The following is a 57,671-nucleotide window of genomic DNA, read 5'->3' as shown; positions in this document are numbered from 1 at the left end:
GAAATGATACGCGAGGAGATAGTGCAACATCTGACCAGCGACGGCGAGTAACCGCGCTAAGGCACCTCGTCCGTCAGGACGGGAGGCTACACCAGTTTTTTCACCAGTTCTTCGCTATGGCGAATACGCTCCGGCGCATGCTCAAGATCCTGCTGTACCAGCGCCATAAACAGTAAATCCGTGAGCATCATTTGCGCGCTGGTGGAAGAAATCGCCGCGCTGCGTGTCGCTTGCTCTTCCGCGATGGTGTACAGGCAGTGCGTGGCCCGCTGCTGTAATGCGTTCGGCGTGAAGCCGGTTATGGCGAGGATCTTGCCGCCAACGCGCAGTGTCTCATCGGCCGCCATGTTGATTTCTCGGCGTTCGCCGCTATAAGAGACCGGCAGCAACAGATCGCCCGGCTCCATCGCCTGCACGGTTGCCAGCAGCGCGTGCATATCCTGCTCGACCACGGCGTTAACGCCGATTTTCATCAGTTTCCAGCCAAAATTACGGGCGACCAGCCCGGAAGCGCCGATGCCCGTCAGGATAATACGCCGCGCTTCGCGCAGCAGTCGCACGCTCTCCAGCAGTTTCTCCTCGCTGTTAACATCGAGCGAGGCATGCATGGCGCTCTGGTACTCTTTAATCAGCTTTTCGCCCACCACCCGCAGCGGATCATCACCACGGATCTGGTTATGTACCGGCATAGACCACGGATTGCTATTGCTGGCTAACGCTTCGCTGATCGCCAGTTTCATCGCCGGAAAGCCTTTGAAATCCATCTTCTGGGCAAATTTCACCACGCTGGACTGGCTGACGCCTGCTTCAGCGGCCAGCTGTTGCGAACTCAAATGACGGGCGCGATCGGGATTTTCCAGCAGAAATTCCGCCAGCTTTTTATCGCTCTGCGCAAGGCCTGGGTAGCGCTGGCGAATGCGGATTAGACAATTCATAAGATCTCCGGGAGCAAACCCATCCGCGATATTTTGCCGATGAATGAATTTAATATTCCAGTAATAGATTGCGATTATGAATTAAAAATTCTTTTAGCACAAAATATCCCTGAATGGGTTTTGACAGCGATCAAGAGGATCCGCTGAGGCTGCGTTGTTTAACCTTCGGTGAATTATCGAGCAGACGAATTGCCGGAATAAAACTGGCACCTGCGCAGGCAATGACCACCGCGATTGCCGAGGCGATCAGCACGTTGCTGCTACCAAAGTGCGTCGCCAGTGGCCCGGCGGCCAGCTCACCAACCGGAATGGCGATAAATGATCCCATTGCATCGTAGGCATAAACACGCGCCAGCTTCTCTGGCGGAATATGTGTTTGTAATGACTGCGCCCACGCCACGCCGAACAGGCCGAAACTGACGCCAGCGAGGAAAAACGCCGCCAGCAACCACGTTGTAGAAACATTTTGGCTGAGGAGATAGATCGGCACCGCGCATACGGCAACCAGCATCACGCCGATAAACAGATCGCGTCGCGGACGCCAGCGCAGCGCGAGGAATGAACCGACAATCAAGCCCACGCTCTGCGCGGCGACAATCATTCCCCAGCGCGTGCGGCCAAACGAGGTATCGGCAATGATCGGGCCGAGTACCATCACCACGCCGCTGAACGCGGCATTAATAATGGTGAACTGCACGACAATGGCCCACACCCAGGCGCGGCTGATGAACTCTTTCCAGCCATCGCGCAGATCTTGCAGGATATTGCTTTGCGCCGCTGTCTCCTGAATAGCGCCCATGCGAATGGCGAGATAAAGCGGAGCCGAGGCGGCAAAGCCCAGTGCGTCAATCGCCAGCCCCCAGCCAGGCCCGACGGCGCTGGTGAGGATGCCACCGAGCGACGCGCCGACGACCGTTCCGCTATAAATACCAAGCTGGATAAAGGCATTGGCTTCGCGCAGGTTATGCGCTGGCACCGTTTGCGGCACCAGCGCGGACGAAGCCGGCAGCGCGATCCCCGCCGCCGCGCCGTTAATCGTGCCGAGTATCGCGAGGAGCAGCACCGTCGCTGAACCGTCCAGCACCAGCCAGGCGACAACGCCTTGCGAACAGGCGGCGACCAGCGACGACAGCACCAGCACCTGGCTGCGTGAATAGCGATCGGCCAGCACACCGCCGACCAGCAAAAACGCCACGTTAAACAGTGAGCGAGCGGCCACCACAATACCGAGTTCGGTGGCGGAACCGCCAATGTCCAGCACCGCAAAAGCCAGCGCAATGGGGGCAATGCCGTTACCGAGCACCGTCAGCAGACGGGCAAAAAACAGATGGCGAAACGGGGCAAAATGAAAGGCGCGCGTATGTTGTGTTGTCATCAGGATCGCGGTGAAGTATAGGTTCGGGCCAGTGTAAAGCATCCTGGCTTTGCCAACATAGCCGCTGATTATTACAGGTATCGGTGACCGATTGTTACCGGAAAAGTGAGGGGCTATCTGTTAGGCTATTGAAAGAGCGATCGCCAGAAGGAGAGGCCCGGCGGTCGAAGGTTAACCAACAGAGGACTCCCATTTGGCTAACAGCGAGCGCCGCGTCGTCTTTTTTGATCTGGATGGTACCCTGCATCAGCAGGATATGTTTGGCACGTTTCTGCGTTACGTTTTGCGTCATCAGCCGTTAAATGCGTTGCTGGTGCTGCCTTTGTTGCCGGTGATTGCGGGCGGATTATTACTCAAAGGACGCGCCGCGCGCTGGCCAATGAGCTTGCTGCTGTGGGGCTGCACGTTTGGCCATAGCGAACGGCACCTGAATGCGTTGCAGCAGAAATTTGTCAGCTGGTTTCGTGAGCATGTTACCGCCTTCCCGGTCGTGCAAACGCGGTTAACCAACTATCTGGCGGCGTCCGATGCGGATATCTGGCTGATTACCGGCTCGCCGCAGCCGCTGGTGGAGCAGGTCTATTATGATACCCCGTGGCTCCCGCGCGTTAATCTGATAGCCAGCCAAATCAGCCGCCGCTACGGTGGCTGGGTGCTGACTATGCGCTGTCTCGGTCATGAAAAAGTCGCCCAGCTTGAACGCAAAATCGGTACCCCGTTGCGCCTCTACAGCGGTTACAGCGACAGCAAGCAAGACAACCCGTTGCTCTATTTTTGCCAGCACCGCTGGCGCGTGACGCCGCGTGGCGACTTGCAACAGCTCGAGTAGTGTCGAACCGATAACGGCTGTGTATAATGCGCTCCGCCTGAATTACTGGAGTATCTCGCTTTGTCCATTCCTGAACTGAATCACGACGTCTGGATGCGTCATGCGCTCACGCTGGCGAAACGTGCCTGGGAAGAGGGCGAAGTGCCGGTAGGCGCGGTGCTGGTGCATAACGGTCAGGTGATCGGCGAAGGCTGGAACCGGCCGATTGGCCGCCACGATCCTACCGCGCATGCGGAAATTATGGCGTTGCGCCAGGGTGGGCTGGTGCTGCAAAACTACCGTCTTATTGATACCACTTTATATGTCACGCTGGAGCCATGCGTTATGTGCGCGGGTGCCATGGTGCACAGCCGTATCGGTCAACTGGTTTTTGGTGCGCGGGATGCGAAAACCGGCGCGGCGGGATCGTTGATTGATGTGTTGCACCATCCGGGCATGAACCATCGGGTGGAGATAACCGAAGGCGTGTTACGCGACGAATGCGCCGCGATGCTGAGCGATTTCTTCCGCCAGCGTCGGCTGGAGAAGAAAGCCCTGAAAAAACCGGCTGGCGATCCTACAGCTTTTTAGCGCGTAGTGGCGTTAAGCGCTAGCGGTTAACTTTCAGCGGGTTTTGCACCAGCGCGTCGGACACCAGCAGCGGGTTACGCGGGAAGGCTTCATTAGCGGTTAACGCGCTAAAGGGCAGCACGCCGTAAGCCGGGCGATTTAATTCTTCTGTTGATACCGCCGGGTAACTCCTGGCCAGCTTCACTGCTTTTGCGGCCTCTTTCTCTTTTTCCAGCAAATAACCGACCAGGCTAATTTCATACTTACGAATATTTTCTACATAGGCATAGGCTTCGTGTCCGCGAGCGTAGCCGTACGTTAGCTTGCTGTAGTACTGTTTCTGGCTTAATAACGGCAGGCGCTGTTTCACGTCTGCCCAACTGTCCGGGTTGCCTTTGGTTTTCGCCGTTAACGCACGGGCATCCAGCATGTGCGCGTAGCCCATATTGTAAGCCGCCAGCGCGAACCAGATTTTTTCATCCTGCGGCACGGTGTCCGGCACTTTGCTCATCATGTCCACCAGGTAACGCGCGCCGCCGCTGATGCTTTGCTCGGCGTCAGTGCGATCGCTTAAACCTAAGCTCTGCGCCGTATTACGCGTCAGCATCATCAAGCCGCGAACGCCGGTGGGTGAAGTGGCCTGGGAGTCCCAGTGTGACTCCTGATAAGAGATGGCCGCTAACAGTCGCCAGTCGATCGCCTGGGCGTATTTTTCAAACAGCGGTTGCAGATCCGGCAGCACGCTATCGACGGCGCGTAAAAAGGTACGCGTGTCGACATAGTCAAAATCCTCGCCATGGCCGAGATATTTCTCCTCCAGCCGCGCAAGTGTGCCGTCTTCATTCATATAATTGAAAAAATCGAGCATCGCGGCCGACAGCGTATTATCGTCATCGCGCTTGCTAAACCAGGTGACGGGTTGCTCATCGGTAATATCCAGCGCCACCGCCAGCTCGGGGTGCACGCGCTGGAACAGGCTAATGGCGACCGAATCAGCGACGGTGTAGCTCAGTTTCCCGTCGACCACTTGTTGCAGCAACGCGGTCGTGCCGAGCTTTTCATCCACCGTCCAGCTTAACTCCGGGTACTTCTTCTCTTTTAATTCACGCAGATCGTCCAGGGCGACATGACCGGGAGCGATGGTTAACTGGCTGGCATTAACGGATTCCAGCGTACGGGGGCGGTAGCTGCCCACGCGGTACACCAGTTGCTGAGAAACCGAGTAGTAGACCGGCCCGGTTTGATAGTTCTTCACCCGTTCGCTGTTGTAGACCAACCCGGCGGCGAGCATATCGGCGTCGTCATTATCAAGGTCATCAAACAGTTGGCTGATATTCTGGCGCACCGTGACTTTCAGTTTGACGCCAAGGTAATCGGCGAAATGCTGCGCGAGATCGTAATCCAGCCCATACGTTTTGCCATCAACGGTGTTGTAAGTGAGCGGTGTGGCAACCGTACTGACGCGCAGCTCCCCACGAGCTTTGATCGCCGCGATGCGATTGTCGGCTTTGCCGAACCAGGGGATAGAAGGCCACAGGGCCGCTGCCAGCAGCAGGGTGACAATGCCGATGAGCAGATAATTAATCTTAAATTTTTTCAAGGAGTTAATTCTCTGCGCCGTGCTTTGCCTCAGAAGATTCTCGTGATGATAACAGTAAGGTTTGTCGGTGATTGAGCGGCATTCTGCGCAACAAAACGCCAGTTGGCAACTAATTAGAGCATTCGGCGACAGCTATTGTTAAAAATTGACGGCGATTTTATTTCGACGCAAACGGTTTCGTCGACGCGCAGGATTCTCTATAATGACGCCCGTTTTCCCCTGGTGCACACTTAAAGCGTCCCCGACGCTTCGTAATCGAAGACGAGAGACTTATGATGGAAATTCTGCGTGGTTCGCCTGCATTGTCCGCTTTCCGTATCAACAAACTGCTGGCACGTTTTCAGGCCGCCAACCTCCCGGTAAGCAACATTTACGCCGAATACGCTCACTTCGCCGATCTCAATGATGGGCTGACAGAAGATGAATACGCGCGGCTCCAGCGCTTGCTGAAATACGGCCCGAGCCTTAGCAGCCATACCCCGACCGGAAAATTACTGCTCGTCACTCCTCGTCCCGGCACCATCTCTCCCTGGTCTTCTAAAGCTACCGATATCGCCCACAACTGCGGCCTTAACAAAATCAATCGCCTTGAGCGCGGCGTCGCCTATTACGTTGACGCAGCCGGGCTGACTGACGCCCAGTGGAACGACGTTGCCGCAGAGCTGCATGACCGCATGATGGAGAGCGTATTCACGTCACAAGCCGACGCCGAACGCCTGTTTGAGCACCATCAGCCTGCGCCGGTACAGAGCGTGGATCTGCTCGGTGAAGGCCGTCAGGCGCTGATTGATGCCAACCTGCGTCTGGGGCTGGCGCTGGCGGAAGACGAAATCGACTACCTGCAAGAGGCGTTTACCCGCCTGGGGCGCAATCCGAACGACATCGAGCTTTATATGTTCGCGCAGGCGAACTCTGAGCACTGCCGCCACAAAATTTTCAACGCCGACTGGGTGATTGATGGCAAGCAGCAGCCGAAGTCGCTGTTCAAAATGATCAAAAACACCTTCGAGCAAACGCCGGATTTCGTGCTGTCGGCCTATAAAGATAATGCCGCAGTGATGGAAGGTTCCGAAGTGGGTCGCTTCTTCGCCGATCGCGGGGAAGGGCGTTACGACTACCATCAGGAACCGGCGCATATTCTGATGAAGGTGGAAACTCACAACCACCCGACGGCGATTTCGCCGTGGCCGGGGGCGGCGACAGGTTCCGGCGGCGAGATCCGCGACGAAGGCGCAACCGGCCGTGGCGCGAAGCCAAAAGCGGGGCTGGTGGGCTTTTCCGTTTCTAACCTGCGTATTCCTGGCTTTGAACAGCCGTGGGAAGAGGATTTCGGTAAACCGGATCGTATCGTTACTGCGCTGGACATTATGACCGACGGCCCGCTGGGCGGCGCGGCGTTCAACAATGAATTTGGTCGTCCGGCGCTGAATGGTTACTTCCGTACTTATGAAGAGAAAGTGAACAGCCACAATGGCGAAGAGCTGCGCGGCTACCACAAACCGATCATGCTGGCGGGCGGCATCGGCAACATCCGTGCCGATCACGTGCAGAAAGGTGAAATCACCGTTGGCGCGAAACTGATCGTGCTGGGCGGTCCGGCGATGAATATCGGTCTGGGCGGCGGCGCCGCGTCGTCGATGGCCTCCGGTCAGTCCGACGCGGATCTTGATTTTGCCTCCGTACAGCGTGACAACCCGGAGATGGAGCGTCGTTGCCAGGAAGTTATCGACCGCTGCTGGCAGCTGGGTGATGCCAACCCGATCCTCTTTATTCACGACGTTGGCGCGGGCGGCCTTTCTAACGCCATGCCGGAGCTGGTGAGCGACGGCGGTCGCGGCGGTCGTTTTGAGCTGCGCGATATTCTGAGCGATGAGCCGGGAATGAGCCCGCTTGAGATCTGGTGTAACGAATCGCAGGAGCGCTACGTGCTGGCGGTTGCCGCCGATCAACTGGCGCTGTTTGACGAGCTGTGCCGCCGCGAGCGCGCGCCGTACGCGGTGATTGGTGAAGCGACGGAAGCTCAACATCTGACGCTTAACGACAGCCACTTTAACAACCAGCCGATCGATATGCCGCTGGATGTGCTGCTGGGTAAAACGCCGAAGATGACCCGCGATGTCGCGTCTCGTCAGGCGGCTGGCGAAGCGCTGAACGTGCAGGGCATTTCCATTGCCGATGCGGTTAACCGCGTGCTGCACCTGCCGACCGTGGCGGAAAAAACTTTCCTTGTGACCATCGGCGACCGTACGGTGACCGGTATGGTCGCGCGCGATCAGATGGTTGGCCCGTGGCAGATTCCGGTGGCGAACTGTGCAGTCACCACCGCCAGCCTTGATAGCTACTACGGTGAGGCGATGGCGCTGGGCGAACGTGCGCCGGTTGCGCTGCTGGACTTCGCCGCTTCCGCCCGCCTGGCGGTGGGTGAAGCGCTCACTAACATCGCTGCAACGCAGATTGGCGATATCAAACGTATCAAGCTGTCGGCGAACTGGATGGCCGCCGCCGGTCACCCGGGTGAAGACGCCGGGCTGTATGCCGCAGTGAAAGCGGTGGGCGAAGAGCTTTGTCCGGCGCTCGGTTTAACCATTCCGGTGGGTAAAGACTCCATGTCGATGAAAACCCGCTGGCAGGAAGGCAGCGAGCAGCGCGAAATGACCTCGCCGCTGTCACTGGTGATCACCGCGTTTGCCCGTGTTGAAGATGTTCGCCGCACGGTTACCCCGCAGCTTTCCACGGAAGATAACGCCCTGCTGCTGATTGACCTGGGTAATGGCAATAATGCACTGGGTGCCACCGCGCTGGCACAGGTTTACCGCCAGCTTGGGGACAAACCGGCTGATGTGCGTAACGTTGAGCAACTGAAAGGTTTCTTTGATGCTATCCAGGCGCTGGTGGCGGACCGCAAACTGCTGGCCTATCACGATCGCTCCGATGGCGGCCTGCTGGTCACGCTGGCAGAGATGGCCTTTACCGGTCACTGCGGCATCAACGTTGATATCGCGTCTCTGGGCCAGGATCGTCTGGCGGCGTTGTTTAATGAAGAGCTGGGCGCGGTGATTCAGGTGCGCGCGGCCGATCGCGAAGCGGTAGAAAGCGTACTCGCGGCTTATGGTCTGGGGGATAGCGTTCACTATCTCGGTACTGCCGTTGCTGGCGATCGCTTTGTGATTGAAGCTGATGGCCAGGCGGTGTTTAGCGAAAGCCGTACTCAGCTGCGCATGTGGTGGGCGGAAACCACCTGGCAGATGCAGCGCCTGCGTGATAACCCGGAGTGTGCGGATCAGGAGCATCAGGCGAAAGCCAATGACAACGATCCGGGCCTTAACGTGAAGCTCTCTTTTGATATCAACGACGATATCGCTGCACCGTTCATTGCTACCGGTGCGCGGCCGAAAGTGGCTGTGCTGCGTGAGCAGGGCGTCAACTCGCACGTTGAAATGGCGGCTGCATTCCATCGCGCCGGTTTTGATGCCATTGACGTGCATATGAGCGATCTGCTGGCAGGGCGCACTGGCCTTGAGCACTTCCAGGCGCTGGTTGCCTGCGGCGGCTTCTCGTATGGCGATGTGCTGGGTGCAGGTGAGGGTTGGGCGAAATCGATTCTGTTCAACGAGCGTGTGCGTGACGAGTTCGAAACCTTCTTCCATCGCCCGCAGACACTGGCGCTTGGCGTGTGTAACGGTTGCCAGATGATGTCTAACCTGCGTGAACTGATCCCGGGCAGCGAGCTGTGGCCGCGCTTTGTGCGTAACCACTCCGACCGCTTTGAAGCGCGCTTCAGCCTGGTGGAAGTGACGCAAAGCCCGTCGCTGCTGCTGAGCGGTATGGTCGGCTCGCAGATGCCAATCGCCGTTTCCCATGGTGAAGGTCGCGTAGAAGTGCGTGATGGCGCGCATCTGGCGCAGCTGGAAAGCAAAGGACTGGTGGCGTTGCGCTACGTGGATAACACCGGGGTCGTGACGGAAACTTATCCGGCGAACCCGAACGGCTCACCGAACGGCATTACGGCTGTGACCAGCGAAAGCGGGCGCGTAACCATTATGATGCCGCACCCGGAGCGCGTGTTCCGCACCGTTTCCAACTCCTGGCATCCGGAAAACTGGGGCGAAGACAGCCCGTGGATGCGTATCTTCCGCAACGCCCGTAAACAGTTGGGTTAATTTCGTCATCATCAGTAAGCCCTCTTCTTTGTAAGAGGGCTTTTTTTCGTCTGAGCAAAAGTGTCTGCATTTCCCGACATAGGGTATCAAGTGGTGTCTCCAAAAAGAGACATTTAATTTATTGATTATAAATGATTTATTTTTGATGCTATCAGTGTGTTGCTAAATAGCGACAGGTTGTTGAAATGATAAGCACATCACACTTTCATTTTTAAAATATTAAATTATTAAAAATCAATAGATTAAATTAATTGTTGGCGTGTTGGCACAATACCTGCATAATATTACGCAGTGGCTCATTCACCTCCTTATGTCAGCCCCTTCGGGACGCGCTACATAAACTTCGAATGACGCACTTAAAGGTGCCTGCCGTCCACCTGCTGATAATTGCGTTGCTTTATCAGGCATCGGGCGAAACGTCGAGTTAGGCACCGCCTAATTTCATAACAAAGCCGGGTTAATACCCGGCTTTGTTGTTTCTGGCTTTTGGTAAATCAGTTAGCATCTCCATACCTTTTTTTGCGAGAGAAGTGCATTGAAACGCTGGCCTGTTTTCCCCCGCTCGCTTCGCCAACTGGTCATGATGGCGTTTTTGTTAATCCTGTTGCCGCTGCTGGTGTTAGCCTGGCAGGCGTGGCAAAGCCTGAACGCACTCAGTGCGCAGGCGTTGCAGACTAACCGCACAACGTTGATTGACGCGCGTCGCAGTGAAGCAATGACCAATGCCGCACTGGAAATGGAGCGTAGCTACCGGCAGTACTGTGTGCTGGATGATGCCACCCTGGCGCGCGTGTATCAGAATCAGCGTAAGCGTTATAGCGAAATGCTTGACGCCCACGCGGGCGTGCTCCCTGACGATAAACTTTACCAGGCGTTGCGCCAGGATTTAAACGCGCTCGCCCAGTTGCAATGTAAAAATAGCGGCCCGTCTGCCGAGGCCTCTGCGCAGCTTGAAGCGTTTGCCGCCGCCAATACCGAGATGGTGCAATCGACACGGGCGGTGGTTTTTTCCCGCGGGCAACAGCTTCAGCTGGAAATTGCCGAACGCGGCCAGTTTTTCGGCTGGCAGGCGCTGGTGCTGTTCCTGGTGAGCCTGGCGCTGGTCCTGCTGTTTACCCGCATGATCATCGGTCCGGTGAAGGGCATCGAGCGGATGATTAATCGCTTGGGCGAGGGGAGAACCCTGGGCCGTAGCGTTGTCTTTAAAGGCCCGCGCGAACTGCGTTATGTTGGGGAACGGATCCTCTGGCTGAGCGAAAGACTCGCCTGGCTTGAATCACAGCGTCATCAATTCTTACGCCACCTTTCCCACGAGCTTAAAACGCCGCTTGCCAGCATGCGCGAAGGCACCGAGTTGCTGGCCGATCAGGTTGTTGGACCGCTGACGATGGAACAGAAAGAGGTGGTGGAGATCCTCGATGCCAGCAGCCGCAATCTGCAAAAACTGATTGAGCAATTGCTGGATTACAACCGCAAGCTGGCGGAGGGGTCGGTAGAGCTGGAAACCGTGGAACTTGCGCCACTGGTAGAAATGGTGATCTCTGCCCACAGTTTGCCGGCGCGAGCTAAAATGATGCATACCGATGTCGCCCTTGATGTGGCGACCTGCCAGGCCGAACCGATGTTGCTGATGAGCGTGCTGGATAATCTTTACTCCAACGCGGTGCACTATGGTGCTGAATCCGGTAACATTTCTCTGCACAGCTATACTGCCAACGCGCGGCTCTGTATCGAAGTGGCAAATACCGGTACGCCGATCCCTGAAACGGAGCGTGAAATGATCTTCGAACCGTTCTTCCAGGGCAGCCACCAGCGAAAAGGCGCGGTGAAAGGCAGCGGGTTGGGGCTAAGCATTGCCAGGGACTGCATTCGCCGTATGCAAGGCGAACTGCATCTGGTGGCGAGCAGCAAAGCTGATGTCTGTTTCCGTATTGAGCTACCTCTCAATGCGCCGGAAAAATCCACTCAATGAATCTAAATCTGGTGAGTATGTCGCATGTTTTTTCCCGCGTGATTAACGCGGTTACACAGCAAAACGCCTGGCTTCGCGTGTTTCCTTGTCTGCTGCTGGCGGGGTGTGTTGCACAAAAACCGCAAAGCGCGATTCATGACCTCCAGGAAGAACGGCTCCCTGAACATCAACTGGCCGATTTTTTGTCCACAGATTGCGACGATATCTGGTCGCTGTCCGGGCAAAACGTCGACACCAATCCGCTTTACTGGCTGCGCGGTATGGACTGTGCGCAACGTTTATCGCCTGCCGCCGCGCGTGCTGAAGCACGTACCTGGTCTGACGATAACTGGCAGGCAACGTTCAGGCGCGGCATTTTGCTCTCTAACGCCAAAATTTCGCCGCTTGAGCGTCGTGAATACACCGAGCGGCTGGGCGCATTAAGCCCCACGATCCCTGCGCAGGTTCGTCCACTGTTTGAGCTGTGGCGCGATGGTGAAAAAGCCCAATTACAACTGGCGGAAGAGCGCGCCCGTTACGCGAAGTTACAGCAATCCGCGGACAGCGAGCTGGATAGTCTGCGCCAGCAACAACAATTCCTGCGCGAACAACTGGAAACAACTACCCGTAAACTGGAAAACCTCACCGATATCGAACGGCGTCTCTCCACGCGCAATAAACCCGCCGCTACTGACCTGCCGGACAGTTCTCACCCGTCTAAAAGCGACGGCACTCAGGAGGATGTGAAACCATGACCAGCCGTAAACCTGCCCATCTGTTGCTGGTGGATGACGATCCGGGGCTGTTAAAACTGCTGGGGCTGCGCCTCACCAGCGAAGGCTACAGCATCGTCACGGCGGAAAGCGGGCAGGAAGGATTACGCATTCTCGCGCGGGAAAAGGTCGATTTGGTAATAAGCGATCTGCGCATGGATGAGATGGACGGTATGCAGCTGTTTGCCGAAATCCAGCGCGTACAGCCGGGCATGCCGGTGATTATCCTGACGGCCCACGGCTCGATTCCCGATGCGGTGGCCGCGACCCAGCAGGGCGTGTTCAGCTTTCTGACCAAACCGGTGGACAAAGACGCGCTGTATAAAGCGATTGACGATGCGCTGGAGCACAGCGGTTCGGCGATGGATGACCAGTGGCGTGAAACCATAGTCACTCGTAGCCCGGTGATGCTGCGTCTGCTGGAGCAGGCGCGGATGGTGGCGCAATCTGACGTGAGCGTGCTGATTAACGGCCAGAGCGGTACCGGGAAAGAGGTGCTCGCGCAGGCGATTCATAACGCCAGTCCGCGCAGCAAAAGTGCGTTTATCGCCATTAACTGCGGCGCGTTGCCGGAACAGTTACTGGAATCTGAACTGTTCGGTCACGCGCGCGGTGCGTTTACCGGCGCAGTCAGTAGCCGGGAGGGGCTGTTCCAGGCGGCGGAGGGCGGTACGCTGTTCCTTGATGAGATTGGCGATATGCCGATTCCGTTGCAGGTCAAACTGCTGCGCGTGTTGCAGGAGCGCAAAGTGCGCCCGCTTGGCAGTAACCGCGATATCGATATTAATGTGCGCATCATTTCAGCCACGCACCGTGATTTACCGAAAGCGATGGCGCGCGGCGAGTTTCGCGAAGATCTCTACTATCGGCTGAATGTGGTGAGCCTGAAGATCCCGGCGTTAGCTGAGCGTGCGGAAGATATTCCGCTGCTGGCCAATCATTTGCTGAAACAGTCGGCAGAGAGACATAAACCGTTTGTTCGCGCGTTTTCCACCGATGCCATGAAGCGGCTGATGACCGCCGGCTGGCCTGGCAATGTGCGCCAGTTGGTTAACGTCATTGAACAGTGTGTGGCGCTCACCTCATCGCCGGTTATCAGCGATGCGCTGGTGGAGCAGGCGCTGGAAGGGGAAAATACGGCGTTGCCGACCTTTGTTGAGGCGCGTAACCAGTTTGAACTGAACTACCTGCGCAAGCTGCTGCAAATCACTAAGGGCAATGTCACGCATGCCGCGCGCATGGCGGGGCGCAACCGCACCGAGTTTTACAAATTACTCTCCCGCCATGAGCTCGACGCCAACGACTTTAAAGAGTAATGGTGAAATGATTATGGTACTGTGAGCAACCGATTACGATGCAGCAGACTGGCAAGAGCGTGTAAGGAACGACCATGAAAAAGATTGATGCGATTATTAAACCTTTCAAACTGGATGATGTACGTGAAGCGCTGGCTGAAGTCGGCATCACCGGGATGACGGTAACGGAAGTGAAAGGTTTTGGTCGTCAGAAAGGCCACACTGAACTTTACCGTGGCGCGGAGTATATGGTGGATTTTCTGCCGAAGGTGAAGATTGAAATTGTCGTGACTGACGACATCGTTGATACCTGCGTGGACACCATTATCCGTACTGCCCAGACCGGTAAAATCGGCGACGGTAAGATCTTCGTCTTTGATGTCGCACGCGTGGTGCGTATCCGTACCGGCGAAGAAGACGACGCCGCAATCTGATATTTTCCCTCACCCCGCAGGGTGAGGGTGCCTGTTTTACAACACTTTATGCGGGCCAAAGCATTCGTAATGAATGCTCTCTTTGTTCACGCCAAGTGTGACCAGCTGTTGCGCGACAAACTGCATAAAACCGACCGGGCCGCAGAGATAAAACTGCATCGCCGGATCGCTGAACTTCCCTTCCAGCGCGCGCAAATCCATCAACCCTTCACTGTGATAGCGACCGCTGTTCACCTCAGCCGCCGCAGGCTGTTGATACCAGACATGCTGGTAAAAATGGTTCAGCGACGCACCCAGTTTGCTTACTTCATCGGCAAAGGCATGCACCTCGCCATTCATCGCGGCGTGGAACCAGTTTACCTGCGCGGCATGCTGCGATTTTGAAAGGCTGTCGAGCATCGCCAGCATCGGTGTTTGACCGACACCCGCGGAGATCAGCGTGACCGGCGTGTTGCTCTGCACATCAATAAAGAAATCCCCGGCAGGCGCTGCAAGATGCACGATATCGCCCACTTTCGCACTGTTATGCAGCCAGTTAGAAACCTGCCCACCCGCTTCGCGTTTTACCGCGATACGGTAGCTTTTGCCGTTGGGCTTGCGGGTCAGTGAATACTGGCGGATCTCCTGATTGGCGAAACCTTCAGGCTTCAGCCAGACACCCAGATATTGCCCTGGCTGATAAGCGGCGACCGGCTGACCGTCGACGGGTTCAAATTCAAAGCTGGTGATAAGTGCGCTCTGCGGTTTTTTCTCTACCAGGCGGAACAGGCGCGTGCCTTGCCAGCCGCCGACTTTTTCAGCGTGTTCGCTGTAGATTTGCGCTTCACGGTTGATAAAGACACCCGCCAGTACGCCGTAGGCTTTTCCCCAGGCGTCTAACACTTCTTGCCCCGGGCTGAACATCTCATCCAGCGTCGCCAGCAGGTGTGTGCCAACAATGTTGTACTGTTCCGGCTGGATCTGGAAGCTGGTGTGCTTCTGGGCGATTTTTTCTACCGCCGGCAGCAGCGCGGCAAGATTATCAATATTGCTGGCGTAAGCGGCAATGGCGTTGAACAGCGCTTCACGCTGATCGCCATTGCGCTGGTTGCTCATATTGAAAATCTCTTTCAGTTCCGGATTGTGAGTGAACATCCGGTCGTAAAAATGAGCGGTGAGTTTTGGGCCGGTAGCCGCCAGCAGGGGAAGAGTGGATTTGACCGTAGCGATGGTTTGGGCGTCGAGCATGATTGCTTCCTTTTTTACAGAACATTTAAAGTTGTATTTTAAATGCATCTTATAGCGCGGCGACCTGGCTTGTAAAGAGCGGACAATGTAAAGGGATTTACATCGTGAATAAGTTGCATCACAAACCTGAAAAGAAATCCGCTTTAACGGGGAAGTGTCTTATCGCTCAAACCCTTGTCTGACGCGGAGCCAATCGTTTGCGTAAAAACCTTTGTCAAGACCTGTTATCAGAATATTAATCAGTTATACTGTGGGCCGTTCCCCAAATTTGGGCCCTCATTTAGAGTTGTTTTGTTAGCTGAGTCAGGAGATGCGGATGTTAAAGCGTGAAATGAACATTGCCGATTATGATGCCGAACTGTGGCAGGCTATGGAGCAGGAAAAAGTACGTCAGGAAGAACACATTGAACTGATCGCCTCCGAAAACTACACCAGCCCGCGTGTAATGCAGGCTCAGGGTTCTCAGCTGACGAACAAATACGCCGAAGGTTATCCGGGCAAACGCTACTACGGCGGTTGCGAGTATGTGGATATCGTTGAGCAACTGGCGATTGATCGCGCGAAAGAACTGTTTGGCGCGGATTACGCTAACGTGCAGCCGCACTCCGGCTCGCAGGCGAATTTCGCGGTCTACACCGCGCTGCTGCAACCGGGCGATACCGTTTTGGGTATGAACCTGGCGCAGGGCGGCCACCTGACTCACGGCTCCCCGGTTAACTTCTCTGGCAAACTGTACAACATCATCCCTTACGGTATTGATGAGTCCGGTAAAATTGACTACGAAGACATGGCGAAGCAGGCGAAAGAGCACAAACCGAAGATGATTATCGGTGGTTTCTCTGCTTACTCCGGTATCGTTGACTGGGCGAAAATGCGTGAAATCGCCGATAGCATCGGTGCTTACCTGTTCGTTGATATGGCACACGTTGCGGGTCTGATTGCCGCAGGCGTTTACCCGAACCCGGTTCCGCATGCGCACGTTGTGACCACCACCACCCACAAAACCCTGGCGGGTCCGCGCGGTGGCCTGATCCTGGCGAAAGGCGGTGACGAAGAGCTGTACAAAAAACTGAACTCCGCTGTTTTCCCAAGCGCGCAGGGCGGCCCGCTGATGCACGTTATCGCGGCAAAAGCGGTGGCACTGAAAGAAGCGATGGAGCCAGAGTTTAAAGTTTACCAGCAGCAGGTTGCCAAAAACGCCAAAGCGATGGTGGAAGTGTTCCTGAACCGTGGCTACAAAGTGGTATCCGGCGGGACTGAAAACCACCTGTTCCTGCTGGATCTGGTGGATAAAAACCTGACCGGTAAAGAAGCGGATGCCGCGCTGGGCCGTGCGAACATCACCGTGAACAAAAACAGCGTGCCGAACGATCCGAAGAGCCCGTTTGTCACTTCCGGTATCCGTATCGGTTCTCCGGCTGTGACTCGCCGCGGCTTCAAAGAAGCGGAAGTAAAAGAGCTGGCTGGCTGGATGTGCGACGTGCTGGACAACATCAATGACGAAGCAGTTATCGAGCGCGTCAAAGGTAAAGTCCTGGATATCTGCGCCCGTTTCCCGGTTTACGCCTAAGTTTATTCCGCTTCGAAAAACCCGCTGCGGCGGGTTTTTTTATGTCTTAGTGCAGCGCGCTATAGCCGTGAATGCCCATATAAACGCCGACGAGCGCGATAAGTGCGCTGGAAAAATAGGGTGCCTTACGCGCCAGCGTGTTAAAGCCGGACCAGCGTTTTGCCGCTTGCTGGACGCTGATTGCCGCGCCAACGCCAACCGCAACCAGTGTGAGTGCAAGCCCGATACTGAAAGAGACCACTAATGTTGCGCCCAGCGTGATGGCTTTTAACTGAATACAGATCAGCAAAATGGTGATCGCCGCAGGGCAGGGGATAAGCCCGCCGGTTAAACCGAATAGCAGGATCTGACCGTTAGTCACCTCGCCGCCGGTAAAACGCCGCTCAATATCCCGTGCATGTGCCCGCTCGTGCGCATCCTGATACTCCTCTTCTTTAGTCACTTTTCGCAGCGACAAGATCGTTGGCTGCGCGGTGACACGAGCTGGTTGTACCGGCTGAAGTACCAGGCTTGGAGCACGGTGCGCGTGGCCGTGGTCATGTTCGTGGTGATGATGATGCCCGGCGTGCCACGAACGTTCACCTTGCCAGGTGCGCAGAAACATCCACACCGCCGTACCAAAAATGATCACCGCAGATACCATTTGCAGCCAGGGTTCAACGGCTTGTGCGGTGAACTGGCTGCTGAGATACATGCCCCCGAGCGCAATCAGCCACACCACCACCGTGTGGGATAGCGTGGCGGCGAGACCTAGCATCACGGCCTGTTTAACCGTGCCTTTGATGGCGATGATAAATGCCGCCATCATGGTTTTAGAGTGCCCCGGTTCGAGGCCGTGCAGCGCGCCGAGCAGGATGGCGCTTGGAATAAAAAACCAGGCGTTCCCTTGCTGAAAAAGCGTGGTGAAGTCATTCATGAGAATAATTCTCGGTAAAAATTTGTGCGCTCAAATCTACTCCCCCCCAGTAGTAAATACTACCCCCCAGTAGAAATAAACTCCCCCCCAGTTGATGCATGGTATGCTAAGGTTCGTTTAAGCACGGTCGATTTGAGGTCTGTATGTCGCACACCATCCGGGACAAGAAAAAGCTAAAAGCGCGGGCGAGCAAAATAGAAGGGCAGGTTGCCGCGCTGAAAAAAATGCTCGATGAGCCTCATGAATGCGCCCAGGTTTTGCAACAAATCGCGGCGATCCGCGGCGCAGTAAACGGGTTAATGCGCGAAGTGATCAAAGGCCATCTGACCGATCATATCGTGCATGAGAACGACGAAATTAAGCGTGAAGCGGATCTGGATGTGGTGCTGAGCGTGCTGGATTCTTATATTCGCTAAGCAACGGCGAGCAACCTGGGGGCAGATATTCGCCTGCAAACGTTGGGTAAGCGCATGTGTTGCCTGATTGTTACTTGCCAGCCCTGTTATTTATCGCCAGACTATCGCCTCCATTCAGGAGGAAATCATGGTCTTGCAGTCCACGCGCTGGCTGGCGCTCGCTTATTTCACCTACTTTTTTAGCTACGGCATCTTTTTACCTTTCTGGAGCGTCTGGCTCAAAGGCGTGGGGCTGACCCCCGAAATCATCGGTATGTTGCTCGGCGCAGGTCTTGTCGCCCGCTTCCTTGGCAGCCTTTTCATCGCTCCGCGCGTGAGCGATCCCTCCCGCTTGATTACGGCCCTGCGCGTGCTGGCGCTGGCAACATTGCTTTTTGCGCTGGCGTTTTATGCCGGAACGCATGTGGCGTGGCTGGCGGTCATTATCATCGGTTTTAACCTCTTCTTTTCGCCGCTGGTGCCGCTCACCGATGCGCTGGCGGGCACCTGGCAAAAACAGTTCCCGATGGATTATGGCCGGGTACGGCTGTGGGGATCGATTGCTTTTGTGATTGGTTCGGCGCTCACCGGCAAGCTGGTGAGCCTGTTTGATTACCAGGCGATTCTGGCGTTGCTGACGCTGGGCGCGGCATCCATGTTGCTCGGTATGTTGCTGCGTCCTTCCATTTTGCCGCAGGGTGAAAATCGCCAGCAGGAGGGCGCAGGCTGGCAGGCGTGGCGGGTATTGATTGCGCAGAACTGGCGTTTTCTCGCCTGCGTGTCGCTGCTGCAGGGCGCACATGCGGCTTACTACGGCTTCAGCGCCATTTACTGGCAGTCGGCGGGGTACTCTGCTTCAACGGTCGGGTATCTGTGGTCGTTGGGGGTGGTGGCGGAAGTGGTGATTTTCGCGCTCAGTAATCGTCTGTTCCGCCGCTTCAGCGCACGCGATCTGCTGCTGCTTTCCGCCGTTTGCGGGCTGGTGCGCTGGAGCCTGATGGGCTGGACGACCGCGCTTCCGTGGCTGATTATTGCCCAGATCCTGCACTGCGGCACGTTTACCGTTTGCCATCTTGCCGCCATGCGCTATATCTCGGCGCGGCAGGGCAGCGAAGTCATCCGCTTACAAGCGGTCTATTCAGCGGTCGCGATGGGCGGCAGTATTGCACTGATGACCATGATCGCCGGTTTCCTGTTTGAACATCTGCATCAGGGGCTGTTTTTTGTCATGGCCGTGCTGGCCATTCCGGCCCTGTTCCTGCGCCCGAACGTCGCCGTGCAGGCCCGCTAGCTTTCCAGCATGTCGCGGATATGCCGCTGTTGTTGCCCGCTCAGCGGACCGTCGGTGTGGATCAGCGGCGGTGAGAACAGCGGCAGCGGCGTAGTGTAAGGCGTGATAATCAATGTCACGTCTTTCGGTGCGCCGGCCTTACGAAATTCCGCCAGTGGCAGATATTTAATACTGAGCGGCAGCAGCGTTAATTCGCGCAGTTGCTGCTCAATCTGCTGTTCGCGGGTACTGTCTTCGCCAGTAATCAACACCACCTGTTTCTCATGCATATCGCTGTCCTGCATCAGCCAGGCGCCGAAAATCACCGCCACCAGCCCCGCCTCTTCATCGCTGAAGCGCAAATCATACTCGTCTTCCAGCTCCTGCAAGGCATCGCGGGTGGTTCGCATCAGACGCGGGTAAAGCTGGTTGATCTCTTCGGGCAGGCTGCTATCAATGCCAATACCAAACAAGCTGCGATCCAGCGCCTGGGCAATGTGAATATAGAGCTGAGCACTTAAGCCTTGTTCATCGCTGAAACGCAGCCCCGCCAGAGCGTGAAAGCGGGCAATCATCCGGCGGATGGCTTTTTGCAGACGGCGATCCTGGTGTTGCTGGTCACGCAGCGGATCGGGCGTGCGCACCAGCATAAACAGCAGCGACAAAAACAGGTGCTCATTCTGCTGCGGATAGTCGACAACGCGACGCTGCCAGTGGCGCACAATCTCCTGCGCCACCTGATACTCGGCGCGCATTTGCGCCCACTCTTGCTGAACCGGGTTAAATTCCGGGGTATGTCCGTGGTGATGCTGCAGTAAACAATATTGCAAATAGAGACGCAGAAACTGCATATCCCGGCATTCAAAGACGCGCTGCAGGCGGCGCGAACAGAGGTTAATCAACGCCAGCAGATTTGTATCGTCGTATAACGTTCGGGCAATGCCTTGCTGTTTAAGCGCGGTTTTTAACGCCGGGGTAAACTGTTGCGTGATAAATTGCGGGCACAGCCGCAGCGCACGGCGAAGCCAGTGCAACAGGCATAAACGTTGATCGAGTGGAGCGCCCTCAATCCGAAAGCCGCCGTTAGGATGGGGAACGATAGAGAGCCGGTGGTAGCGCTGAATTTCACTTTCCGTTTCAGCGATATCCCGGCGAGCCATGGCGTCGTCCACTCCATTCATAGCGCTGATATGTTCCATGGTGACGTGTTGCCCCGGCAAGGCGAGCATCAAAAGCACCTGGCAGCGGCGCTGCGGACTGGAGAGCGCAGATGGCGGTGTCATTACAGTTGTCATCTGTCAGGTTCCAGTTGGGGTTTTTGATAAGCGTAGTTAAAGGTATGCTCAGCGATAGCGCAGCGGCAGCTCTTTCATTCAGGATTGCCGGGGAGCATCACAGAATTTTTCTCGTGAGGAATACATGCAAGCAGTTAAACAATGCGCCAGTGGCCTGTTTCTCGCGCTTTTATCGTTTTCAGCGACGGCGCATCCGCACAGTTTTATCCGCATGAAAACGCAAGTGTTGATCGACAACGAGCAGTTCACCGGGCTGAAAATGCGCTGGACGATGGATGAGATCACTTCGGCGGATCTGCTGTATGACGCGGGCAATGCAAAACCTGGCGATGAGATCTGGAAAAAACTAGCGGCGGAAGTGATGGCAAACGTGCTGGGGCAACACTATTTCACCGAAGTCTGGCACAACGGGCAGAAAGTGAAGTTTCTTAACCGACCGACGGAATATGGCATGGAACAGGTCGCGCACCAGGCGGTGCTGACGTTTGTTTTGCCGCTCGCCGAACCGCAGGTGCTCAGCGGCCAGCGGTATACATTTTCCACTTTCGATCCCACCTATTTTGTCGATATGAGTTACGCAAAAGCGAGCGACGCGGCATTGCCTGCCGCCGCACCGCAGGGCTGCAAACTGGCGGTACAAACGCCCAAACCCGGCGAGGAAGTGCTGAATTATGCCCAGTCGCTGGATAAAGCCGATGCGCCGGCAGAAGATATGGAACTCGGTAAACAATTTGCCCAGACGGTGACGCTGACATGTCCGTGATGGTGAGCGCTACGGCGCGAAAACGACGCTTATTGCACTGGTGGCCGCTGGTGCTTTTTATGCTGTGTGCGCTGGCCGCCGCGTTGTGGCTGTGGCAGATCTGGCCGCAGGTAATGGTGAAAAGCGTTATCTGGCAGCGCGATGTGAATATGAAAATGAGCGGCTTACTGAAAGCGGTGGCAGAAAACCCGCGCCAGGCCGGTGGGGCGCTACTGTTGTTCAGTTTTGTCTATGGCGTGCTACATGCGCTTGGGCCGGGACATGGCAAAGTGGTGATCACCACCTGGCTTGCCACGCATCCGTCAAAACTGAAACCGGCGATTGGCTTAACGCTGGCCTCTTCTTTGTTGCAGGGGCTGGTGGCCATTGCGCTGGTGGTGGTTGTGCTGAGTATTCTGGCGCTGCCCGCGCGGCAGCTGCATTTGAGCAGTTACTGGCTGGAGAAGGGCAGTTATTTACTGGTTGGTGTGCTGGGAGTGCTTTTGTGCTGGCGAGCGTTGAAAAAGCTGCGCGCGCTTGTACAAGCGCCGAAATTCCGCGCCTTTACGCCGCACCATGTGCATCACGAAGGATGCGGTTGCGGTCATCAGCATTTACCCACGGCCTCGCAGTTGCAGAGCGGTGATGACTGGCGCGCACGGTTAATGATTATTTTGTCGATGGGGATGCGCCCCTGTTCCGGTGCGATCATGGTGCTGCTGTTCAGTAAAGTGATTGGCGTGTTTAGCTGGGGTGTGGCCTCCGCGCTGGCCATGGCGGTCGGAACGTCGCTGACCATCAGTTCGCTGGCGTTGCTGGTCCATGGTTTTCGCCAACTGGCAGTGAAATTAAGTGGGGATCGTGCGCCGGTATTGTGGCGACAGGTTGGCTGGAGCACGCTGGCTCTGGCCGGTGGCGCGTTGTTAATTAGCGCGTCGGTAATAATGTGGGTCAGTGCGTTACCGCCGGGCGGCGGATTGCGACCGTTTTGATAGCACCCGGTGGCGGCGAACCCCCACCGGGCACAGCCAGACTTAGCGTTTCAGCGCGTCGCTCAGCTCTTCACGCATATTCGCCAGCATCGCTTTAACTACGCGCGGGTTACCCGCCACGATGTTGCCGGTCATCATATAGTTGTGACCACCGGTGAAATCGCACACCAGGCCGCCAGCTTCACGCACCAGCAGTTCACCGGCGGCAAAATCCCACGGTTTCAGCGCGATTTCGAAGAAACCATCCACGCGGCCAGCGGCAACGTAGGCCAGATCCAGCGCAGCGGAACCCGTGCGGCGGAAGTCCGCGCATTCGGTGAACAGTTTGCCGACGATATTGATGTAGGTGGTGGCGTGCTGTTTGGCTTTGAACGGGAAGCCGGTCGCCAGAATGGTGCCATCCAGATCGCGAGCCGTGCTGCCGCGCAGGCGGTAGCCGTTCAGCTGTGCGCCCTGACCGCGAGTAGCGGTGAACAGTTCGTTACGCATGGGATCGTAAACCACAGCGACTTCTGTGCGGCCTTTGATTCGTACGGCGATGGATACCGCGAAGTGCGGCAGGCGTTTAACAAAGTTGGCAGTGCCATCCAGCGGATCGATAACCCATTGCACATCCTGGTCAGCGCCTTCGTGCTCACCACTCTCTTCGGTGATGATGGTGTGTTGCGGGTAAGATTTGCGGATTGTTTCGATAATCAGCGCTTCGGCTGCTTTATCAATGTTGGTCACGAAATCATTGCTGCCTTTCTGGCTGGTTTCTACGGTGTCCGGAGTTTCGTAGTTTTTGGCAATTAAATTACCCGCCTTGCGCGCAGCACGCACGGCGATGTTCAGCATCGGATGCATCGGTCTCTCTCACTGGATGTTAAAGAACGGAAAACGGCGCATATCATAGCAGCGAATTCGGATTATGTCTTTGCTTTATGATAATATGCGCGAATATTCTTTAGCCGTTGAAAATCTATGCTGCAAAATATTCGAATCGTACTGGTGGAAACCTCCCACACCGGCAACATGGGCTCTGTTGCTCGTGCAATGAAAACAATGGGTTTAACGAATCTCTGGCTGGTGAACCCGCTGGTAAAACCGGATTCACAGGCTATCGCGCTGGCCGCAGGTGCCAGCGATGTGATTGGCAATGCGCAAATCGTCGACACGCTGGATGAAGCGCTCGCCGGTTGCAGCCTGGTTGTTGGCACCAGCGCGCGTTCCCGCACGCTGCCGTGGCCGATGCTCGATCCGCGTGAATGCGGGCTGAAAAGCGTTGCCGAAGCGCAACACGCGCCCATCGCGCTGGTATTTGGTCGCGAACGCGTTGGCCTCACTAATGATGAGCTGCAAAAGTGCCACTACCACGTGGCGATTGCCGCCAACCCGGAATACAGCTCGCTGAACCTGGCGATGGCGGTGCAGGTTATTGCTTATGAAGTGCGCATGGCCTGGCTGGCAGCGCAAGAGAGCACTGCCCCGGCGGTTGAACATGAAGAGACGCCGTACCCGCTGGTCGACGATCTGGAGCGTTTTTACGGGCATCTGGAGCAAACGCTGCTGGCGACCGGTTTTATTCGTGAAAACCACCCCGGCCAGGTGATGAACAAACTGCGCCGTCTGTTTACCCGCGCGCGCCCGGAAAGTCAGGAGCTTAATATCCTGCGCGGCATCCTGGCGTCGATCGAACAGAAGCATAAAGAGTAATGCGCGAGGCCGGGAAATGGCCTTTTTTCGGCCTAACTCTATGAAAGCACTAAACGACAAATACCTGACTAAAACAGTCAACTAAATAGTTGACCAATTTAGTCGGGAATGTCAGACTTGCGTCTGCTATGCAACATTAACATATTAATAATACACCCCGGGCAGGGGCGAGTTTGAGGCTTGTAAGACATGAGACTGACATCTAAAGGGCGTTATGCCGTGACCGCAATGCTGGACGTTGCACTCAACTCCGAAGCGGGCCCGGTTCCGTTGGCTGATATTTCCGAGCGTCAGGGAATTTCCCTCTCCTACCTGGAGCAGCTGTTCTCCCGTCTGCGTAAAAATGGCTTAGTCGCCAGCGTACGTGGCCCGGGCGGCGGTTACCTGCTGGGTAAAGACGCAAATACCATTGCCGTTGGCGAAGTGATTAGCGCAGTTGACGAATCCGTAGACGCAACCCGCTGCCAGGGTAAAAGCGGCTGCCAGGGTGGTGATAAGTGCCTGACCCATGCGCTGTGGCGCGATCTGAGCGATCGTCTGACCGGTTTCTTAAACAACATCACGCTGGGCGAACTGGTAAACAACCAGGAAATCCTCGATGTGTCCGATCGTCAGCACAGTAACGAATCCCATCGCACCACCCGCGCTCAAGACGCTATCGACGTCAAACTGCGCGCATAATAAAAAACAGAATTCAGAATCGGGCCAGGGCACAAAACAGTGCCCTGTTAACGCGGTCGTACATCCAGCCGGTTGCCTGATTCCTTGCATTAGAGCGATGTACGGAGTTTAAAGAGCAATGAAATTACCGATTTATCTCGATTACTCCGCAACCACGCCGGTGGATCCGCGTGTTGCCGAGAAAATGATGCAGTTTCTGACCCTGGACGGGACCTTTGGTAACCCTGCTTCCCGTTCTCACCGTTTTGGCTGGCAAGCTGAAGAAGCGGTAGATATCGCCCGTAACCAGATTGCAGAACTGGTCGGTGCGGACCCGCGTGAAATCGTCTTCACTTCCGGTGCAACCGAATCCGATAACCTGGCGATTAAAGGTGCAGCCAACTTTTATCAGAAAAAAGGCAAGCACATTATCACCAGCAAAACCGAACACAAAGCCGTGCTGGACACCTGCCGTCAACTGGAGCGCGAAGGCTTCGAAGTGACCTATCTTGCTCCGCAGAGCAACGGCATTATCGACCTGAAAGAGCTGGAAGCGGCGATGCGTGAAGACACCATCCTTGTTTCCATCATGCACGTGAACAACGAAATCGGCGTGGTACAGGATATCGCGGCCATCGGCGAAATGTGCCGTGCGCGCGGCATTATCTACCACGTTGACGCCACCCAGAGCGTGGGCAAACTGCCTATCGACCTGAGCCAGTTGAAAGTGGATCTGATGTCCTTCTCCGGCCATAAAATTTATGGGCCGAAAGGCATCGGTGCGCTCTACGTTCAGCGTAAACCGCGTGTGCGTATCGAAGCGCAGATGCACGGCGGCGGTCATGAGCGCGGTATGCGTTCCGGTACTCTGCCTGTCCACCAGATCGTCGGCATGGGCGAAGCGTACCGCATCGCAAAAGAAGAGATGGCGAGCGAAATGGAACGCCTGCGCGCGCTGCGTAACCGTCTGTGGAACGGCATCAACGACATTGAAGAAGTTTACCTGAACGGCGATCTCGAGCACGGCGCACCGAACATCCTCAACGTCAGCTTTAACTACGTTGAAGGCGAGTCGCTGATCATGGCGCTGAAAGATCTGGCTGTATCCTCCGGCTCTGCCTGTACCTCTGCAAGCCTGGAACCGTCCTACGTGCTGCGCGCACTGGGCATGAATGATGAGCTGGCACACAGCTCGATCCGTTTCTCTTTAGGTCGTTTTACCACCGAAGAAGAAATTGACTACACCATCGCGCTGGTACGTAAATCCATCGGCCGTCTGCGTGAACTCTCTCCGCTGTGGGAAATGTTCAAACAGGGCGTGGATTTGACCACCATCGAATGGGCTCATCATTAATAGTTGCGCAAGCAGGAGAAGAAAAAATGGCTTATAGCGAAAAAGTAATCGATCACTACGAAAACCCGCGCAACGTTGGCTCGTTTGACAACGACGACACGGTTGGTAGCGGCATGGTTGGCGCACCGGCGTGCGGCGACGTGATGAAACTGCAGATCAAAGTTAACGATAAAGGCATTATCGAAGACGCGCGTTTTAAAACTTACGGTTGCGGCTCTGCAATCGCTTCCAGCTCGCTGGTCACCGAATGGGTGAAAGGCAAGTCACTGGACGAAGCGCAGGCGATTAAAAACACCGATATCGCCGAAGAGCTGGAACTGCCGCCGGTGAAAATTCACTGTTCTATCCTGGCGGAAGACGCGATTAAAGCCGCAATTGCGGATTACAAAAGTAAACAAGAAGCGAAATAAGGCGGGAGGTTGTTGTCATGTCCATTAGCCTGAGCGACAGTGCTGCCGCGCGAGTCAATACCTTCCTGGCCAACCGTGGTAAAGGGTTTGGTCTGCGCCTGGGGGTGAGAACCTCCGGCTGTTCTGGTATGGCTTATGTCCTTGAGTTTGTCGATGCGCCGAACGAAGAAGACACGGTGTTTGAAGACAAAGGCGTGAAGGTAGTGGTTGACGGCAAAAGCCTGCAATTCCTCGACGGTACTCAGCTGGACTTCGTCAAAGAAGGCCTGAACGAAGGGTTTAAATTCACCAACCCGAACGTTAAAGACGAGTGCGGTTGCGGCGAAAGCTTCAACGTTTAATCGCCACCATCCGATGACCCCACCGCAGCGTCCTGCGCGTGGGGTTTGTTTCGATTGCACACCCGGAATTGTTATGGATTACTTCACCCTCTTTGGGTTGCCGGCCCACTATCCGCTCGATGTTCAGGCGCTGGCGACACGTTTCCAGGATCTGCAACGTCAGTTCCACCCGGATCGCTTCGCAAACCGCCCGCAGGCGGAACAACTGGCTGCCGTCCAGCAATCCGCTACCATTAACCAGGCATGGCAAACGCTGCGCAACCCGCTAACGCGCGCAGAATATTTGCTGTCGCTGCACGGTTTTGATTTAGCCTCTGAGCAACACACGGTGCGCGATACCGCCTTCTTAATGGAACAACTTGAGCTGCGTGAAGAGCTGGACGAGATTGAAAAAGCGCAAGACGCGACCCGTCTGGAAGCATTTCAACAGCGTGTGAAAGAAATGTATGACATCCGCCATCGGCAAATGGTGGAGCAATTAGATAGCCAGACGTGGGACGCGGCGGCGGATACCGTGCGTAAACTGCGTTTTCTCGATAAACTGCGCAGCGCAACAGAACAACTCGAAGAAAAACTGCTCGGTTTTTAATTTTTTGGAAGCACATCATGGCCTTATTACAAATTAGTGAGCCCGGTCTGAGCGCCGCGCCGCACCAGCGTCGTCTGGCGGCGGGTATCGATCTCGGCACCACCAATTCATTGGTTGCCACCGTGCGCAGCGGACAGGCGGAAACGCTGGCCGACAGCGCCGGACGTCACCTGCTCCCTTCGGTGGTTAACTACCAGGCCGACAGCCATGTTGTCGGTTACGATGCGCGCGCCAACGCCGCGCAGGACTCCGTAAACACCATTAGCTCGGTGAAACGCCTGATGGGGCGCAGCCTGGCCGACATTCAGGCGCGTTACCCGCGCCTGCCGTGGCAGTTCCAGCCGAGCGAAAATGGTCTGCCGATGATTGCCACGCGTGGCGGCCTGGTTAACCCGATTCGCGTTTCTGCGGATATCCTCAAAGCCCTTGCCGCGCGCGCGCAAGAGACGCTTTCCGGCGAGCTGGACGGCGTGGTGATCACTGTTCCTGCCTATTTTGATGACGCACAGCGTCAGGGCACCAAAGATGCGGCGCGTCTGGCGGGCTTGCACGTATTGCGTCTGCTGAACGAACCGACCGCTGCGGCTATCGCCTACGGTCTGGACTCCGGCAAAGAGGGCGTGATTGCGGTTTATGACCTCGGCGGCGGCACCTTTGATATCTCGATTTTGCGCCTGAGCCGTGGCGTTTTCGAAGTGCTGGCGACCGGCGGTGATTCCGCGCTCGGCGGCGACGATTTCGACCATCTGCTGGCGGATTACATTTGCGAACAGGCGGGAATTGCCGATCGCAGCGATGTGCGCCAACAGCGCGAATTGCTGGATGCGGCGATTGCCGCAAAAATCGCCCTCAGCGAGGCCGACAGCGTCACCGTTGAGGTGGCGGGCTGGCAGGGCACCATTGCACGTACCCAGTTTGAAGCGTTGATTTCAACGCTGGTCAAACGCACTTTACTCTCTTGTCGTCGCGCGCTGAAAGATGCGGGTGTCGAAGCGCAAGAAGTGCTGGAAGTGGTCATGGTCGGTGGCTCGACGCGCGTGCCGCTGGTGCGCGAGCGGGTTGGCGAGTTCTTTGGCCGCACGCCGCTGACGTCGATTGACCCGGATAAAGTGGTGGCGATTGGCGCGGCAATCCAGGCCGATATTCTGGTTGGCAACAAGCCGGACAGCGAAATGCTGCTGCTGGATGTCATCCCGCTCTCGCTGGGGCTGGAAACGATGGGCGGCCTGGTAGAAAAAGTGATCCCGCGTAACACCACCATTCCGGTGGCGCGCGCTCAGGAGTTCACCACTTTCAAAGATGGCCAGACAGCGATGTCTATCCATGTGATGCAGGGCGAGCGTGAGCTGGTGGCAGACTGCCGTTCACTGGCGCGTTTTGCACTGCGCGGTATCCCGGCGATGCCGGCGGGCGGGGCGCATATTCGCGTCACCTTCCAGGTCGATGCTGACGGTCTGCTCAGCGTAACCGCGATGGAAAAATCCACCGGCGTGGAAGCCTCCATTCAGGTGAAACCGTCGTACGGTCTGACCGATGGCGAAATCGCCGACATGATCAAAGACTCCATGAGTTTCGCCGAGCAGGACGTGAAAGCGCGCATGCTGGCGGAGCAGAAAGTGGAAGCCGCGCGCGTGCTGGAAAGTCTTGCCAGCGCGCTTGCCGCTGACGCCGCGCTGTTAAGCGCCGCAGAGCGTGCGGAGATCGACGACGCAGTCGCGCAGTTACGCGCGGTTGCCGACGGCGATGACACCGACGCGATAGAACAAGCCATTAAAAATGTAGATAAACAAACCCAGGAATTCGCCGCACGCCGTATGGATCAATCCGTACGTACCGCGCTGAAAGGCCATTCCGTCGACGAGGTTTAATATGCCTAAAATTGTTTTTCTGCCTCATCAGGATCTCTGTCCGGATGGCGCAGTTCTGGAAGCTAAGAGCGGTGAAACCATTCTTGATGTCGCCCTGCGCGGCGGGATTGAGATTGAGCATGCCTGCGAAAAATCCTGCGCCTGCACCACTTGCCACTGTGTGGTACGTGAAGGTTTTGACTCGTTGCCGGAAAGCAGCGAAGAGGAAGACGACATGCTGGATAAAGCGTGGGGTCTGGAGCCGGAAAGCCGCTTAGGCTGCCAGGCGCGTGTTACCGATGAAGATCTGGTGGTTGAAATTCCGCGTTACACCATCAACCACGCGCGGGAGCACTAATATGGGGCTGAAATGGACCGATAGCCGCGAAATCGGCGAGGCGCTGTACGACAGCCGCCCGGACGTAGATCCGAAAACCGTGCGCTTCACCGATATGCACCAGTGGATCTGCGAGCTGGAAGAGTTTGACGATGATCCGAATGCATCGAATGAAAAAATTCTCGAAGCGATTCTGCTAGTCTGGTTAGACGAAGCATCGTAATCATCAAACGGGCTGCCTTCGGGCGGCCCGTTTTCATGAACAGCCATAAGGATAAAAATAATGACAGAAGCTATGAAAATTACGCTGACAACGCAAAGCGCCGACGCGCGCTGGGGTGAAAAAGCCACTTACAGCATCAATAACGACGGCATCGCACTGCATCTGACCGGGAAAGATGACTTAGGCCTGATCCAACGCGCCGCGCGTAAAATCGACGGCATGGGCATCAAGCATGTTGCTCTGAGCGGTGAAGGCTGGGACGCGGATCGCAGCTGGGCGTTCTGGGCCGGTTATAAAGGGCCAAAAGGCACGCGCAAAGTCGAATGGGCGCAGCTTAACGACGCAGAGCAAAAAGAGCTGGATAGTCGCCTACTGGTGATCGACTGGGTGCGCGACACCATCAACGCCCCGGCGGAAGAGTTAGGGCCGGAGCAACTGGCGCAGCGCGCGGTCGATCTGCTGCACAAAGTCGGTGGCGATAACGTCTCGTATCGCATCACCAAAGGGGAAGATCTGCGCGAGCAGAATTATCTCGGTCTGCATACGGTTGGCCGTGGTTCCGAGCGCCCGCCGGTACTGCTGGCGCTGGACTTCAACCCGACCGGTAACCCGGACGCGCCGGTTTATGCCGCGCTGGTGGGCAAAGGCATAACCTTCGATTCCGGCGGTTACAGCATTAAGCCGACTTCCTCAATGGATTCCATGAAATCCGATATGGGCGGCGCGGCGCTGGTGACCGGTGCGCTGGCGTTTGCCATCCATCGCGGGCTGGATAAACGCATCAAACTGTACCTGTGCTGTGCCGATAACCTGATTAGTGGCAACGCCTTCAAACTGGGCGATATCATCCGTTATCGTAACGGTAAAACCGTCGAAATCATGAATACCGATGCGGAAGGGCGTCTGGTGCTGGCCGATGGCCTGATCGACGCTTCTGCGCAGAAACCAGAGCTGATTATTGATGCGGCAACGCTGACCGGTGCGGCGAAAACCGCGCTGGGCAATGATTATCACGCGCTTTTCAGCTTTGACGATGCGCTTGCCGGACGTTTGCTCAGCAGTGCCAGCGCGGAAAACGAGCCGTTCTGGCGCTTGCCGCTGGCCGAATTCCATCGCAATCAACTGCCCTCTAATTTCGCAGAGCTGAACAACACCGCGGGTGGTTCATTCCCGGCAGGGGCGAGCACGGCGGCCGGTTTCCTGTCGCATTTTGTTGAAAACTACCAGCAGGGCTGGCTGCACATCGACTGCTCAGCTACCTATCGTAAAGCGGCGGTTGAGCAGTGGGCCGCAGGGGCAACCGGCCTTGGCGTGCGTACCCTGGCGAATCTGTTAACCGCGAAGTAATCTTTTTCCTCTCCCGCAAGGGAGAGGAAACTCTCTGGAACCACTATGTCAGAAAGCAAAAACGAATTAGAAACCCTGCTGGAACAGGCCGCGACTGAGCCTGCGTATCGTCCGGCATTTTTCCGCACGCTGCTGGAATCCACGGTTTGGGTGCCTGGCACGGCGGCGGAGGGCGAAGCTATTGTTGAAGACAGCGCGCTTGATTTACAGCACTGGGAAAAAGATGACGGCACCTCCGTGATCCCGTTCTTTACCTCGCTCGAAGCCCTGCAACAGGCGGTGGAAGAGGAGCGGGCGTTTGTGGTGATGCCTGCGCGCACACTGTTTGAAATGACGCTCGGCGAGACGCTGTTTCTCAATGCCAAGTTACCGACCGGCAAAGAGTTCACCCCGCGAGAAATCAGCCACCTGGTGGGCGAAGAGGGCAGCCCTCTAAGCCAGCAGGAAGTGCTGGAGGGCGGCACGGCGCTGCTGCTTTCCGACGTGGCTGAACCGCCCGCACAAATGGTGGATTCGCTGACCACGCTGTTTAAAAGCATCAAAACCGTGAAGCGCGCGTTTCTCTGCTCAATCAAAGAGAAAGCTGATGAGCAGCCCAATCTGCTGATTGGAATCGAAGCCGATGGCGATATTGAAGAGATTATTCACGCCGCGGGCAGTGTGGCGACCGATACGCTGCCCGGTGATGAGCCGGTAGATATTTGCCAGGTCGTTGAAGGTGAAAAAGGAATTAGCCATTTTATGATGGCGCATATTACCCCTTTCTACGAACGACGCTGGGGAAGTTTCCTGCGTGACTTTAAGCAAAATCGCATTATTTAATTATCGGGCGGTATGTTATGTACCGCCTTCTATTATTTAAAAAAGTGAATTATTAGCCTTTCATTAATAACGTCGTACGGCTTTCGCTGTAAATTCCATAAATTATGTATTAATCCCATACCTGTGATACGGTTCGTTTTTACGTTTCTTTACGGTTACTTTTTATGGACAAAAAAAGCCTGCTGTACTGCTTCGGCGTACCGTTAATTCTTTTCTTCTACGCCTGCTGGCAGAATATCCGTATTAACGAAGTGGATGTTTATCAGGTCACGCAATATGGTTTTGTCGGTCACAGCGTATTTGCCGATATGTCGCGCCAGATCCTCGCCAAAGCCGGTATGTTGTTTTCCCTGTTGGGCTTGATTGCCAGTACCAGCGCGGTAATTCTCTGTATTTTAAGCGTACGGAAAGCCCGTATATCTGCGGAAAAGCTCATTGCTGCGTTTACCCTTTGTCGCAAGTTACTGCCATTTATTATGGTTGGCGTAATGGCGTCGATTGGTTTCGCGCTGGTCTGCGTACTGTTATATGAAGTGTGCTGGATCTACACGCTCGGCAGGGCGAGCGCCTTTAATATCAAACTGGTGATATTTGTTTTGCTGATCATTGGTTCGCTGGTATTTATGGTGCTGAAAAGCCTGTTCTTACTAAAACGCTGCTTTGCGCTGTTTGAGCCACAAGATATGCAGGTTCATGGTGCAGCTGTTTCTGAAGCCGACGCGCCGGAACTGTGGCGCTGGGTCAGAGAATTAGCCCAGCGCGGGCAGGCTATTGTGCCGGATAATATTGTTGTCGGTTTATTTGAGGGTTTTTACGTCACCGCAAGCCCGGTGCAAATTGAAAATGACGCGCGGTTAACCGGCAACACGCTCTATTTCCCGCTCAGCTACGCCGCGTTTATGAATAAAGACGAAGTGGCTGCCGTGATTGGTCATGAGTTGGGACATTTTACCGGTAATGACACCGTCTACACCCTGCATTTTGCCGGGCTGTATGCCGGTATGGAAAACAGTCTCGACTACTTTTATCGCGATGTGGCGAGCAGCGGCTGGCTTGAGCGGCTGGCGCTCAACCCGACTATTCATCTCGGCCTCTGGTTTTACCGTCAGTTCCATGAAACGGTCAATGGCTGGAGCCGCGTACGCGAACTGGCGGCGGACGCTGCGGGCGCGCGTACCAGCTCGCCGCAGGCGCTGGCGGCCTCGCTCCTGCGTTTCTCTGCGCTCAATGAACGCTTTAACGCGCCGATGGAGCTGTTCTTTAATCGCAAACTTGAGACGCACGATCTGGTGCACAGCTTGTTTGCTTCGCTGCGTGAGGGCGGACGTTTTGATGTTGCCGCCTCGCTTGAGCAGGAACTGGCGCACCCAACAGACAGCCACCCGCCGACGCGCGTGCGTATCGAGCAACTGAATGTGCCGCTGGATGAAACGCTGCTGGCCAGGGCGTCGCGCCCGGCGGATGAGGCAGATTACCAGTGGATGCGCAGTTTATTCCGTGATGCTTCGGCTTTATCAGCCGCGTTAACCGCTGGCATGGCGAGCAATGTGGAAGCACATCATGACGCTTATCAGGCCGAATTAGAGAATCTGGCAGCACACTCCACGGAAAGCGTCGTTGTCTCGCTGCGTAAGAAAAATTTCTGGCTGTTCCTGGTGCTGGCGGTGCTCTGTGTTGCCGGTGCCGGTTTAGTCCTCACGCTGAGCATCCAGTGGAACGCCACCGCCAATCCCTCAATGGAGAAGATAATTTTTGGGCTGGCCGTTGGTGGGCTGATCTTTGGACTGGGAAGCTGGACGATGTATACGCGCGTGCGCCAGCCGCTGTTCACACTGACGGCACAAGGCATCGAAAGCTATCAGCTCAGCGCGCCGCTATTGCTGGCGGAGATTGAAAACATTGATATTCGTAGCGTTAATGACTGGGTATTTATCGATCTCTACTGGCGGGAGGGTTATCAGCCACCTACCTGCACCGTGGGGCGTTTGTTCCGCAATTTTGTTGTTGATCCGAAGAAGCGCAAAGTGGTGATAAGTCTGCCCGGCGGGGTGTTGAAAGGCGCACAGCGGGAAAAAATGCCGATTGAGGAGCTGTATGTCGCGCTTCATGAATACATTCAGGCGGCCTGGGCGCGGCGTGAACTGAGCCATTCGTAATTTGCGCATTTGCTGATGCTTGCCGCGCTGCGGCAAGCGTTATTGCGTCGCTTCCAGCAGCAACAGATCCATCAGCAGCACCAGATTTGACTCGAACGAGGTGATCCCGGCGGCTTCAGCGGCAAAATGCACCGCTTCGTCGTACAGCGCGAAATGGATATCCGCCATCTCCGCCAGCGGGTTTACCGACGCGCGGGTAAATGCCACCACCGTCATACCGACCGTGCGCGCAATACGCGCTTTATCCAGCACTTGTTCCGTTTCACCGCTGCGGGAGACGGCAATAAACACCTGGTAGCGCGCCGCGTTACTGAGAAAGATATTCCGGCTGTCGCCCGGCCCGGAAATAAACGCCGTCTTGCCCAGCACCTGTAATTTCTTGGTCAGATACTCAGCAAACAGATAGGAAAACCCGGCACCATACAGAAAAAAGCTCTCCTGCTCATGCAGCAGGGCGGCAAAATGCTGCCGTTTTTCCGCGCTCACCCACTGAAACGTGCGCTGATAATTCGCCATAAACTGCGCGAAAGCGGCGGGTAGCTCGGCGGGTTCACTGTGTGGCCCGGTAATGTGCGGCGTGTCTGCCAGCCGCTGTTTGCAGTGCCAGATAAACTCGCTATAGCCACTGAAACCGAGCTTCTGGCACAGGCGAATAATGGTGGCGGTGGAGACAAATGTCGCCTGCGCCAGTTCGCGTACCGTGATGTTCCCCACCAGCAACGGGTGTTCCGTCAGATGCGCAAGAACACGATATTCCGCGCGGGTCAGCGACTCCCCGCGCGTCAGCAGTGGTGCCAGTCGGTTGTCCATTTACGCCGTTTCGATGGGTAAATCGTCGCGCGCGCCCCATTCACTCCAGGAGCCGTCATACAGCGTCACGTTACTTGCACCAAGCGTTTCCAGTGCAAGGATCACCACCGATGCCGTCACGCCGGAGCCGCAGCTGGCGATGATAGGTTTGTCCAGATCCACACCCTGGCGGCGGAAAATCGCCGCCAGCTCATCGGTGGTTTTCAGTTCACCTTCAACGACTAAATCGACCCACGGTACATTCAGCGCGCCGGGGATATGGCCGCGCTTCAGGCCCGCGCGCGGTTCATCCACTTCGCCATTAAAACGCGGAGCAGGGCGGGCATCGACAATTTGTGCCGTGCCTTCGTGGCTCGCCAGCAGCACGTCGGTCAGTTTTTTCACTACGTGAGGATCGAAATTGGCATTGAAGTCGGACTCCGGCAGCGGCACGTCGCCTTTTTGCAGCGGCAGGGCATCGCGCTGCCAGCCTGCCAGCCCACCGGCCAGAATCGAGACATTTTCCACGCCGTGATTACGTAACATCCACCAGGCGCGCGGGGCAGAGAAGAGATTGCCTTCGTCATACACCACCAGATGTTTATCCTGGCTGATGCCCAGTTCGCGCATCGCCACGGCGAACGCTTCCGGGCGCGTCAGCATATGCGGCAGCGGTGTGGTGTGATCGGAAAGGGCTTCGATATCAAAAAAGACCGCACCGGGAAGGTGCCCGGCGCGGTATTCCGCTCTCATGTCGCGATGCTCCTGACCCACTGGCGCCATCCGCGCATCAATCAGCTGGATTTCGGGATCATCGCTGTGCTCTATCAGCCAGTCGGCCGCGACAAAAAACGAGGTGGACATGGTTGTCTCCGTGTCATCAACAGTAACCTGAATTGTTAACGTTTTTTCATGACCCGACAAGCCGACTTCGCTAACGCCGCGAGCGACCTCGTTATTTTTATGCTGGTTTGCCGTTTTCCCATGCTTTTTGCAGCGCTGGCCAGTAGTCACGGTTGGCTTCAATCATCTCATCAAGAATCGCTTTCGCGTGCTGCATGGTCGGTACGGTGCGGTTGAGGGTAAATGCCTGTAGCGCTTTCTCGTAACTGCCTTCAATAGTGGCTTCTACCAGCAGTTGTTCCGACGCCAGTTGTTGCATCAACAAGGTCTGATGAAACAGCGGCACCGCGCCCATCCGCACTGGCTCCGGCCCTTCACTGGTGATATAAGCCGGGACTTCCACCATCGCATCGTAAGGCAGGTTAGCAATCGCCCCTTTGTTTTCCACAATCACCAGGTGACGCTGGCGCAGGTCAAAAGCCAGCGAACAAGCGACATCGACGATAAACGCGCCGTGTACGCCAACATGGAACGCATCCGGCAGAATGCCGGTGCGCTGATATTCCGCCGCGGCGGCAAACAGTTTTTTCTCGCGCCCGTCCATCACTTCATTGGCTCGGGTGTAATCAGCGTTTTGATGCGCAACGATGTCGTTTGGCATCAGGTAATACTGCAAATAGGGGTTCGGCAAAAATTCCGGGAAGTGATCCATAATCGGCTTGATGTTGCGCCAGGTTTTCACCCACGACGGATCCGAGTGTTGCGGATCGGTTTGCGCGGCATCTTCAGTTAACAGACCAAAACGGGCGACGTGCTCGCGCAGCTCCGGCAGCCGGTCTTCACCATCGACCCGCACTTTGGTAAACCAGCCAAAGTGATTCAGACCGAAGTAATCCACCTCCAGTTTGTGGCGATCAACGCCGAGGATCGCGCCCATATTGCGCATTGCCGCCACCGGCATATCACAAATATTCAGCACGCGCGCGTCGGGACGCAGACGGCGCACCCCTTCGGCGACAATCGCTGCCGGGTTCGAGTAGTTAACGATCCAGGCGCTTTTATCGGCGTAACGTTCCACCAGATCTATCAGTTCTACCATTGGCAAAATGGTACGCAGCCCGTAAGCCAGCCCGCCAGGCCCGCAGGTTTCCTGACCCACCACGCCGTGGCGCAGCGGGATCTTTTCATCCTGCTCGCGCATTTTGTACTGCCCGACGCGCATCTGCGCGAAGACAAAATGTGCGCCGCGAAACGCCGTTTCCGCATCACTGGTGACGGTAAATTTGATGCTCTGGCTGTGGTCACGGATCACTTTTTCCACCACCGGCGCGATGGTGTTTTGCCGGGTTTCATCGATATCGTAAAGGCGGATTTCCGCCAGCGGAAAATCTTCCAGTCTCACCATCAGGCTTTTGACAATGCCCGGGGTGTAGGTGCTGCCGCCACCAGCGATCGATAAAATAAACGGGGGTTTAATCATTTCTGGACTCCTTTAGAGAAACATCTCAACCGCTTCTCGCATTTTTTTGACATGCAGCCCGTAGACCACCTGAACGTTATTACCTTGTTTAATCACGCCTTTCGCGCCTGTCGCTTTTAGCTGCGGCTCATTAATTACCGCGGTGTCTTTCACCGTGACGCGCAGGCGGGTGTAGCAGTTATCCACCACTTCAATATTGGCGCGCCCGCCCAGCCCTTCGATAATCGCTTCGCCAACTGCGTCGTTATTGCCTTTTGCCTGGTAATCCTGCTTGCTGTAAAGGCGCGTCTCTTCGCTGTCATCCTCACGCCCTGGCGTTTTCATATCGAAGCGCAAAATCAGGAAGCGGAAGATAACGAAGTAGAGGGCGAACATGATGAGCCCGACGAGGATGTACATCGGCCAGTTGGATTTCACGGTGCCGAGCGGCAGGTTGTAGAGAATGAAATCGATAATGCCATTCGCGCCGATGGCGTGAACGCCAAACAGGGAAAACAGCATCATGCCAATGCCGGTCAGTACGGCGTGAACCACAAACAGTAGCGGCGCGACAAACAGGAACGAGAACTCAATCGGTTCGGTCACACCCACCAGCAACGAGGTGAGCGCGGCGGGGATCAAAATGGCTTTTGCTGCGGCTTTGCGTTCCGGTTTCGCGGTGATATACATCGCCAGCGCGGCGGCGGGCAGGCCGAACATTTTACTGATGCCGCGCGCATCCCACACCGCCGTGCTGCTCAATTGTGTGACGCTCGGGCAGGCCATTTCTGCGAAGTAGATATTGCGTGCGCCTTGGTAGGTGCTGCCGCACACATCTGCCGTACCACCTAACTCCGTGTACAGAAACGGTGTATAAACCAGGTGATGCAGCCCGGTCGGCACCAGAATGCGCTCCAGAAAACCGTACACCGCCACACCAAATGGCCCGGCACCTTTGATCGCCAGCGCCAGCGTGCTGATGCCGTGCTGGGCAAAGGGCCATAACTCACTCATCACCACGCCGAGCACGATGGATACCGGCAGCATAATAATGGCGACAAAACAGTGGCCGGAGTAAATCGCCATCGCGCCGGAAAACTGTACGCCGGAATATTTATCGTACAGATAGCCCGACAGCGCGCCGGTGAGTATGCCGGCGAAAACGCCCATCTCCAGCACCTGCACGCCCAGCACCATGCTTTGCCCGGCGGCTTTCATCTGCGCGGCCGGAGCCAGCGCCCCCTGCATCTGCAGAGTGACATTCATGGCGTTGATGAAAACAATAAACGTCACCAGACCAATTAACGCGGCATAGCCTTTATCCCGCGAAGCCAGCCCGACCGGGATGCCGACAGCAAACACCAGTGCCAGGTTAGCCAGCACGGAGACGGCGGATTTGGCAATGAGCTGGCCGACGTTTTGAATAAACGGATGACCAAGAAAAGGTAAATATTCGGCCAGGTTGCCGTTGCCAAAGATATTTCCGAAGGCAATAAACAAACCGACGATGGGCAAAATGAGCACCGGACCAAAGAGGGACTTACCAAAATTTTGTAGGGCATTCACGGCTCTGGACATAATGTTCTCTCTTATTAGAACCGCGCACAAAGGTGCACAGACCGCTTAACGTTAGCAGCCAGTGGTAAGGGATATCCAGCTATCTTATTGTTTTAAAAACAAATGACTCATAAGGTAACATGTTACATTACGGGCTGTGATCGGCTTAACAGCGAGGGTGAAGAACGTTAAGTGCGCTTTGCGAGGCGCTTTCCAGAATTCATCGGCGCTTTTGTAATTGTCACGGTTGCGCATAATAATGTGTGAGCCTCTTTCAACAGGTTACTTAACCAGGGATAACGAATGAAACCGCTACGTCTTGCGGCGCTGACTCTTGCGCTCGTCACCACCTTTACGCTCGCGGGCTGCGATGATAACGATAAGCCTAAGGCCGCCAGTGCACCCGAATCGAAGGCTGCGCCTGCGCCAGAGCAAAAAACACCGGCGGCGATCCCGCAGGATAAAGCAAAGCTTGCTGAGCTTGCCGCACGCAGCGAAGGCAAACCGTTAACGCTGCTGGATGCCTCAGAAGTGCAGCTTGACGGCGCAGCGACGTTGGTGCTGACCTTCTCGGTGCCGCTGGATCCAGACCAGAACTTTGCTTCCGCCGTGCATCTGGTGGATAAAAAAAGTGGCAAAGTGGATGGTGCCTGGGAGCTGGCGCCTAACCTGAAAGAGTTGCGCTTGCGCCATCTCGAACCGAACCGCGAGCTGCTGGTATCGGTCGATAAAGGGTTGCTGGCGCTTAACAAGGCTACGTTCGGTAGCGATTACGAAAAAACCATCACCACCCGCGATGTGCAACCGAGCGTCGGTTTCGCCAGCCGTGGTTCGCTGCTGCCAGGCAAAGTAGTGGACGGGCTGCCGGTGATGGCGCTGAACGTGGACAACGTTGACGTCAATTTTTACCGCGTGAAACCGGAATCGCTGGCCGCGTTTATCAGCCAGTGGGAGTACCGCAGTTCGTTGTCGAACTGGGAATCGGAAACGCTACTGAAAATGGCCGACCTGGTTTATACCGGCCGTTTTGATCTCAACCCAACCCGCAACACGCGTGAAAAACTGCTGTTGCCACTGGGCGGTATTCAGCCGTTACAGCAAACCGGCGTTTACATCGCGGTGATGAACCAGGCCGGACATTACAACTACAGCAATGCCGCCACCCTGTTCACCCTCAGTAACATTGGCCTTTCTGCGCACCGTTACCACAACCGGCTGGATATCTTCACCCAGGGGCTGGAAAACGGCGCTGCGCTCTCCGGCATTGAAGCGATGTTGCTGAACGAGAAAGGGCAAACCCTGGCGCAGGCCACCAGCGATAGCGATGGTCATGCCACGCTCAGCACCGATAAAGAAGCGGCGTTGATCCTCGCGCGCAAAGCGGGTGAAACCACGCTGCTGGATCTGAAATTACCGGCGCTGGATCTCGCCGAGTTTGCCATCGCAGGCGATCCTGGCTACAGCAAACAGTTCTTTATGTTTGGCCCGCGCGATCTCTACCGCCCGGGTGAAACGGTGATCCTTAATGGCCTGTTGCGCGACAGCGACGGCAAGCCGCTGGCAGAGCAGCCGGTAAAACTTGAGGTGGTAAAACCGGACGGGCAGGTGATCCGCACGGTGGTCAGCCAGCCGCAAAACGGGCTGTACCAGTTTACTTACCCGCTGGAAGCCAGCGCGCAAACCGGTATGTGGCATATCCGTGCGAACACCGGGGATAACCTTTCCCGTGAGTGGGGTTTTCACGTTGAAGATTTCATGCCAGAGCGCATGGCGTTGAACATTACGCCGCAGCCAGAGCCTGTTGAGCCCGCCGCAGATGTGGTGTTTAACATTGATGGTCACTATCTGTATGGCGCGCCGGCCAGCGGGAACAGTCTGCAAGGCCAGCTGTTCCTGCGCCCGCTGCGCGAAGCCGTTCCGGCACTGCCGGGCTTCCAGTTTGGCGATATTGCCGAAGAGAATCTAAGCCGCAGCCTGGACGAAGTGCATCTGACGCTGGATAAACAAGGGCAGGGCGAAATCACCACGCCGAGCCAGTGGCAGGATTCGCACTCACCGTTGCAGGTGATTTTACAAGCCAGCCTGCTGGAGTCTGGCGGTCGCCCGGTGACACGCCGCGCAGAACAGGCTATCTGGCCCGCACAAGCGCTGCCGGGCATTCGTCCACAGTTTGCCTCCAAAGCCGTATATGACTATCGCACTGACACCACCGTGAACCAGCCGATAGTTGATGAGGGCAGCAATGCCGCTTTTGACATCGTCTATAGCGATGCCAGTGGCGCGAAAAAAGCGGTCAGCGATTTGCAGGTGCGCTTGATTCGTGAACGCCGCGACTACTTCTGGAACTGGTCGGAAAGCGAAGGCTGGCAATCACAATTCGACCAGAAAGATCTGGTCGAGGGCGAACAAAGCCTGACGCTCAAGGCAGATGAAACCGGAAAAGTCAGTTTCCCGGTGGACTGGGGATCCTATCGTCTGGAAGTGAAAGGGCCGGATGATACCATCAGTAGCGTGCGCTTCTGGGCCGGTTACAGCTGGCAGGACAACACCGATGGCGCCGGTGCGGCAAGGCCGGATCGGGTGACGATGAAACTGGATAAACCGGCCTACAAACCGGGCGATACCATCAAATTGCACGTCACCGCGCCTGCCGCAGGCAAGGGCTATGCAATGATCGAATCCAGTGAAGGTCCGCTGTGGTGGAAAGAGATCGATGTGCCGGCAGAGGGCGTTGATCTGAGTATTCCTGTCGATCAGAAGTGGCAGCGCCACGATCTCTATATCAGCACGCTGGTGGTGCGCCCTGGCGACAAATCGAAATCCGCCACGCCAAAACGCGCGGTAGGTTTACTGCATCTGCCGATGGGCGATGAGAACCGTCGCCTTGACGTGACGCTCAGTGCGCCACAAAAAATGCGTCCTAATCAACCGCTGACGGTGAAAGTCAAAGCGGCGGTGAAAAACGGCGCCACGCCAAAACAGGTTAACGTGCTGCTTTCTGCTGTGGACAGCGGTGTGCTGAACATTACCGATTATGTGACGCCGGATCCGTGGCAGGGCTTTTTCGGCCAGAAACGCTACGGTGCGGATATTTACGATATTTATGGTCAGGTGATTGAAGGGCAGGGACGTCTGGCGGCGCTGCGCTTTGGCGGCGATGGCGACGAGCTTAACCGTGGCGGCAAACCGCCGGTCAACCATGTCACCATTATTGCTCAGCAGGCACAGCCGGTAACGCTTGATGAAAATGGTGAAGGGACGGTGAGCTTGCCTATTGGCGATTTCAACGGCGAGCTGCGCGTAATGGCTCAAGCCTGGACGGCGGAAGACTTTGGTAGTACCGAAAGCAAAGTGATTGTGGCCGCGCCAGTGATTGCCGATCTCAATACCCCCCGCTTCCTTGGCAGTGGCGATACTTCTCGCCTGACGCTGGATCTGACTAACCTGACTGATCAACCGCAAACGCTCACTGTCGCGCTGACGGCGAGCGGCCTGCTGGGACTGGAAAGTGGCCAACCGGAGCCGGTTAAGCTCTCTGCCGGCGAGCGCACCACGCTGTTTATTCCGGTGCGTGCGCTGGAGGGATTTGGCGATGGCGAGATTAGTGCGCAAATCAGTGGCCTGACCCTACCGGGTGAAACGTTCGCACCGCAGCAAAAGCAGTGGAAAATCGGTGTGCGTCCCCCGTTTGCGGCACAGACTGTCAATAGCGGTGTGATGCTCAATCCGGGTGAGAGCTGGCATACGCCTGGGCAGCATCTTGCCAATATTTCACCAGTGACCTTGCAAGGTCGCTTACTGCTTAGCGGCAAGCCGCCGCTGAATCTGGCGCGCTATATTGAAGAGCTGCGTGCTTATCCGTACGGCTGTCTTGAACAGACCACCAGCGGGTTGTTCCCGTCGCTTTATACCAATGCCGCGCAGTTGAAAGCGCTGGGTATCAAAGGCGACAGCGATGAGCAGCGCCGCGCGGCGGTGGATTTGGGTATCTCCCGCCTGCTGCAGATGCAGCGCGAAGATGGCGGTTTCGCGTTGTGGGACAAGAGCGGGCCGGAAGAGTACTGGTTGACGGCCTACGTCACCGACTTCCTGGTAAGCGCGTCTGCGCAAGGGTACAGCGTGCCTATGGATGCGCTGAATAACGCCAATAACCGCTTACTGCGCTATTTGCAGGATCCGGCGGCTATGTCCATTCGCTATAGCGATGACGTTCCGGCAACCAAGTTCGCGGTACAAAGCTATGCCGGTCTGGTGCTGGCGCGCCAGCAGAAAGCACCGTTAGGCGCACTGCGTGAAATCTGGCAACGTCATGAGCAGGCTAAAGCGGCGCTGCCGCTGATGCAGCTGGGTGTGGCGCTAAAACTGATGGGCGATGCGCAGCGCAGCGAACAAGCGTTAGCGTTGGGGCTGAAAACGTCTCGCCTGCAGTCCGGGCTCTGGCTGGCGGATTACGGCAGCGAACTGCGTGATAACGCATTGATCCTGGCGCTGCTGGAAGAGAACAACCTGCTGCCACAGGAGCAGCCGCGTCTGCTGGCGACGCTCGCTGAGCAGGCTTACGGTCAGCGCTGGTTGTCGACACAGGAGAGCAATGCGCTATTTATGGCCGGGCGTAACCTGCAAAGCGCCACTGGCGCGTGGCAGGCACAAACTTCTCTGGATGCCGCGGGGCTCAGTGGCGATCGTCCGCAAAGCCGTAATCTCAGTGCCGATCAACTGGGGGCATTGCAGGTTACCAATAGCGGCAGCACACCGCTATGGTTGCGTCTCGACAGTACCGGTTATCCGGAGCAGGCACCCGCGCCGTCCGGGAAGGTATTAAAAATTGAGCGTACGTTCCTCGGAACCGATGGCCGCAGTAAATCACTTTCGTCACTGAAAAGCGGTGAACTGGTGCTGGTGCGCCTCGACGTGAACGCCAGCCAGAACGTACCGGATGCGCTGGTGGTTGATTTACTGCCCGCCGGGCTGGAACTGGAAAACCAGAACCTCGCCGATAGCAGCGCCAGTCTGCAAGATAGCGGCAGTGAAGTGCAGGATCTGCTTAATCGCATGCAACAAGTGGATATCCAGCATATGGAGTTTCGTGATGACCGATTTGTTGCAGCGGTACCGGTAAACGCAGGAGAGTGGGTCACGCTGGTTTACCTGGCGCGCGCGGTCACGCCAGGCACTTATCAGGTTCCCGCTCCGCAGGTGGAGTCAATGTATGTTCCGCAGTGGCGGGCAACCGGTGCGACCAGTGGTCCGCTGATTATCGTACCGTAACGTGAGGATCGTACGTCTGATACGCACCCGCTGGCGCTGGCTGGTGGGTGTTCCGCTGCTGTTGGTGTTGGGCGTTATGGCTGCCGACAAGATCTGGCCGCTGCCGCTGAGCGAAGTCGATCCGGCGCGGGTGGTGGTGGCCGAAGACGGTACGCCGCTGTGGCGCTTTGCCGATGCCGATGGTATCTGGCGCTACCCGGTCACTATCGAAGAGGTATCGCCCCACTATCTGCAGGCGCTGATCCAGTATGAGGATCGCTGGTTCTGGGCGCATCCCGGGGTGAATCCCCTGTCGATTGCGCGCGCAGCCTGGCAGGATCTGCGTTCCGGCCATGTCGTTTCCGGTGGCAGCACGCTGACCATGCAGGTTGCTCGCCTGCTCGATCCGCATCCGCGCACCTTCGGCGGCAAGGTACGCCAGCTGTGGCGGGCGCTGCAACTGGAGTGGCACCTCTCAAAACGTGAAATACTCACCCTTTATCTGAACCGCGCGCCGTTTGGCGGCACGCTGCAGGGCGTGGGCGCAGCGAGTTGGGCTTATTTAGGTAAACCGCCTGCGAAACTCAGCTATTCCGAAGCGGCGCTGTTAGCGGTTTTGCCGCAGGCACCCAGCCGTTTACGTCCGGATCGCTGGCCGCAACGGGCGCAGGCCGCGCGCGACAAAGTGCTGGAGCGCATGGTGTCGCAAAAGGTGTGGTCGGCAACGCAGGTGGCGGAGTCCCGCGAGGAGCCGGTCTGGCTGGCGCCGCGTCAGATGCCGCAACTGGCACCGCTATTCGCCCGGCGAATGCTTGGTGAAAGCCAGGCACTGAAAATCACCACCACGCTGAATGCCAGCCTGCAACGTCAGCTTGAAGATCTGGCGTTAAATGTGAAAAGCCGCCTGCCGGCGCGCAGCTCGCTGGCGATAATCGTCGTTGACCACACGGATATGAAAGTGCGCGGTTGGGTTGGCTCTGTGGATATCAATGACGACAGCCGTTTCAGCCATGTGGATATGGTTAGCGCCGTTCGCTCGCCGGGCTCGGTGTTAAAACCTTTTATTTATGGCCTCGCGCTGGATGAAGGGCTGATTCATCCTGCCTCACTGTTACAGGATGTGCCGCGCCGGGTGGGCGATTATCGGCCCGGTAATTTTGACAGTGGTTTCCATGGTCCGGTAAGCATGAATGAAGCGCTGGTACGCTCCCTTAATTTACCGGCGGTGCAGGTGCTGGAAGCCTACGGGCCGAAAAAATTTGCCGGAAATCTGCGTAACGTTGGTTTGCCGCTGATTTTGCCGACCGGGGCGGAACCAAATCTGTCACTCATCCTTGGCGGCGCGGGTGCGCGGCTGGAAGATATCGCAGCCGCTTACACTGCGTTTGCCCGTGAGGGGAAAGCGGGAAGCCTGCGGCTGACCCCCAACGCCCCGCTGATGGAGCGGCGATTGATGTCGCCGGGCGCGGCGTGGATTATTCGCCGCATTCTCGCCGGAGAAGCACAACCGGTGCCCGACGAAGCGTTGCCGCAGGTGGTGCCGCTGGCGTGGAAAACCGGTACCAGTTATGGCTATCGCGACGCCTGGGCGATAGGGATTAATGCCCGCTACGTGATAGGCATCTGGACGGGCCGACCTGACGGCACGCCCGTTGCCGGGCAGTTCGGTTTTGCCAGTGCGGTGCCGTTACTTAACCAGGTCAATAATCTGTTGCAGCCGCGCTCAGCGCTTGAACAGGCGAGACTGCCGCGCGACCCGCGCCCGCAAACGGTCAGCAGCGGCGTCATCTGCTGGCCGGGCGGGCAAAGCTTGCCGCCTGGTGACAGCAATTGTCGCCGTCGACTTACCACCTGGCTGTTGGACGGTAGCCAGCCGCCAACGCTGCTATTGCCGGAGCAGGAAGGCGGGCATGGGATCAATTTCCCGCTCTGGCTGAATAAAGAGGGGCGAAGGGTTGCCGCAGATTGCCCGGACGCGCAGCAGAAAACATGGATTGCCTGGCCGCTACCGCTGGAGCCGTGGTTACCTGCCGGTGAACGCCGCGCAGCCCGTTTACCGGCGGCGGATAAACGCTGCCCGCCTCGCGACGATAACGCACCGCCGCCACTGTTATTAAGCGGCGTGCGTGAAGGTGCGGTTATCAGACGCATACCCGGCCAGGCGTTTGCCTTGCTGCCGCTACAAAGCAGCGGCGGCGAAGGCAGTCGCTGGTGGTTTTTGAATGGCGAACCGTTAGCCTCGCATAACAACTTATTGAGCCTGAAACTTGATAAAAGCGGGGAGTATCAGTTATTGGTTATGGATGACGCAGGGCAGATAGCGACAGTACAGTTTGCGGTGCAATAACCAATGAAATGGCGCTGTTGGCGGGGAGTGTTGCTAAAAATAGTCTCATTTTAAAAAAATGTTACCTTCATCCATAGGCAACGCCCGTATTGCTCTTTATAATCCGCGCCACACCTATTCAGGGCAACAGAACAACTTACAGAGGTAAACATGGCTATTGAACGTACTTTTTCCATCATTAAACCGAACGCGGTGGCAAAAAACGTTATTGGCAGCATCTTCTCTCGCTTTGAAGCGGCAGGGTTCAAAATTGTCGGCACCAAAATGCTGCACCTGACCGTTGAGCAGGCGCGCGGTTTCTATGCCGAGCACGAAGGTCGCCCGTTCTTTGACGGTCTGGTTGAGTTCATGACGTCCGGCCCGATCGTGGTTTCCGTACTGGAAGGTGAAAACGCGGTGCAGCGTCACCGTGACCTGCTGGGCGCAACCAACCCGGCTAACGCGCTGGCAGGCACGCTGCGTGCTGATTACGCAGACAGCTTCACCGAGAACGGCACTCACGGTTCTGACTCCGTTGAATCCGCTGCGCGTGAAATTGCCTACTTCTTCGCCGAAGGCGAAGTGTGCCCGCGCACTCGTTAATCACTCGTTAAACGTGTAACGAGGTTTACACTTTAATTTGTGAAAAGCCGCGTGCAAACGTGGTATCTGTGCGTCAGAATTTGTACAATGCTGCGCCCCAGGATGAGCCGATGCTTTCCTGGGGCGCTTCTTTTTAACCCTCCACGGGCCACAACGTGTAATAACGAGGCCGGAATACATTATGACTGAACAAATTGTCATGCCTGAGAACGACGCTCTCACGGTGCCAAACAAAGATGCAAAAATTAACCTGCTGGATTTAAACCGTCAGCAGATGCGTGAATTTTTCAAAAACTTAGGCGAAAAACCCTTCCGCGCCGATCAGGTGATGAAGTGGATGTACCACTATTGCAGCGACGACTTTGATGAGATGACCGACATCAACAAAGTGCTGCGCAACAAATTAAAAGAAGTCGCCGAAATTCGTGCGCCGGAAGTGGTGGAAGAACAACGTTCCTCCGACGGCACTATCAAGTGGGCGATTGCCGTGGGCGATCAGCGCGTTGAAACCGTCTACATCCCGGAAGAGGATCGCGCGACGTTGTGCGTCTCTTCCCAGGTAGGTTGCGCGCTGGAGTGCAAATTCTGCTCCACGGCTCAGCAGGGCTTTAACCGTAACCTGCGCGTTTCGGAAATTATCGGCCAGGTGTGGCGCGCGGCGAAAATTATCGGCGCGGCGAAAGTCACCGGCAGCCGCCCCATTACCAACGTGGTGATGATGGGCATGGGCGAGCCGCTGCTCAACCTGACCAACGTCGTTCCGGCGATGGAGATTATGCTGGATGATTTCGGCTTTGGTCTCTCCAAACGTCGCGTAACGCTCTCCACCTCCGGCGTGGTTCCGGCGCTGGATAAACTTGGCGATATGATTGACGTTGCGCTGGCTATCTCTCTGCATGCGCCAAATGACGAAATTCGCGATGAAATTGTACCGATCAATAAAAAGTACAACATCGAGACGTTCCTTGCCGCCGTTCGCCGTTATCTGGAAAAATCCAACGCTAACCAGGGCCGTGTGACCATCGAATATGTCATGTTGGATCATGTCAACGATGGCACTGAACATGCGCACCAGTTGGCGGAGTTGCTGAAAGATACACCGTGCAAGATTAACCTGATCCCATGGAACCCGTTCCCGGGCTCGCCGTATGGCCGCAGCTCTAACAGCCGTATCGATCGCTTTTGTAAAGTGCTGATGAGTTATGGTTTCACTACTATCGTGCGTAAAACGCGTGGCGATGATATCGATGCCGCGTGTGGACAGCTGGCGGGCGATGTGATTGACCGTACCAAACGTACGATGCGTAAGCGTATGCAGGGCGAGCCTATTGAGATCAAGGCACTATAATCATAAGTTGCAGCGCGAAGAATATGCTGCATTTTGTGAAAATGTCGACTATTTGGCCTGTACACATACCGGCCATTAATAATTACGGTGCGTTTCTCCTGACTTTAAGGCAGTATGTAGTGATGGAACAATGGTTTAGCAAAAAGCGCTGAAAGCTGTTCTGTTATGACGAGCCTGACAGTCCTATACTGTGGGCCAGGTTTAACCGACCCGGTTTTTTCGCGGCGCGTGTAGGCATTGCGGTTATGCGCGCCTGAATGTTTAATTTTCACGTACCAGTAGTTGTAGCGAATGAATACTGAAGCCACTCACGACCAAAATGAAGCACAAACCACTGGCGTACGTCTGCGCAACGCCCGTGAACAACTTGGACTCAGCCAGCAAGCGGTTGCAGAGCGCTTGTGCCTGAAGGTCTCCACGGTACGCGATATCGAAGAGGACAGGTCCCCCGCCGATCTGGCTTCGACTTTTGTACGCGGTTACATCCGCTCCTATGCCCGCCTTGTGCACATCCCTGAAGAAGAGCTGCTGCCGATTCTTGAAAAACAAGCGCCGGTCAGAGCGGCGAAAGTTGCGCCAATGCAGACTTTTGCTTTAGGCAAACCGCGTAAAAAACGCGGTGGCTGGATGATGAGTTTTATCACCTGGCTGGTGTTTCTGGTCGCAATCGGCCTGACGGGCGCATGGTGGTGGGATAACCACAAAGCGCAGCAGCAAGAGATCACCAACATGGCCGATCAATCTTCTGCGGAATTGAATGCGGGCAACAGCAACGCGCAAAGCGTACCGCTGAATAACGACACGGCTGCAGCAGACCCGGTTGATAATTCCGGCACGCCTGTTGAAGCGCCAGCCCCGTCGGCGACGGCACAAACACCAGCCGCCAGCGCGCCGCAAACCCCTGCTACTACCGCAAACCAGAACACCGTAGTTGCACCGTCGCAGGCGAATGTCGACGCCATGCAGCAGCCTGCCGCTCCAGCGAATACTGCACAGCTCCCGACCAGCCAGGCCGGTGTCGCAGGTGCGCAAGCAGATACTAACGCACTGGTGATGAACTTTACTGCCGATTGCTGGCTGGAAGTGAGCGATGCCACCGGGAAGAAATTATTCAGTGGCTTGCAACGTAAAGACGCCACGCTCAATTTAACCGGCCAGGCGCCATATAAGCTGAAAATTGGCGCGCCGTCAGCCGTTCAGATTCAGTATCAGGGTAAACCTGTCGATCTGAGCCGTTTTATCAGAACTAACCAGGTTGCGCGTCTGACCCTCAATGCCGAACAATCAGCAGCACAGTAACAGACGGGCAACGCGGGAGATTTTTCATGCATAACCAGGCCCCGATTCAGCGTCGGAAATCGAAACGGATTTACGTTGGTAATGTGCCCATTGGCGATGGCGCGCCCATCGCCGTACAGTCCATGACAAACACCCGTACCACGGATGTTGAAGCTACGGTCAATCAAATCAAAGCGCTTGAGCGCGTCGGCGCGGATATCGTCCGCGTCTCCGTCCCGACCATGGACGCGGCGGAAGCATTCAAGTTGATCAAACAGCAAGTGAGTGTCCCGCTGGTTGCGGACATCCATTTTGACTATCGCATTGCGCTGAAAGTTGCCGAATATGGCGTTGACTGCCTGCGCATTAACCCCGGCAATATCGGCAACGAAGAGCGAATTCGCACCGTTGTTGATTGCGCGCGCGATAAAAATATCCCGATTCGCATTGGTGTTAACGCCGGTTCGCTGGAAAAAGATCTGCAGGAAAAGTATGGCGAGCCAACGCCGCAAGCGCTGCTCGAATCCGCCATGCGCCATGTCGATCATCTCGATCGCCTGAATTTCGATCAGTTCAAAGTCAGCGTGAAAGCGTCGGACGTATTCCTCGCTGTTGAATCCTATCGCCTGCTGGCAAAACAGATTGATCAGCCGCTGCATCTTGGCATCACCGAAGCCGGTGGCGCACGTGCAGGTGCGGTCAAATCTGCAATCGGTCTGGGCTTACTGCTTTCAGAAGGCATTGGTGACACGCTGCGTATTTCGCTGGCTGCCGATCCGGTGGAAGAGATTAAAGTTGGTTTTGATATCCTGAAATCGCTGCGCATTCGCTCGCGCGGCATTAACTTTATCGCCTGTCCGACCTGTTCCCGCCAGGAATTTGACGTTATCGGTACGGTCAACGCCCTTGAACAACGGCTGGAAGATATCATCACGCCGATGGATGTCTCCATTATCGGTTGCGTGGTAAATGGCCCAGGCGAAGCGCTTGTTTCTACGCTGGGTGTGACCGGCGGCAACAAGAAAAGCGGCCTGTACGAAGACGGTGTGCGCAAAGACCGCCTGGATAACATCGATATGATTAGCCAGCTTGAAGCCCGCATTCGCGCGAAAGCATCAATGCTGGATGAAGCGCGTCGTATCGATGTGCAACAGGTAGAAAAATAAGGTTGCTGGGAAGCGGCAGGCTTCCCGTGTATGATGAACCCGCCCGGCGCGACCCGCAGTTCGTCGCGGCCCTGAGGGTTCATTTTTTGTATTAATAAAGAGAATAAACGTGGCAAAAAATATTCAAGCCATTCGCGGCATGAACGATTATCTGCCTGGCGAAACCGCCATCTGGCAGCGCATTGAAGGCACTTTAAAAAACGTGCTCGGCAGCTACGGTTACAGTGAAATCCGTTTGCCGATTGTAGAGCAGACCCCGCTGTTCAAACGCGCGATCGGTGAAGTGACCGACGTGGTTGAAAAAGAGATGTATACCTTTGACGATCGCAACGGCGACAGCCTGACATTGCGTCCCGAAGGTACCGCGGGCTGCGTACGCGCCGGCATCGAGCATGGTCTGCTGTACAATCAGGAGCAGCGCTTGTGGTACGTTGGGCCGATGTTCCGCTACGAGCGTCCGCAGAAAGGGCGCTACCGTCAGTTCCATCAGCTGGGTGTGGAAGTGTTTGGTCTGCAAGGGCCGGATATCGATGCCGAGCTGATTATGCTGACCGCACGCTGGTGGCGCGAGCTGGGCATTGCTTCGCACGTTGCCCTTGAACTCAACTCTATTGGCTCTCTTGAAGCGCGCGCGACCTATCGCGATGCGCTGGTGGCTTTCCTTGAGCAGCATAAAGATAAGCTGGACGAGGACTGCCTGCGTCGTATGTATACCAACCCGCTGCGCGTACTGGATACCAAAAACCAGGACATTCAGGCGCTGTTGAACGATGCACCGAAACTGGGTGATTACCTTGATGACGAGTCCCGCGAACACTTCGCAGGTCTTTGCGCATTCCTTGATGCGGCGGGTATCGCTTATACGGTGAACCAGCGTCTGGTGCGCGGTCTGGACTACTACAACCGCACTGTTTTCGAGTGGGTAACCACCAGTCTTGGCGCGCAGGGCACCGTTTGCGCAGGTGGTCGTTATGACGGCCTGGTTGAGCAGCTTGGCGGTCGCGCGACCCCGGCGGTTGGCTTCGCAATGGGTCTTGAACGACTTGTTTTGTTAGTTCAGGCAGTTAATCCGGAATTTAAAGCAGAATCCGTTGTCGATATATACCTGGTGGCGTCTGGCGCCAATACGCAATCCGCTGCTATGCAGTTGGGTGAACAGGTGCGCGATGCGTTACCTGGCGTACGGCTGATGATGAACCACGGCGGCGGCAATTTTAAAAAGCAATTTGCCCGCGCGGACAAGTGGGGCGCTCGCGTCGCACTGGTGCTCGGTGAAACTGAAATTGCCGACGGTAATGTTGTGGTGAAGGATTTACGCTCTGGTGAGCAGAGTACGGTAACGCAGGAGAGCGTTGCGGCGCATTTGCGCACACTACTGGGCTAATCTCCCCGGTGAATTATCGTTAAGGAGAAGGACTGCGTGGAAATTTACGAAAACGAAAACGACCAGGTAGACGCGATTAAGCGCTTCTTTGCCGAGAATGGTAAAGCGCTGGCCGTTGGCGTCGTTTTGGGTATTGGTGCGCTGGTTGGCTGGCGCTACTGGAACGGCCATCAGGCGGACACGGCGAGAGCCTCTTCGCAGGCTTATGAAAACGCGGTTGCCGCGCTTTCGGCGGACAAACCAGAGTCGTTCACCGCGGCGGAAAAATTCGCGGCTGACAACAAAAACACCTACGGCGCGCTGGCGTCGCTGGAGCTGGCGCAGCAATACGTTGAAAAGAACGAGCTGGATAAAGCCGCCGCTCAGCTGCAGCAAGGGCTGGCTGCGACGAATGATGAAAATCTCAAGTCGATAATCAATGTGCGCCTGGCGCGCATTCAGGTACAGCAAAAGCAACAAGACGCTGCGCTGAAAACGCTGGATGCTGTCAAAGCGGAAAGCTGGTCAGCGATTGTTGCCGATCTGCGTGGCGAAGCACTGCTGAGCAAAGGCGATAAACAAGGTGCGCGCACCGCATGGGAAAACGGCATTAAAAACAATGCTTCTCCTGCGCTGAGTGAAATGATGCAGATGAAAATCAATAATTTGTCCATCTAAGAGGGACCCGATGCAATTGCGTAAATTACTTCTGCCAGGGCTGCTTTCCGTCACGCTTTTGAGCGGCTGTTCCCTGTTTAACAGCGAAGAAGATGTTGTCAAAATGTCCCCGTTGCCGGTGGTTGAAAACCAGTTCACACCGACTACGTCATGGAGCACCTCCGTGGGCAACGGTATTGGTGACTTCTACTCTAACCTGCATCCGGCTTTTGCTGATGGCGTGGTTTACGCCGCCGATCGTCACGGTGTGGTGAAAGCGGTTAGCATTGAAGATGGGCATGAAATTTGGTCGGTTAACCTGGCTGAAAAAGATGGCTGGTTCTCTACTCGCGCTGCACTGCTTTCTGGCGGTGTGACCGTTTCCGGTGGCCATGTTTATGTGGGCAGCGAAAAAGCGCAGGTTTACGCACTGAACACCAGCGATGGTTCGCAGGCGTGGAAAACGAAAGTCGCTGGCGAAGCGCTTTCTCGCCCGGTAGTGAGCGACGGTTTAGTGCTGATCCACACCAGCAACGGTCAGTTGCAGGCGCTGAACGAAAGCGATGGCGCAACCAAATGGACCGTCAACCTCGATATGCCTGCGCTTTCTCTGCGCGGTGAATCCGCTCCGACTACCGCCTTTGGCGCTGCCATTGTCGGCGGTGATAACGGTCGCGTAAGCGCGGTATTGATGCAGCAGGGCCAGATGATTTGGCAGCAGCGCATCTCCCAGGCTAATGGCCCGACAGAGATCGATCGTCTGAGCGATGTCGATACCACGCCGGTTGTTGTTGGCAACGTGGTTTACGCGCTGGCCTATAACGGCAACATGACCGCGCTCGATTTGCGTAGCGGCCAGATTATGTGGAAACGCGAGCTGGGCTCAGTGAGCGATTTCGTGGTTGATGGTAACCGCATCTATATGATCGACCAGAGCGATCGTATTCTGGCGCTGACTACCGACGGTGGCGTAACCCTGTGGACGCAAAGTGACCTGCTGCACCGTAACCTTACCGCTCCGGCGTTGTATAATGGTTACATTGTGACAGGCGATAGCGAAGGCTACGTGCACTGGATTAACGTCGAAGACGGGCGCTTTGTCGCGCAGCAGAAAGTCGACAGCTCCGGTTTCCTGACCGAGCCGGTGGTTGCCGGGGGCAAACTGCTGATCCAGGCGAAAGACGGCACAGTGTACGCCCTTTCGCGCTAAGCGCGTCGGGTTTGTCGTTCCTGAAGACGGCTCCTGTTGCAGGAGCCGTTTTCCTGTTTTTAAAACGGCGCGCAATCCGCGACGTTTTGCTAATGAATTTTCTGTAATGAGGCTTTAAACATGGTACCTGTGGTCGCGCTTGTCGGGCGCCCTAACGTTGGAAAATCCACGCTATTTAACCGTTTAACACGCACCCGTGATGCGCTGGTGGCGGATTTCCCGGGTCTGACTCGTGACCGTAAGTACGGTCGTGCTGAAGTTGAAGGCCGCGAATTTATCTGTATCGATACCGGCGGTATCGATGGCACCGAAGACGGCGTGGAAACGCGCATGGCGGAACAGTCGCTGCTGGCGATTGAAGAAGCTGATGTCGTGCTGTTTATGGTCGATGCGCGCGCGGGGCTGATGCCTGCCGATTCGGCCATTGCCAAACACCTGCGTTCACGCGAAAAACCGACCTTCCTGGTGGCGAACAAAACCGACGGTCTGGATCCGGATCAGGCAACGGCCGATTTTTACTCCCTCGGTCTGGGTGAAATCCACGCTATCGCCGCCTCCCACGGGCGCGGTGTGACCAGCTTGCTTGAACATGTGCTGATGCCGTGGATGGACGAACTCAACCCGCCGGAAGAGGTGGATGAAGACGCCGAATACTGGGCGCAGTTCGAAGCTAACGAAAACGGCGAGAAAGAAGAGCCGGAAGACGATTTCAATCCGCAGGATCTGCCGATCAAACTGGCTATTGTCGGTCGTCCGAACGTCGGTAAGTCCACACTGACTAACCGCATTCTCGGTGAAGAGCGTGTGGTGGTGTATGACATGCCGGGCACCACGCGCGACAGCATCTACATTCCAATGCAGCGCGATGAGCGTGAGTACGTACTTATCGACACCGCTGGTGTGCGTAAACGCGGCAAAATCACCGATGTGGTAGAAAAGTTCTCAGTTATCAAAACGCTGCAGGCTATTGAAGACGCAAACGTCGTGCTGCTGGTTATTGATGCCCGTGAAGGTATCTCCGATCAGGATTTATCGCTGCTCGGCTTTATTCTTAACAGCGGTCGCTCGCTGGTTATCGTCGTCAATAAATGGGACGGTCTGAGCCAGGAAGTGAAAGAGCAGGTGAAAGAGACGCTGGATTACCGCCTGGGCTTTATTGATTTCGCCCGCGTTCACTTTATTTCTGCGCTGCACGGCAGCGGCGTTGGCAACCTGTTTGAATCCGTTCGCGAAGCTTATGACAGCTCCACCCGCCGTGTCAGTACCGCATTGCTGACCCGCATCATGAACATGGCGGCGGAAGATCATCAGCCGCCGCTGGTGCGTGGTCGTCGCGTGAAGCTGAAATATGCCCACGCTGGTGGTTATAACCCGCCGATTGTGGTGATCCACGGCAATCAGGTAAAAGATTTGCCGGATTCTTACAAACGCTATTTGATGAACTATTTCCGCAAATCGCTGGATGTGATGGGTACGCCAATCCGTATTCAGTTCAAAGAAGGGGAAAACCCGTTTGCTGAAAAACGTAACACCCTGACCCCGAACCAGATGCGTAAACGTAAGCGCCTGATTAAACACATTAAAAAGAGTAAGTAATCACTTGCTTCAAACCCGCCGCCTGGCGGGTTTTTTGTTTGCCAGAATTGGCTCACCTACAAAATTCAGGTGCTGTTTCAGCCTGTCGATAGCAGTACACTCTTTATAGCTATAAAAACAACGGGTTAATAACTGGCTTCAATAAATAATTTCAAAAGGGATATGAAATGAAGAAGGTTTTACTGTTAATACTGCTGGGCAGTGTAATGACAGGTTGCACACCGCTTCACCCCTCCGGTTGCCATAAAACCACTGCGCTTGGTAGTTGCGACTCAGGGCGCTTTACCGATCAGGATGAGTACGGGAAACAGGCCCGCGCGATAAAAAACGCTATCGAATCACGGCTTGCCGATCGTTCTGAATGGAAAGGGAAAAAATGCCGCTTACATCTGGAATTTGCCTATGATGGCAAACTGAACAATATCGAGACGAGGGAAGGGAATAGAGCTTACTGTGCAGCGCTGAAAACCGCAGCGCAACGGGCGACATTCCCGGCATTTCCTTCTCAGCGGGTTTATCAGGCATTCGAGAGCTCCCGCTTCGTGATGGTGGGCGAATAGCAAACCAAACCTGACGCGGCACTTAACCCGTCTGCAGGCGAGTTTTTTGTCGCCAGCGGTGTATGATAAACCCCGTGAAAAATTAAGGAGCGCCTTATGGAACTTACCTGCCCGACTTGCCATAACCCGCTGCAAGTAGTGGGAACACATGCTCACTGCGACGGCTGCGGCAAAGACATTGAAGTACAAGCACATTGCCCGGAGTGCCACCAGCCTCTGGAAGTGTTAAAAGCCTGTGGCGCGGTGGACTTTTTCTGCCAGCACGGCCACGGGCTGATTTCGAAAAAACGCGTCGAGTTTACGCTGCTCTAAGGTTTGCAAATACAGTCTTCCCCTTCGCGCCACAGTTCGACAAACGACGGTGGCGCTTTGCTTTCCGGGATAAGCAGCAGCACATCCGTTTGCTGGGCAGTCCAGGTTATCTGCAAACGGTAGAAGCGCTGATCGCCGCTGCCCGGAGAGTCCGGCTGGCCTGGCGGCTCAGCGAGCGGGAGCGTCTGGTGCAAGATGTCCACCAGCCGCTGGCGCTGCTCCGCACTGAGCTGGGCGATGACGATTTTTCGCGCGCCGCTCAGTTTAGGAATGTAAGCCAGCCCGCCTTCACGGGCTAACTCGACTACCGCGTCGTCGGTTAATTCGGGTTCGTTCATCATAAAACTCCGACATCTTTCCACGCCTGTTCGATAGCAGCGGCGACTTTCTTGCCGGACCGTTTTTCGCCATGTTTGATGGTGAATTTGGCGAAGGTGGCGAAGTCGGCATTTTGCGCCAGTGACTTATCACACACCGTGTCATACCAGGCGTATCCGGCTTTTTCCCATGCATAGCCGCCTATAGCGGTTGCCGCCAGGTAAAATGCCCGGTTAGGAATGCCGGAATTCAGGTGCACACCGCCGTTATCTTCACGCGTTTTAATAAAATCTTTCATATGCGCAGGCTGCGGATCTTTACCCAATAACGGGTCGTCATAAGCTGTTCCCGGCTTCGACATCGAACGCAGCCCCTTGCCATGAATGCCTTTTGCCAGCAAGCCTTCGCCAATGATCCAGTCCGCCTGATCCGCCGTCTGCTGCTGGTGGTACTGTTTTACCAGCGAACCGAACACATCGGATAATGACTCATTTAATGCGCCAGCTTGTTCAAAATAGATCAGCCCGGCTTCCGTTTCTGTGACGCCGTGACTCAGTTCATGCGCTACCACGTCAATGGCAATGGTAAAACGGTTGAAGATCTCGCCATCACCATCGCCAAACACCATCTGCTGACCATTCCAGAAAGCGTTCTGGTAATCCTTGCCGTAATGCACGGTGCCGCTGAGAATTAGCCCCTGGTTATCCAGCGAGTTGCGCTGATAAACCTGCCAGAAGAAATCATGGGTGACACCCAGGTAGTCGTACGCTTCGGTGACGGCGACATCACCCGTCGGTGGCTGGCCCTCATAGCGTACCTGCTCACCGGGCAACGTCTCTTTTTGCTGAGCGTCATAAATATCGCGTACCAGTTCGCCGGGCGAAGTGACCAGCGGCGCATCGACTTTGCCGTGGCTGTGCGCCATCAACGTTTGTACATGCGTTAAGGTC

Annotated in this window: 50 protein-coding genes (2 of these 50 only partly in view); 37 read left to right on the top strand and 13 right to left on the bottom strand. The window is 55.8% G+C overall.

Translation table 11 applies throughout. The features are described 5' to 3' along the window. Positions 1–51, top strand: partial view of an SGNH/GDSL hydrolase family protein gene (locus tag H650_RS07760; RefSeq protein ID WP_110093605.1) — the final stretch only. It extends 1,248 nt beyond the left edge of the window; 51 of the gene's 1,299 nt are visible here — the last part of the coding sequence; the start codon falls outside the window, past its left edge; its stop codon occupies positions 49–51. Between the two features lie 35 nt (positions 52–86). Here H650_RS07760 and H650_RS07755 read toward each other — a convergent pair whose 3' ends face one another. Together H650_RS07755 and H650_RS07750 are read right to left on the bottom strand one after the other, a co-directional pair. Further along, positions 87–935 (bottom strand): MurR/RpiR family transcriptional regulator, encoded by an 849-nt coding sequence (locus tag H650_RS07755; protein ID WP_020454744.1) that lies wholly within the window; start codon positions 933–935, stop codon positions 87–89. Between the two features lie 130 nt (positions 936–1,065). Further along, a complete protein-coding gene (locus H650_RS07750; RefSeq protein ID WP_044489703.1) occupies positions 1,066–2,310 on the bottom strand; it encodes an MFS transporter in 1,245 nt (414 codons plus the stop codon). A gap of 193 nt (positions 2,311–2,503) precedes the next feature. Here H650_RS07750 and yfhb point away from each other — a divergent pair, with 193 nt between their 5' ends. Together yfhb and tadA are read left to right on the top strand one after the other, a co-directional pair. Then, a complete protein-coding gene (gene yfhb / locus H650_RS07745) occupies positions 2,504–3,139 on the top strand; it encodes a phosphatidylglycerophosphatase C (protein ID WP_020454742.1) in 636 nt (211 codons plus the stop codon). Between the two features lie 45 nt (positions 3,140–3,184). Beyond that, the gene (gene tadA, locus H650_RS07740; RefSeq protein ID WP_174240595.1) at positions 3,185–3,709 is read left to right on the top strand and encodes a tRNA adenosine(34) deaminase TadA; all 525 of its coding nucleotides are present in this window, start codon (positions 3,185–3,187) and stop codon (positions 3,707–3,709) included. Positions 3,710–3,728: 19 nt separating this feature from the next. On the opposite strand, the gene mltF is transcribed toward tadA, so the two are convergent. Next, a complete protein-coding gene (gene mltF / locus H650_RS07735; protein ID WP_238328396.1) occupies positions 3,729–5,321 on the bottom strand; it encodes a membrane-bound lytic murein transglycosylase MltF in 1,593 nt (530 codons plus the stop codon). 239 nt (positions 5,322–5,560) lie between these two features. Between mltF and purL the strand changes: the two genes are divergently transcribed. The 5 genes from purL to glnB all read left to right on the top strand — a co-directional run bounded on the left by purL (position 5,561) and on the right by glnB (position 13,901). Further along, complete coding sequence (purL, locus tag H650_RS07730; RefSeq protein WP_020454739.1) at positions 5,561–9,448, top strand: phosphoribosylformylglycinamidine synthase; 3,888 nt, start codon at positions 5,561–5,563, stop codon at positions 9,446–9,448. A gap of 535 nt (positions 9,449–9,983) precedes the next feature. Continuing rightward, positions 9,984–11,420, top strand: a complete 1,437-nt coding sequence (gene qseE / locus H650_RS07725) for a two component system sensor histidine kinase QseE/GlrK (protein WP_071925215.1) — start codon at positions 9,984–9,986, stop codon at positions 11,418–11,420. Then, complete coding sequence (gene qseG, locus H650_RS07720) at positions 11,417–12,154, top strand: two-component system QseEF-associated lipoprotein QseG (RefSeq protein ID WP_020454737.1); 738 nt, start codon at positions 11,417–11,419, stop codon at positions 12,152–12,154. The genes qseE and qseG overlap by 4 nt, the downstream gene beginning before the upstream one ends. Next, positions 12,151–13,488: a two-component system response regulator GlrR gene (glrR, locus tag H650_RS07715; RefSeq protein WP_017459023.1), complete on the top strand. Its 1,338-nt coding sequence runs from the start codon at positions 12,151–12,153 to the stop codon at positions 13,486–13,488. The genes qseG and glrR overlap by 4 nt, the downstream gene beginning before the upstream one ends. Positions 13,489–13,562: 74 nt before the next feature. Continuing rightward, a complete protein-coding gene (gene glnB / locus H650_RS07710; protein ID WP_002438074.1) occupies positions 13,563–13,901 on the top strand; it encodes a nitrogen regulatory protein P-II in 339 nt (112 codons plus the stop codon). 36 nt (positions 13,902–13,937) lie between these two features. On the opposite strand, the gene hmpA is transcribed toward glnB, so the two are convergent. Beyond that, positions 13,938–15,128: an NO-inducible flavohemoprotein gene (hmpA, locus tag H650_RS07705; RefSeq protein WP_020454736.1), complete on the bottom strand. Its 1,191-nt coding sequence runs from the start codon at positions 15,126–15,128 to the stop codon at positions 13,938–13,940. Between the two features lie 316 nt (positions 15,129–15,444). Between hmpA and glyA the strand changes: the two genes are divergently transcribed. Beyond that, positions 15,445–16,698: a serine hydroxymethyltransferase gene (glyA, locus tag H650_RS07700; RefSeq protein ID WP_008502165.1), complete on the top strand. Its 1,254-nt coding sequence runs from the start codon at positions 15,445–15,447 to the stop codon at positions 16,696–16,698. A 46-nt stretch (positions 16,699–16,744) separates the two neighbouring features. On the opposite strand, the gene H650_RS07695 is transcribed toward glyA, so the two are convergent. Continuing rightward, positions 16,745–17,614, bottom strand: coding sequence for a nickel/cobalt efflux protein RcnA (locus tag H650_RS07695; RefSeq protein WP_020454735.1), 870 nt, complete (start codon positions 17,612–17,614; stop codon positions 16,745–16,747). Between the two features lie 143 nt (positions 17,615–17,757). Between H650_RS07695 and rcnR the strand changes: the two genes are divergently transcribed. Continuing rightward, positions 17,758–18,030, top strand: a complete 273-nt coding sequence (gene rcnR / locus H650_RS07690; RefSeq protein ID WP_017459019.1) for a Ni(II)/Co(II)-binding transcriptional repressor RcnR — start codon at positions 17,758–17,760, stop codon at positions 18,028–18,030. 127 nt (positions 18,031–18,157) lie between these two features. Next, positions 18,158–19,300, top strand: a complete 1,143-nt coding sequence (locus H650_RS07685) for a 3-phenylpropionate MFS transporter (protein ID WP_020454734.1) — start codon at positions 18,158–18,160, stop codon at positions 19,298–19,300. On the opposite strand, the gene csiE is transcribed toward H650_RS07685, so the two are convergent. Continuing rightward, positions 19,297–20,574 carry a stationary phase inducible protein CsiE gene (gene csiE / locus H650_RS07680; RefSeq protein WP_020454733.1) on the bottom strand — a complete coding sequence of 426 codons (1,278 nt, stop codon included), beginning with the start codon at positions 20,572–20,574 and terminating at the stop codon, positions 19,297–19,299. The genes H650_RS07685 and csiE overlap by 4 nt on opposite strands. Positions 20,575–20,698: 124 nt before the next feature. Here csiE and H650_RS07675 point away from each other — a divergent pair, with 124 nt between their 5' ends. Both H650_RS07675 and H650_RS07670 read left to right on the top strand, forming a co-directional pair. Then, positions 20,699–21,337 (top strand): DUF1007 family protein, encoded by a 639-nt coding sequence (locus H650_RS07675; protein WP_020454732.1) that lies wholly within the window; start codon positions 20,699–20,701, stop codon positions 21,335–21,337. Then, positions 21,328–22,308, top strand: coding sequence for a nickel/cobalt transporter (locus H650_RS07670; RefSeq protein ID WP_020454731.1), 981 nt, complete (start codon positions 21,328–21,330; stop codon positions 22,306–22,308). Before H650_RS07675 ends, H650_RS07670 begins: the two co-directional genes overlap by 10 nt. A gap of 42 nt (positions 22,309–22,350) precedes the next feature. Here the strand turns inward: H650_RS07670 and suhB are convergent, their stop codons facing one another. Beyond that, positions 22,351–23,154: an inositol-1-monophosphatase gene (suhB, locus tag H650_RS07665; protein WP_020454730.1), complete on the bottom strand. Its 804-nt coding sequence runs from the start codon at positions 23,152–23,154 to the stop codon at positions 22,351–22,353. A 117-nt stretch (positions 23,155–23,271) separates the two neighbouring features. Between suhB and trmJ the strand changes: the two genes are divergently transcribed. The 12 genes from trmJ to H650_RS07605 all read left to right on the top strand — a co-directional run bounded on the left by trmJ (position 23,272) and on the right by H650_RS07605 (position 34,089). Next, positions 23,272–24,003, top strand: a complete 732-nt coding sequence (gene trmJ / locus H650_RS07660; RefSeq protein ID WP_020454729.1) for a tRNA (cytosine(32)/uridine(32)-2'-O)-methyltransferase TrmJ — start codon at positions 23,272–23,274, stop codon at positions 24,001–24,003. Between the two features lie 189 nt (positions 24,004–24,192). Next, positions 24,193–24,684 (top strand): Fe-S cluster assembly transcriptional regulator IscR, encoded by a 492-nt coding sequence (gene iscR, locus H650_RS07655; RefSeq protein WP_020454728.1) that lies wholly within the window; start codon positions 24,193–24,195, stop codon positions 24,682–24,684. Positions 24,685–24,802: 118 nt separating this feature from the next. Beyond that, entirely contained in the window at positions 24,803–26,017 is a 1,215-nt protein-coding gene (gene iscS / locus H650_RS07650) for a cysteine desulfurase (RefSeq protein WP_020454727.1), read from the top strand. 26 nt (positions 26,018–26,043) lie between these two features. Then, on the top strand, positions 26,044–26,427 hold the full coding sequence (gene iscU / locus H650_RS07645) for a Fe-S cluster assembly scaffold IscU (RefSeq protein ID WP_017459010.1): 384 nt from the start codon (positions 26,044–26,046) through the stop codon (positions 26,425–26,427). A 17-nt stretch (positions 26,428–26,444) separates the two neighbouring features. Beyond that, a complete protein-coding gene (iscA, locus tag H650_RS07640; protein ID WP_017459009.1) occupies positions 26,445–26,768 on the top strand; it encodes an iron-sulfur cluster assembly protein IscA in 324 nt (107 codons plus the stop codon). 73 nt (positions 26,769–26,841) lie between these two features. Continuing rightward, positions 26,842–27,357 (top strand): co-chaperone HscB, encoded by a 516-nt coding sequence (hscB, locus tag H650_RS07635; RefSeq protein ID WP_020454726.1) that lies wholly within the window; start codon positions 26,842–26,844, stop codon positions 27,355–27,357. Between the two features lie 17 nt (positions 27,358–27,374). Next, complete coding sequence (hscA, locus tag H650_RS07630; RefSeq protein ID WP_020454725.1) at positions 27,375–29,225, top strand: Fe-S protein assembly chaperone HscA; 1,851 nt, start codon at positions 27,375–27,377, stop codon at positions 29,223–29,225. 1 nt (position 29,226) lies between these two features. Beyond that, a complete protein-coding gene (fdx, locus tag H650_RS07625; protein ID WP_017459006.1) occupies positions 29,227–29,562 on the top strand; it encodes an ISC system 2Fe-2S type ferredoxin in 336 nt (111 codons plus the stop codon). Between the two features lies 1 nt (position 29,563). Further along, the gene (gene iscX, locus H650_RS07620) at positions 29,564–29,764 is read left to right on the top strand and encodes a Fe-S cluster assembly protein IscX (RefSeq protein WP_007370809.1); all 201 of its coding nucleotides are present in this window, start codon (positions 29,564–29,566) and stop codon (positions 29,762–29,764) included. Positions 29,765–29,824: 60 nt separating this feature from the next. Beyond that, complete coding sequence (gene pepB / locus H650_RS07615; RefSeq protein ID WP_020454724.1) at positions 29,825–31,111, top strand: aminopeptidase PepB; 1,287 nt, start codon at positions 29,825–29,827, stop codon at positions 31,109–31,111. Positions 31,112–31,156: 45 nt separating this feature from the next. After that, complete coding sequence (gene sseB, locus H650_RS07610; RefSeq protein ID WP_020454723.1) at positions 31,157–31,933, top strand: enhanced serine sensitivity protein SseB; 777 nt, start codon at positions 31,157–31,159, stop codon at positions 31,931–31,933. A 164-nt stretch (positions 31,934–32,097) separates the two neighbouring features. Continuing rightward, on the top strand, positions 32,098–34,089 hold the full coding sequence (locus tag H650_RS07605; protein WP_020454722.1) for a M48 family metallopeptidase: 1,992 nt from the start codon (positions 32,098–32,100) through the stop codon (positions 34,087–34,089). A 39-nt stretch (positions 34,090–34,128) separates the two neighbouring features. Here the strand turns inward: H650_RS07605 and H650_RS07600 are convergent, their stop codons facing one another. From H650_RS07600 to H650_RS07585, 4 genes are all read right to left on the bottom strand, one after another. Then, a complete protein-coding gene (locus H650_RS07600; protein WP_020454721.1) occupies positions 34,129–34,899 on the bottom strand; it encodes a MurR/RpiR family transcriptional regulator in 771 nt (256 codons plus the stop codon). Continuing rightward, positions 34,900–35,742: a 3-mercaptopyruvate sulfurtransferase gene (gene sseA, locus H650_RS07595; RefSeq protein ID WP_020454720.1), complete on the bottom strand. Its 843-nt coding sequence runs from the start codon at positions 35,740–35,742 to the stop codon at positions 34,900–34,902. Positions 35,743–35,839: 97 nt separating this feature from the next. Beyond that, positions 35,840–37,201: a 6-phospho-alpha-glucosidase gene (locus H650_RS07590; protein ID WP_020454719.1), complete on the bottom strand. Its 1,362-nt coding sequence runs from the start codon at positions 37,199–37,201 to the stop codon at positions 35,840–35,842. A gap of 12 nt (positions 37,202–37,213) precedes the next feature. After that, the gene (locus tag H650_RS07585; RefSeq protein WP_020454718.1) at positions 37,214–38,758 is read right to left on the bottom strand and encodes a PTS transporter subunit EIIC; all 1,545 of its coding nucleotides are present in this window, start codon (positions 38,756–38,758) and stop codon (positions 37,214–37,216) included. Positions 38,759–39,040: 282 nt separating this feature from the next. Here H650_RS07585 and H650_RS07580 point away from each other — a divergent pair, with 282 nt between their 5' ends. The 12 genes from H650_RS07580 (at position 39,041) to H650_RS07525 (ending at position 56,403) form a co-directional block, all read left to right on the top strand. Beyond that, on the top strand, positions 39,041–44,005 hold the full coding sequence (locus H650_RS07580) for an alpha-2-macroglobulin family protein (protein WP_020454717.1): 4,965 nt from the start codon (positions 39,041–39,043) through the stop codon (positions 44,003–44,005). A gap of 1 nt (position 44,006) precedes the next feature. Beyond that, positions 44,007–46,331, top strand: coding sequence for a peptidoglycan glycosyltransferase PbpC (gene pbpC, locus H650_RS07575; protein WP_020454716.1), 2,325 nt, complete (start codon positions 44,007–44,009; stop codon positions 46,329–46,331). Positions 46,332–46,481: 150 nt separating this feature from the next. Further along, positions 46,482–46,913: a nucleoside-diphosphate kinase gene (ndk, locus tag H650_RS07570; protein WP_017458995.1), complete on the top strand. Its 432-nt coding sequence runs from the start codon at positions 46,482–46,484 to the stop codon at positions 46,911–46,913. 181 nt (positions 46,914–47,094) lie between these two features. Continuing rightward, positions 47,095–48,261, top strand: a complete 1,167-nt coding sequence (gene rlmN / locus H650_RS07565; protein ID WP_020454715.1) for a dual-specificity RNA methyltransferase RlmN — start codon at positions 47,095–47,097, stop codon at positions 48,259–48,261. 291 nt (positions 48,262–48,552) lie between these two features. Next, complete coding sequence (rodZ, locus tag H650_RS07560; protein ID WP_020454714.1) at positions 48,553–49,560, top strand: cytoskeleton protein RodZ; 1,008 nt, start codon at positions 48,553–48,555, stop codon at positions 49,558–49,560. A gap of 26 nt (positions 49,561–49,586) precedes the next feature. Continuing rightward, positions 49,587–50,705: a flavodoxin-dependent (E)-4-hydroxy-3-methylbut-2-enyl-diphosphate synthase gene (ispG, locus tag H650_RS07555; protein WP_020454713.1), complete on the top strand. Its 1,119-nt coding sequence runs from the start codon at positions 49,587–49,589 to the stop codon at positions 50,703–50,705. A gap of 109 nt (positions 50,706–50,814) precedes the next feature. Beyond that, positions 50,815–52,089, top strand: coding sequence for a histidine--tRNA ligase (hisS, locus tag H650_RS07550; RefSeq protein ID WP_020454712.1), 1,275 nt, complete (start codon positions 50,815–50,817; stop codon positions 52,087–52,089). Positions 52,090–52,125: 36 nt separating this feature from the next. Beyond that, positions 52,126–52,746, top strand: a complete 621-nt coding sequence (locus H650_RS07545) for a YfgM family protein (protein WP_017458990.1) — start codon at positions 52,126–52,128, stop codon at positions 52,744–52,746. Between the two features lie 10 nt (positions 52,747–52,756). Next, complete coding sequence (bamB, locus tag H650_RS07540; protein ID WP_020454711.1) at positions 52,757–53,935, top strand: outer membrane protein assembly factor BamB; 1,179 nt, start codon at positions 52,757–52,759, stop codon at positions 53,933–53,935. Between the two features lie 120 nt (positions 53,936–54,055). Next, entirely contained in the window at positions 54,056–55,531 is a 1,476-nt protein-coding gene (gene der, locus H650_RS07535) for a ribosome biogenesis GTPase Der (RefSeq protein ID WP_020454710.1), read from the top strand. Between the two features lie 167 nt (positions 55,532–55,698). Then, on the top strand, positions 55,699–56,091 hold the full coding sequence (locus H650_RS07530) for a cell envelope integrity TolA C-terminal domain-containing protein (RefSeq protein WP_020454709.1): 393 nt from the start codon (positions 55,699–55,701) through the stop codon (positions 56,089–56,091). 96 nt (positions 56,092–56,187) lie between these two features. Then, the gene (locus tag H650_RS07525; RefSeq protein WP_020454708.1) at positions 56,188–56,403 is read left to right on the top strand and encodes a zinc ribbon domain-containing protein; all 216 of its coding nucleotides are present in this window, start codon (positions 56,188–56,190) and stop codon (positions 56,401–56,403) included. Here the strand turns inward: H650_RS07525 and H650_RS07520 are convergent. Together H650_RS07520 and H650_RS07515 are read right to left on the bottom strand one after the other, a co-directional pair. Beyond that, positions 56,400–56,741: a protealysin inhibitor emfourin gene (locus tag H650_RS07520; protein ID WP_044489702.1), complete on the bottom strand. Its 342-nt coding sequence runs from the start codon at positions 56,739–56,741 to the stop codon at positions 56,400–56,402. The two genes, H650_RS07525 and H650_RS07520, sit on opposite strands and share 4 nt — an antisense overlap. Then, positions 56,741–57,671: the 3' portion of a M4 family metallopeptidase gene (locus H650_RS07515; RefSeq protein ID WP_020454706.1), read on the bottom strand. It continues 95 nt past the right edge of the window; only the last 931 of its 1,026 coding nucleotides appear in the window; its start codon lies off the right edge, out of view — the gene reads right to left on this strand; it ends in the stop codon at positions 56,741–56,743. Before H650_RS07515 ends, H650_RS07520 begins: the two co-directional genes overlap by 1 nt.

The organism is Enterobacter sp. R4-368 (assembly GCF_000410515.1).
Lineage (GTDB): Bacteria > Pseudomonadota > Gammaproteobacteria > Enterobacterales > Enterobacteriaceae > Kosakonia.
This window is presented reverse-complemented; position numbering and strand designations above follow the sequence as displayed.

Excerpts from the sequence above, each read along its gene's own strand:
- H650_RS07750 (WP_044489703.1), bottom strand. The coding sequence starts at position 2,310 with ATGACAACACAACATACGCGCGCCTTTCATTTTGCCCCGTTTCGCCAT.
- purL (WP_020454739.1), top strand. The coding sequence starts at position 5,561 with ATGATGGAAATTCTGCGTGGTTCGCCTGCATTGTCCGCTTTCCGTATC.
- H650_RS07695 (WP_020454735.1), bottom strand. The coding sequence starts at position 17,614 with ATGAATGACTTCACCACGCTTTTTCAGCAAGGGAACGCCTGGTTTTTT.
- csiE (WP_020454733.1), bottom strand. The coding sequence starts at position 20,574 with ATGACAACTGTAATGACACCGCCATCTGCGCTCTCCAGTCCGCAGCGC.
- H650_RS07590 (WP_020454719.1), bottom strand. The coding sequence starts at position 37,201 with ATGATTAAACCCCCGTTTATTTTATCGATCGCTGGTGGCGGCAGCACC.
- bamB (WP_020454711.1), top strand. The coding sequence starts at position 52,757 with ATGCAATTGCGTAAATTACTTCTGCCAGGGCTGCTTTCCGTCACGCTT.
- qseG (WP_020454737.1), top strand. The coding sequence starts at position 11,417 with ATGAATCTAAATCTGGTGAGTATGTCGCATGTTTTTTCCCGCGTGATT.
- ndk (WP_017458995.1), top strand. The coding sequence starts at position 46,482 with ATGGCTATTGAACGTACTTTTTCCATCATTAAACCGAACGCGGTGGCA.
- iscR (WP_020454728.1), top strand. The coding sequence starts at position 24,193 with ATGAGACTGACATCTAAAGGGCGTTATGCCGTGACCGCAATGCTGGAC.
- H650_RS07525 (WP_020454708.1), top strand. The coding sequence starts at position 56,188 with ATGGAACTTACCTGCCCGACTTGCCATAACCCGCTGCAAGTAGTGGGA.
- ispG (WP_020454713.1), top strand. The coding sequence starts at position 49,587 with ATGCATAACCAGGCCCCGATTCAGCGTCGGAAATCGAAACGGATTTAC.
- iscU (WP_017459010.1), top strand. The coding sequence starts at position 26,044 with ATGGCTTATAGCGAAAAAGTAATCGATCACTACGAAAACCCGCGCAAC.
- sseB (WP_020454723.1), top strand. The coding sequence starts at position 31,157 with ATGTCAGAAAGCAAAAACGAATTAGAAACCCTGCTGGAACAGGCCGCG.
- suhB (WP_020454730.1), bottom strand. The coding sequence starts at position 23,154 with ATGCATCCGATGCTGAACATCGCCGTGCGTGCTGCGCGCAAGGCGGGT.
- H650_RS07755 (WP_020454744.1), bottom strand. The coding sequence starts at position 935 with ATGAATTGTCTAATCCGCATTCGCCAGCGCTACCCAGGCCTTGCGCAG.
- rodZ (WP_020454714.1), top strand. The coding sequence starts at position 48,553 with ATGAATACTGAAGCCACTCACGACCAAAATGAAGCACAAACCACTGGC.
- H650_RS07685 (WP_020454734.1), top strand. The coding sequence starts at position 18,158 with ATGGTCTTGCAGTCCACGCGCTGGCTGGCGCTCGCTTATTTCACCTAC.
- H650_RS07675 (WP_020454732.1), top strand. The coding sequence starts at position 20,699 with ATGCAAGCAGTTAAACAATGCGCCAGTGGCCTGTTTCTCGCGCTTTTA.
- iscX (WP_007370809.1), top strand. The coding sequence starts at position 29,564 with ATGGGGCTGAAATGGACCGATAGCCGCGAAATCGGCGAGGCGCTGTAC.
- fdx (WP_017459006.1), top strand. The coding sequence starts at position 29,227 with ATGCCTAAAATTGTTTTTCTGCCTCATCAGGATCTCTGTCCGGATGGC.
- trmJ (WP_020454729.1), top strand. The coding sequence starts at position 23,272 with ATGCTGCAAAATATTCGAATCGTACTGGTGGAAACCTCCCACACCGGC.
- H650_RS07600 (WP_020454721.1), bottom strand. The coding sequence starts at position 34,899 with ATGGACAACCGACTGGCACCACTGCTGACGCGCGGGGAGTCGCTGACC.
- glyA (WP_008502165.1), top strand. The coding sequence starts at position 15,445 with ATGTTAAAGCGTGAAATGAACATTGCCGATTATGATGCCGAACTGTGG.
- rcnR (WP_017459019.1), top strand. The coding sequence starts at position 17,758 with ATGTCGCACACCATCCGGGACAAGAAAAAGCTAAAAGCGCGGGCGAGC.
- H650_RS07585 (WP_020454718.1), bottom strand. The coding sequence starts at position 38,758 with ATGTCCAGAGCCGTGAATGCCCTACAAAATTTTGGTAAGTCCCTCTTT.
- hscA (WP_020454725.1), top strand. The coding sequence starts at position 27,375 with ATGGCCTTATTACAAATTAGTGAGCCCGGTCTGAGCGCCGCGCCGCAC.
- pepB (WP_020454724.1), top strand. The coding sequence starts at position 29,825 with ATGACAGAAGCTATGAAAATTACGCTGACAACGCAAAGCGCCGACGCG.
- H650_RS07580 (WP_020454717.1), top strand. The coding sequence starts at position 39,041 with ATGAAACCGCTACGTCTTGCGGCGCTGACTCTTGCGCTCGTCACCACC.
- hscB (WP_020454726.1), top strand. The coding sequence starts at position 26,842 with ATGGATTACTTCACCCTCTTTGGGTTGCCGGCCCACTATCCGCTCGAT.
- sseA (WP_020454720.1), bottom strand. The coding sequence starts at position 35,742 with ATGTCCACCTCGTTTTTTGTCGCGGCCGACTGGCTGATAGAGCACAGC.
- iscA (WP_017459009.1), top strand. The coding sequence starts at position 26,445 with ATGTCCATTAGCCTGAGCGACAGTGCTGCCGCGCGAGTCAATACCTTC.
- H650_RS07670 (WP_020454731.1), top strand. The coding sequence starts at position 21,328 with ATGTCCGTGATGGTGAGCGCTACGGCGCGAAAACGACGCTTATTGCAC.
- hmpA (WP_020454736.1), bottom strand. The coding sequence starts at position 15,128 with ATGCTCGACGCCCAAACCATCGCTACGGTCAAATCCACTCTTCCCCTG.
- H650_RS07605 (WP_020454722.1), top strand. The coding sequence starts at position 32,098 with ATGGACAAAAAAAGCCTGCTGTACTGCTTCGGCGTACCGTTAATTCTT.
- iscS (WP_020454727.1), top strand. The coding sequence starts at position 24,803 with ATGAAATTACCGATTTATCTCGATTACTCCGCAACCACGCCGGTGGAT.
- glnB (WP_002438074.1), top strand. The coding sequence starts at position 13,563 with ATGAAAAAGATTGATGCGATTATTAAACCTTTCAAACTGGATGATGTA.
- glrR (WP_017459023.1), top strand. The coding sequence starts at position 12,151 with ATGACCAGCCGTAAACCTGCCCATCTGTTGCTGGTGGATGACGATCCG.
- rlmN (WP_020454715.1), top strand. The coding sequence starts at position 47,095 with ATGACTGAACAAATTGTCATGCCTGAGAACGACGCTCTCACGGTGCCA.
- der (WP_020454710.1), top strand. The coding sequence starts at position 54,056 with ATGGTACCTGTGGTCGCGCTTGTCGGGCGCCCTAACGTTGGAAAATCC.
- H650_RS07530 (WP_020454709.1), top strand. The coding sequence starts at position 55,699 with ATGAAGAAGGTTTTACTGTTAATACTGCTGGGCAGTGTAATGACAGGT.
- H650_RS07520 (WP_044489702.1), bottom strand. The coding sequence starts at position 56,741 with ATGAACGAACCCGAATTAACCGACGACGCGGTAGTCGAGTTAGCCCGT.